Here is a 57671-nt window from a genome sequence, read left to right as displayed (position 1 = left end):
ACCGAGGCCGCCATGCGGGCCGACGCGGTCATCACCTCGGGCGGCGTCAGCGTAGGCGAGGCCGACTACACCAAGGCCATGATGAAAAAACTGGGCGATGTGGCCTTCTGGCGCATTGCCATGCGACCCGGCCGCCCCATGGCCGTGGGCCGGATTTCTCAAGAAAAATCGGGCTCCAGCCCAATAACAGCGAGCGCAAGAAGCTACCAAACTCATAGCAACCCGAACGGTGCCATCCTGTTCGGTTTACCCGGGAATCCGGTGGCGGTGATGGTGACTTTTCTGGCCTTTGTGCGCCCGGCCCTGCTGCAAATGATGGGCGCCAGCGCAGCGCCGGCGCCGCTGCTCAAGGCCCGCAGCACCGAGGCCATACGCAAGAAGCCGGGCCGCACCGAATACCAGCGCGGCTGGGTGTCCAACGGCCCCGATGGCGGTTTGCAAGTCAAGACCACCGGCAGCCAGGGCTCTGGCGTGCTGCGCTCCATGGCCGAAGCCAATGGCCTGATGGTGTTGCACCACAGCCAGGGCAATGTGGCGGTGGGCGATGAGGTCGATGTGCTGATGTTTGAGGGCGCCAGCTGAACCTTTGCCGTCAAATGACCTCAGGCCAAGCGCAGCACCGCAATCGGCGGCAGGTCATTCGAGACGCAAAGCCATGCCTGCCCGCCGTCCTCGCTAAGCCACAAGCCGCCTGTGGTCGAACCCATGGCCAGGGTTTGACCATCGGCGCTCACCGCCAGCGCGTGGCGGTAGACCAGATGGTAGGCATCTTGCTGCGGCAAGCCTGTCGTATGGCTGACAAACGTGGCGCCGCCATCCAGGCTTTGATTCACCACCATGCGGCCATCAACCGGTATGCGCCTGGCGTCCGAATGCGCCGGCACCACCCAGGCGCGCAGCGGGTCGCTCGGGTGCGCGGCGACACAAAAACCAAAGCCGCTGGGTGCCGGCGCGGCCAGCGCCTCCCAGTGCAAGCCACCGTCGCTGGAGCGGTACAAACCGCAGTGGTGCTGCAACCACAGCACGTCGGGCGCGCCTAGGCACTGATCAAGGCGGTGCGGGTCCTGCACGTTGGGGTCGTCGTGCCTTTCCGGCGGCATGTAATCGGCCTTGAGACCGGCCGAAGTATTGACCCAGCTCTGGCCCGCATCGCGGCTCTGCCAGACGCCGCCGCAGGAAATACCGACGGTGAGGTGGCTGGCATCGCGTGGATCAATCAATATGCTGTGAATACCCGCATGGTCATAGCCACCGCCCTGCCATTCCTTGCGTTCTGGACGATCCCACAGACTCTCGGCCAGTTGCCAGCTCACGCCGCCGTCATTCGAGCTGAACAGCCCGGCGGGCAGGCAACCCGCCCACAGGGTGCTGGCGGAGGGCGAGGAAGCAGCCGACCCAGACTCCAGGCTCCAGATCAGGTCAACACTCCAGGGCGTGGCATCGTCCTTCCAGGGCCCCTGCGTGGGCTTGGGCGGAAAAGCCGGCGCGGCAATCTCCTGCCAGCTGGCGCCCTCGTCCCAGCTTTTTTGCAGCTTGGCGCCAAAATGCCCCAGGCGCAGCGCCGCGTAGCAAGCGCCCTCGCGCGGGTCGAGCAGGATCTGCGTCACCGGGTCGCCGGCAAAATGCGGCTCACCCAGGCGCCAGCGGCCCGCACCGCCCTGCACCACAAACAGCCCTTTGCGTGTACCCACCCACAGCTTTTGCATATCAGCCTCCTGCATCAACCCCCAGTCAACGCCTGAATCACCATGACTTTGTCTTCGCTTTGCAACGCAATGTCAAGATCGGTGCGGCTGGCAATCATCTGGGCATTGATAAACACCGCCACATGTTTGCGTACCGCCCCCTGGTCATCCAGCACATAGCTGCGCAACTCGGGCACGGCGACAAATGCCGCGTCCAGCGCCGCGCGCAGGCTGGTGGCCGCCACCTCTTGGGGCGGGCAGACCAGGTGACGGGTCAGAGATCTGGCAAATTCAACCCTGGGCATGGCGCAATACCCCTGCCGGGTTCGGTACCGGCTATTTCGTGACGTACTCCGGGTACTCAGTGTGAGCCTCCGGCTGCTCCTTGGCAACCGCCTGGTTGGCGCCCGGCACAGCCTTGCGGGCAAACAGGGAATACATGGTGGGCACAACAAACACCGTGAGCAAGGTGCCCAGCGACATGCCGCCCACAATGACCCAGCCGATCTGCTGGCGGCTTTCGGCACCGGCGCCATGCGCCATGGCCAGTGGCAAGGCGCCCAGCACCATGGCCCCGGTGGTCATCAGGATGGGGCGCAAACGCTGGGAAGAAGCCTTCACCAACGCATCAATCATCTCCATGCCCTGCCCGCGCAACTGATTGGTGAACTCCACAATCAAAATGCCGTGCTTGGTGATCAGGCCTACCAGCGTGATCAGGCCAATCTGTGAATACACATTGAGCGAACCACCGCTCCACTTCAGCGCCAGCAGCGCGCCAATCATGGACAGCGGCACCGACAGCATGATCACCAGCGGATCGATAAAACTCTCGAACTGCGCCGACAGCACCAGGAAAATAAACACCAGTGCCAGCACGAACACAATGGCCAGCGCGCCCTGCGAATTCTTGAACTCGCGCGAGGTGCCATTCAGGTCGGTGCTGTAGCCGGTCTTGAGTACCTTGGCGGCGGTCTGGTCCATGAACTTGAGGGCCTCGCCGAGGGAGTAGTCTGCAGCCAGGCTGGCCGTGATGGACACCGAGCGGCGCTGGCCGAAGTGGTTCAGCTCGCGCGGCGACACGCTTTCGCGCACCTTGACCAGTGCCGACAGCGGGATCATGGCATCGTTGCGGCCGCGCACATAGATGCGGTCAATGTCCTCGGGCGTGCTGCGGCCGCTGGCCTCGGTCTGCACCACCACGTCGTACTGCTCGGCGTCGCGCTTGTAACGGGTGACGTTGCGGCCGCCCAGCAGGGTTTCTATCGCCTTGGCCACCACCTCGACGCTGACCCCCAGATCGGCCGCCTTGTCGCGCTCGACCTCGATGCGCAGCTCGGGCTTGTTCAGTCGCAAATCCACATCGGGCGACACAATGCCGGGGTTTTTGGCAATTTCGTCCAGCATCTGGCGCACCACGATGTTCAGATTCTGGTAGCTGTCCGAGGTCTGGATCACAAAATTGAGCGGCCGTTCGCGAAAGCCCTGGCCCAGCGAAGGCGGCGTGATCGGGAAAGCCGTGACGCCGGGCAGCGCATTGAACTTGGGTTGCAGCTCGCGCGCCATCTCCATGGTGGAACGCTTGCGTTCGTCCCAGTCAACCGTGCGGTAGACCACGCTGGCCTGCGCCACCGTGGGGTTGCCGACGTTGGCGAAAATGCGGTCGAACTCCTTGAAGGGCTGACCCATTTTTTCCAGCGCCTTGGCATAACGGTCGGTGTAGTCCAGGGTGGCGCCATCGGGCGCGTTGACGCTGGCCAGAATCACGCCGCGGTCTTCCATGGGCGAGAGTTCCTGCTTCATGGTCGGGAACACCAACGAAATCGCCAAGGCGCTGAGCAGCATGATGCCGAGCACGATCCAGCGTGCTTGCAACACAAAACCCTTGACCCGTTGGCCCAGCCCCCGCTCTTCAGCCGGCAACTGGTAGCGCGCCGTGATGACCCAGCGCAGCGCGGCGCCATAGCGGTCGGAGATGGCGGTCAACAAGCGCTCCATACCGCGGTCAAAACGATTCGGCTCTGGGTTGTGCTTGAGCAGTTGCGTGCAAAGCATGGGCGTGAGCGTCAGCGCCACAAAGCCCGACACCACCACGGCGCCGGCCAGCGCCAGCGCAAACTCCACAAACAGCCGGCCGGTACGCCCCGGCGTGAAAGCCAGCGGCGCATACACCGCCACCAAGGTGGCGGTCATGGTGATGATGGCAAAGCCAATTTCGCGGGCGCCCTTGATACCGGCGGAAAAAGGATCCATGCCTTCTTCAATGTGACGAAAGATGTTTTCCAGCATCACGATGGCATCGTCCACCACCAGGCCGATGGCCAGCACCAGCGCCAGCAGGGTGAGCGTGTTGATGGTGAAGCCGGCCAGCGCCATCAGGGCAAAGGTGCCGATCAGGCTGACGGGAATCGTGACCAGGGGAATGATGGACGCCCGCATGGTGCGCAAGAATACAAAGATCACCAGCGCCACCAGCACCACGGCCTCGCCAATGGTCTGATAGACGTTTTTGACCGAACGGTCAATGAAGACCGAGTTGTCATTGGCAATGTCGATCAGCATGTCCGAAGGCAGATCAGCTCTGAGTTTTGGAAAGGCTTCCTGCACGCCCTTGGACAAATCCAGCGGATTGGCCGTTGCCTGGCGAATGATGCCGACCGCCACCGCAGAGCGGCCATTCAGGCGCACGGCCGTGCGGGAATCGGCAGCCCCCTCCTCGACCCGGGCCACATCGTGCACCTTGACGGAAAAGCCGTTGACGTTCTTGATCACGATCTCGCCGAACTGGGCCGGCTTGATCAGGTCGGTCTGCGAGGTCACGCTGAATTCGCGTTGCTGCGATTCAATGCGTCCGGCTGGCAACTCGAGGTTGCTGCGGCGAATCGCATCTTCAACATCCTGCGTGGTGAGTCGGTAGGCCGCCAGCTTGTCGGTATCCAGCCAGACCCGCATGGCGTATTTGCGCTCGCCATAAATCCGCACATCGGCCACGCCGGTGACGGTCTGCAGGCGCGGCTTGACGATGCGATTGACCAGGTCGTTGATTTGCAGCGGCGTCATCGACTCGCTGGAAAACGCCAGCTGGATGACGGGAAAGGCATCGGCCTCAACCTTGGCGATCACTGGCTCCTCAATCGCTTGCGGCAGGCGGTTGCGCACACGCGAGGTACGGTCGCGCACCTCGGCAGCTGCGGAGTCGGCGTCTTTTTCCAGCCGGAAGCGCACGCTGATCTGGGCCTGGTCGGCGCGGCTGATGGAGGTGATGACGTCCACGCCATCAATGCCGGCAATGGAATCTTCCAGCGGCTTGGTCACCTGGGACTCGATCACCTCGGCCGAAGCGCCGGCGTAGCGCACGCTCACGGTCACCACCGGCTCGTCAATCTTGGGGTATTCGCGGACGGTGAGCCGGTTAAAGCTCACCGCACCTACCAACACGATGAGCAGCGACAGTACGGTGGCAAACACCGGACGGCGTATGGAAACTTCAGCGAGTTGCATAGGGGGCTGTTACGTCAATCACTCAGATTTAGATGAAGCTCCGGCTCAGGCCGGATTGCGTGCGGCCACATTGGCGGGGCCACGCTCTGGGATAGCAGTGCTGCGAGCCGGGGCTGGCGCCTCTGACACCACCACACCGCAGGGGTTGGGGCCGGAGATGACGGCGGCGGCCGGCGCCGTCTGAGGCGATTCGACGGCAGCGGCCGGACTCGCCGCACGGGTGCTTGCCAGGTCCACCACCTTGACTGTGGTGCCGTCGCGCTGCACCCGCTGCTGGCCGCTTGTCACCACGGTGTCGCCCGGCTCCAGCCCTGCCAGGATTTCAACCTTGCCGGGGCTGCGCAAGCCGACCTTGACCTCCACACGTTGGGTCGTCCGGGTCCCTTCGCTCTGGCCCTCCAGCAGCTTGATCACAAACTGCTTGCCGCCCTGCGGAACAATGGCCTCTTCGGGAATCACGCGCGCGTTGTCACGCACGCCAAAAACAGTGTTGACGCGGGCAAACATGCCAGGGCGCAGCTGCAGCTGACGGTTGTCTATGCAGGCGCGAATGCCGACGGAACGCCCGTTGGCATCAATCAGGGGATCTATGGCCTGGATTTGCGCGGTGTAGCTACGGCCGGGCAGCGCATCAATGCCCAGCACGGCGGTCTGGCCGCGCTTGACCTTGGATTGATAACGCTCGGGGAGACGGAAATCCACATACATGGCTTCGATGTCTTCGATATTGACAATGTCGGAGCCGTCCTTTAGATAGTCGCCGACGTTGACCTGGCGAATACCGGCGATGCCGTCAAACGGCGCGATGATTTTCAGCCGCGCCGCTGTGGCCTTGGCCAGGGCAAGCTTGGCCTGGGCCACCTGCAAGTTGGCGGCACTTTCATCCAGCGAGCGCTGGCTGATGAAGTTTTGCGCCACCAGCTCCTGGTTGCGCTTCTGGTTGGCCTGGGCAATCGACAGTTCGGCCTGACTTTGCTGAACTTGCGCCAGCTGCAGCTGGTCGTCAAACTGCACCAGCAACTGGCCTTTGCGCACCCGCTGGCCGTCGGTGAAATTGAGCTGCGTGATGCGCCCGCTGACTTCCGGACGCAGCACCACGCCCCGACGCGAACGCAAGCTGCCGACCGCCTGGGTGTCATCGACAAGCCGGCTCAGCTCCACCTTGGCAACCTCTACCGAAGGCGACTTGCTGGCGCCGCCACCGTTGGCAGACGCTGGCGCGGCCGCCGTCGAAGCCCCCCTGGCGCCATCTTTGGTGTGGGGTTTCTGGTACCACCAGGCAGCGCCGGAAGCCGCTGCAATACCTGCAATGGCGACCACGGTATAAATTGCTTTTGATGCCATGTAAGAGCTAGAAAGAGTGACTTGTTATAAAACGAAACAAACTTCCAATGTAGCAGGACGCCATGACTGCCGCAGCATTTCAGCGCATGACAGTATGGGCTCCAGGCCAGCTTTACAGTGCCTTTACCAAACGACCTGGCCCGCCGGGCCGCAACGCCGCCGTCTGACGCTTCAGAGGCGACCCAAGGCCCGTTCCACGCCCTTGTTGGCCAGGGCATCGGCGCGCTCATTACCGGGGTCGCCGGCATGGCCCTTGACCCAGCGCCAATCGATCTTGTGACCGCTGGAGGCCACCAGCCCATCGAGCCGCTGCCACAAGTCGACGTTCTTGACCGGCGCCTTGGCTGCGGTGCGCCAGCCCCTGGCTTTCCAGCCGTGAATCCACTCGGTAATGCCTTTGCGCACATACTCGCTGTCCAGGTAGAGCGTGACGCTGCAAGGCCGTTTAAGCGCGGCCAGCGCCTCGATGACAGCCGTCATTTCCATGCGATTGTTGGTGGTACCCAGCTCGCCGCCAAACAGCTCTTTCTCTGTGCCGCCCATGCTCAGCAATGCGCCCCAGCCACCCGGTCCGGGATTGCCCTTGCAGGCGCCATCGGTGTAAATCACCACCTGTTGTTGTGTTGTGCCTGTTGATAAATCGGTCATGCGTTGTTTTGAATTTCAGGCCTATGCCTGGTGATGTTTAGATGTTTAAAAGTCAGGTTTGCGGCCCTGAGCGGTCGGCCGACTCTTTGTTTGCCACCGCGGATGGTGCGGCCGCCGGCACTTTACGCGTCTTCCAGCTGGGCTCCAGCAGACGCATGCCGCGCACCCGCTTGACCGCCGTCAAAAAATAAACGGCGCCAAAAATAGGCCACCAGCGCTCACCGGCCGCGTCCATCCAGTCGAAACGATTCAGCCATTTCTGACTGGTCAGTGCCGGCCTGTAACAGCCAAAGCGCCCCGACTCTACCTCAAAGTTGAGCAGCCTCAGCCAGTCACGAAGACGCCAGTAGCCTATGAACTCGCCGGTTCTGGGTAAAAACAGCTTGTCAGATCCCAAGCCCTGATAAAGGTGGCCGCGCCGCTGACGCAAACCCCACAGACTGGCCGGATTCAGCCCGCTGATGACCACACGCCCTTCGGGAACCAGCACCCGCTCGACCTCGCGCAAGGTAGCATGGGGATCGCTGCTAAGCTCCAGCGTGTGCGGCAACACCACCAGGTCAAGGCTGCTCTCGGGAAACGGCAGCGCGCCAGAATCGGTCACCAAGGCCACATGCGGGGAACTTGTGGCAAGCTTGGCGTTCTCATGCAGGGCCGTTTCTTGCGAAGAGGGGCCGGCCGACGCCCTGGGCAAGGACGTCATTGCCAGCCATTTGTGCGGCATGCGGTTGGACTGCAGGGCATCGAGTTCGGCCAGGCCGAGCTGCAAGGCGTGGTAGCCAAAGATGTCGCTCACAGCCTGGTCAAATTGCGCGCTTTCCCAGCGCAGCAGATAAGCCCCCGGTGGGGACTTCAGCCAGTCCGTCAAACCTATAATTTCCGAGTTCATCGAGACCACTGCATGTATTTGATTCCCGTTCCCGCTTTTGCCGACAACTACCTCTGGTTGCTGCACGACGGCAAGCGCGCCCTGGTCGTCGACCCGGGTGATGCCGAACCCATTGAGCGGGCACTGGAACAGCACGCGCTGCAATTAGAGTCGATTCTAGTCACGCACCATCACGCAGACCATACCGGCGGCGTTGATGCGCTGCGCGAAGCCACGGGCGCAAAAGTTTATGGCCCGGCAAAAGAGCTCATTCCCGGGCCGTTTACAGCGCTGCAGGGCGGAAATACGGTACACGCCCTGGGGCTGGATTTCCAGGTGCTGGACCTACCCGGCCATACGGCAGGCCATATTGCCTATTACGCCCAGGATGTTGACGGCAAGCCCTTGCTCTTTTGCGGCGACACCCTTTTCTCCGGGGGTTGCGGCCGGCTGTTTGAAGGCACGCCGGCGCAAATGCTGAACTCGCTCGACCAGCTTGCCGCCCTGCCCGGCCATACCGTGGTGTGCTGCACCCATGAATACACACTGAGCAACCTGCGTTTTGCCATGACCGTCGAACCTAGCAACGCCGATTTGGTGACCTATCAGGCACACTGCATGCGCTTACGCGAAGAAAACCAGCCAACCTTGCCCACTTCCATCGCCCAGGAACGGTTAATAAACCCTTTCCTGCGAACCCGACAAGCCACTATCATGGCCGCTGCCCACCGCTTTGATGCGACGGCCCAGGACGACAACACCGTATTTGCCGCCATCAGGCAGTGGAAGAACCAATACAAATGACACCTCACTACTGCATTGCTGCCCCCATCCAGTCTTTCCGCTCTTTCAACACCCGATTTGCAACGCTAGCCCTGCTGGTGGTGATGTCTGTGCTTGCCGGCTGCGCCACCCAGACCGGCATGCCAGGCGACCCGGTGCTCAAGACCGGCACCACCCCTCCCGGCACCACGCCCAATACCAAGCCCCTGACACCAAAGGGCCCACTGCAAGCCATCACACCGGGCCAGGTCAATTCGCACCAGATTGCTTCCACCGAGCCCCCCAAGGAGTTGTGGGATCGCATTCGCCGCGGCTTTGCCATCCCCGATCTGCAAAACGAACTGGTGACCGAGCGCGAGCAGTGGTACGCCAGCCGGCCTGACTACATGCAGCGCATGACCGAGCGCTCCAGCAAATACCTTTTCCACATTGTTGAAGAGCTTGAGCGCCGCCAGATGCCCACCGAACTGGCCTTGCTGCCCTTCATCGAAAGCGCCTTCAACCCGCAGGCTGTTTCCAGCGCCAAGGCCGCCGGCATGTGGCAGTTCATGCCGGCCACCGGCAAATACTTCGACCTGAAGCAAAACGTATTTCGTGATGATCGCCGCGACGTGCTGGCCTCCACCCGCGCCGCGCTTGACTATCTGCAAAAGCTTTACGGCATGTTTGGTGACTGGCATTTGGCCTTGGCTGCCTACAACTGGGGCGAAGGCAGCGTGGCTCGCGCCATCGCCAAAAACCAGAAGGCCGGCCTGGGCACCAGTTACAACGAACTCAACATGCCGGCGGAGACCCGGCTTTATGTGCCCAAGCTGCAGGCCGTGGAAAACATCATTGCCAATCCGCAGGCCTTCGGCGCCGAGCTGCCGCTGATTGAAAACCACCCTTATTTCCAGCAAGTGCAGATCTCGCGCGACATCGACGTGGCCCTGGCCGCGCGACTTGCCGACGTGAGGATAGAGGACTTCAAGGCTCTCAACCCCTCGGCCCACCGCCCCGTCATTCTTGCCGCGGGCACGCCGCAGATTCTGCTGCCCTGGGACAACGCCCTGGTGTTTCAGCGTAATTTCGACGCCTATAGCCAGGGCCAATACTCCAGCTGGACGGCCTGGACCGCCCCGAGCACCATGAACCCGGCGGAGGCGGCGCGGCACACTGGCATGAGCGAAGCCGACCTGCGCGGCGTCAACAACATCCCGCCACGCATGCTCATCAAGGCCGGTTCCACCCTGCTTGTACCGCGCTCGGCCCGAATGGAAAATGACGTGACCAGCCATGTGGCCGACAACGCCCAGGTGTCCCTGACGCCTGAGATCGTCACGCGCCGCACCACCGTCAAAGCCCGCAAGGGCGAGTCCGTGGCCTCCATTGCCAAACGTTACGGACTGGCCGCTGCCAGCGTGGCCGACTGGAATGACGTCCATGCCAATGCCGGCTTCAAGCCAGGTCATCAGGTGGTGGTATTTCTGCCCATCAAGGCCAGAGCCTCCTGGTCAGGCAGCAGTTCGGTCAAAGGCTCGACCAAAAGCCAGGTGGCGTCCTCGGGCCGCGGCGCAAAGGCCAAACCCGTCAAGCGCAGTGCCAGCCATGCGGTGGTGAAATCGAAGAAGCGCTGATACGCGCCCAGATTCAATCCTGAATTACAAGCGCAGCGACCCGGTTCCGAACAGGCCAATCAAACCGATGACGATCAGATAGATCGCCACGATGTAGTTGAGAAGGCGGGGAATGATCAGGATAAGGATGCCGGCGATCAGAGAGGCGATGGGGCCAATGCTGTGTGCGAGATTCATGGTATTTCCTTGAAGTGTTGAGAGTCATTCCATCGCAATTTCCACCCACTACAAAGGCATGCGTCCTCATCACTTTACGCCGTCGTACAGAACCCGGATGTAGAAGGACAGGGAAAATAGCGAAGACCGGCTGGCTGACTGGAAACACCTGCAACAAGGCCTAGAGCTTTTCAGTTTCACCGCTGCGTGGTTGCCACTTCATGAGCCGCTTTTCCAGCTTGCCCACAATACCATCGAGCAGCAAGGCGAAAACCGTTAACACCACGATGCCGGCAAAGACCGTGTTGACATCAAAAGTGCCTTCGGCCTGCAAGATGAGATAGCCGACGCCGCGCGCCGAGCCCAGGTATTCGCCCACCACTGCACCGACAAAGGCCAGGCCCACAGAGGTGTGCAAGCTGGAAAACACCCAGCTGGTCGCACTCGGCAGATAAACCGTGCGCAGCAATTGCCGCTGGTTGGCGCCCAACATGCGGGCATTGGCCAACACCACCGGACTGACCTCTTTCACACCCTGGTAGACATTGAAGAAGACGATAAAAAAGACCAGCGTCACGGCCAGCGCCACCTTGCTCCAGATGCCCAGACCGAACCACAACGCAAAAATGGGCGCCAGGATCACCCGGGGCATGGAATTGGCGGCCTTGATGTAAGGCTCCAGGATGGCGCTGGCGCTGGGCGCCAATGCCAGCCACAAGCCGCAAGCCAGCCCCAGCAACGTGCCTATGCCGAAGGCCAGCACGGTCTCCAGCAGAGTGACGCCCAGGTGCAGGTAAATGTCGGCATTGCCCGGCAAGCCATCAGGGAAAAGCCGGTTCTCGCCAAAGCTAAAGGGCATGAACCAGCTCCAGACCCGGCCCGCCACCTTGACCGGCTCGCCCAGGAAAAAGGCGATCTGCTGGTCACGCGAGGCCAACTGCCAGCCCAGCAAAACCACCACCAGCAAACCCAACTGCCAGGCGCGTAAATTACTTTCAGCCGGTTTGATATGACGCCACATGTCAGGCGGCCTTCTTCAGCTGCTGCGCATAGCCCTTGAGCACTTCCTCGCGCAGCACGTTCCAGATCTGCGTGTGCAAGGCCACGAAACGCGGCTGATGCCGGACTTCGGCAACATCGCGCGGACGCGGCAAGTCAACCACGAACTCGCCAATGGGGTGCGTGCCCGGGCCGGCCGACAGCACCACCACGCGGTCACTCATGGCAATGGCCTCGTCCAGATCGTGGGTGATAAAGAGCACGGCCTTCTTCTTGGCTGCCCACAAATCCAGCACCTCGTTTTCCATCAGTTGCCGCGTCTGGACGTCCAGCGCGCTGAAGGGCTCATCCATCAGGATGATGTCGGGGTCCAGTGCCAACACCTGCGCCAGCGCCGCGCGCTTGCGCATGCCACCCGAGAGCTGATGCGGATAACGGTCGCCGAACTCGCTCAAGCCCACGCGCTCCAGCCAGGCTTGCGCCTGCGCTCTGGCCTCTAGCTCGGCCACGCCGCGATACTGCAGGCCCAGCATGACGTTATCAATGGCGCTGCGCCAGGGCATGAGCGCATCACTCTGAAACATATAGCCGGCGCGCGTATTGATGCCATGCAGCCGCTGACCAAACACCCTCACTTCGCCCGAAGAGGGCGCCAGCAAGCCGGCACCGATATTGAGCAGCGTGGACTTGCCGCAGCCGGTCGGCCCGACCACGGAGACAAACTCGCCGGCGCGAATGCGCAGTGTGGTGCTGCTGACGGCGGTGTAGCGCTGGCTCGCATCATCCCGCGAGCGGAAAGTGCAGTTCAAATCAAGCAGTTCCAGGGCATAGTCCGCCTGGCTGGCGTTGGCAGTGTCTGGCATGTAAAAAGCTGGAGCGCTCTCCCCGTATGACGATGGCGGGCAGGACGGTTAAGCCTTGAAACGTTCCTTAGCCTGCCGCGCAAATTCGTTGGTATAGGTCTTGGCAAGGTCTATCTTGTCGGCCTTGATGCTGGGATCAAAGCTGGCCAGCGCCTTCAGAGCCGTGCGAGCGCCGTCATCGGGAATGATGCCGTCGAGCGAGATCGACTCGCGCACCTTGTTGAACGAAGCCAGATAAAGCCCGCGATCCCCCAGCAAATAGCTGTCCGGCACGGTCTTGATAATGTCGCCGGGCCCCGCCGTTTGCAGCCACTTCAACCCATGGACGATGGCATTGGCCAGCGCCTGGCAGGTGTTGGGGTGCTTCTGGATGAAGTCCATGGGGGCATACAGGCAGGCGGCCGGCATCGGACCGCCGAACACCTCCAGGGTCCCCTTGAGCGTGCGGGTGTCGCTGATGATCTTGACCTCATTTTTCTGCTCCAGCATGGTCATGACCGGATCGGTATTGCTCATGGCGTCGATCTGGCCCGAACGCAGCGCGGTGAGCGCACCGGCGGCCGTTCCCACCCCGATGAAGCTCACATCGCTGGCCTTCAGGCCGGCGCGCGACAACACCAGATTGGCCATCATGTTGGTGGAGGATCCGGGCGCCGAGACACCGATCCTCTTGCCCTTGAGGTCGGCAATCGTCCTGTAGTTGGGCATGGTCTTGGTAGACACGCCAAACGCGATTTGCGGTGCCCGGCCCTGCAGCACAAAAGCCTGAAACATCTGGTTCTTGGACTGCAGGTTGATGGTGTGCTCAAACGCCCCCGAGCAAACGTCAGCCGATCCGCCCACCACCGCCTGCAAGGCCCGCGCGCCACCGGCGAAGTCGCTGATCTCCACCTCCAGACCTTCGGCCTTGAAATAACCCAGTTGCTCGGAGATGGTCAGCGGCAGGTAGTAAAAAGCCGCCTTGCCACCCACGGCCATGGCTATTTTTGTTTTCTCCAGCCGCGATTGCGCGCGCAAGGCCGGCACCGCCAGCGTTGCGGCGGCAAGCACCGTACCACCGGTAAAGATGCGGCGGGAAATAAGGGCTTGGCGGTTCATGTTGAATCCTCTCTTGTGCATGACAAGAGCTTAGGAGCGGCAAAAAAAAACCGCATCGGGGTCATCCCCGTGCGGGTTTTTACCAGCGAAGGACTCGCTTACGAATGCTTACTAGCGCCTTTTGCACGCATCAGTAGCGATCAGCGATAGCCCGCAAAAAGTATCCCGATATTGACGAACAGGGCCAGCGCCCAGATCGCCGAGCGCACGGTGGCCAGATCGGCCACGTACATCATGATGTAGGCCATGCGCAGCACCACAAACAGCAAGGCCAAAATATCCAGCCAGGTCTGCCCCGCCTGCAGTTGGTGCGCAATGATCACGGCGGCAAAGAAAAACGGCAGCGCCTCAAAGGTGTTGGCCTGCGCCGCGTTGGCGCGGGCGCGCCAGTCGGTCTGGCGTGCCAGCCAGGCACGCGGATTATGGTTGTCGTAGCCGCCCTCGCGCCGGGGCGTGCTCATGGTGCCGTACTTGGCAATGCCGGCGCAGACGATGGGCAACAAAGCCGCCACCAGAACACACCAGTAAGCGATGGTGAAGCGTGCGAACGTCATGATGAAATCCCTCTCTTGCTTGTTTTTTTGCGCTGATAAAGGCGTTAACCCTCAGCGCCGATCGACCAGCGCATGGGCAATGGTGCCCAGATCAACGTATTCGAGTTCACTGCCCACGGGCACGCCGCGTGCCAGTCGCGTCACCTGCACGCCTCGGCTCTTCAGCCCCTGGGCAATCACATGCGCCGTGGCCTCGCCCTCGGCGGTGAAATTGGTCGCCAAAATGACTTCCCTCACCTCACGTTCAGCAGCCGGCAGCGGCTCGCCCTGCTCGTCCTTGGGCACCACGCGGTCAAACAATATTTGCAGGCCGATCTCGTTGGGGCCGATGCCGTCCAGCGGACTGAGCTTGCCCATGAGCACGAAGTACAGGCCGCGATAGGCCAGCGTGCGCTCCAGCGCCGCCTGGTCGGCCGGCGTCTCCACCACGCATAACTGGCTGCGGTCGCGCTGCGGATTGGCACAAGTGACGCAAATCTCCTGCTCGGTCAGGGTGTTGCACAGGGCGCAGTGCTTGACGCTGCTCACCGCATATTCCAGCGCCCGCGCAATTTGCAAAGCCCCGGGCTTATCGTTCTGCAAGAGATGAAAGGCCATGCGCGCGGCCGACTTGGCACCCACGCCAGGCAAGCGGCGCAAGGCCTGGGTCAAGCCCTCAAGAGCGTTGGAAGTGGCCATTTAGGGAGTGGGTAAAAAGACGGGGGAAGACGGGAAAAAGCGAGGGAAAGCGGGAATTCAATCGATGGGGAGCGAGCGGCGGGACAGCGCTGTGCGTGTGCGCCGCCTCGCCCCCCAGGCGCTGGGACAATCAGAAAGGAAACTTCATGCCGCCAGGCAGGCTGGGCATGCCCGCCGTCAACTTGCCCATTTTTTCCTGGCTGACTTCTTCGGCCTTGCGCACGGCGGCATTGAAAGCTGCGGCCACCAGGTCTTCCAGCATGTCCTTGTCGTCCGTCAGCAAGCTGGGGTCGATTTCAATGCGTTTGACGTCGTGCTTGCAGGTCATGGTGACCTTCACCAGTCCGGCGCCGGCTTCCGCCGTCACTTCCACAAAAGCCAGGTCGTCCTGGGCTTTTTTCAGGTTGTCCTGCATCGCCTGGGCCTGCTTCATGAGGCCTGCGAGTTGTCCTTTGTTAAACATGATTTTTTCCTTTAAATGGGGGGATCAAAAAAACTGTTGCCGATCATATCGGCTTGGCGGCTGGGGCCGGGCGCTCAAGCCGAAGTCGAAGCCGAGGGTGACGGCGAGGGTGAAACGCTCTTGATGCTGCCTGGGACGATTCTGGCACCCCAGTCGCGCATCATTTCCTGCACAAACGGGTCGTTCTGAATCAGCTCCTCGGCGGCGCGCTGACGCGCTGCGAGCGCGGCGGCATTGCGGCGCGCCGGGGTGTCCTTCACGGCGCCCAACTCCACGACCAGCTTCAGGGTCGAATTCGCCAGCGCCGTCTGCAAGGCCAGTTGCAACTTCTCGCGGGCGGCGTTCTGACTCAGGGCCTCCAGCTCCACGCGCAAGACCCAGACACCATCCTCCTGGCTCTGCAGCTCGGACTGCAGGGCCAACTCGCGCGTCAGGGCAGCCACCGCCTCGGCGGCCACCAGCTGGTTCACGGTCTGGCTCCAGACGTCGCCCAATGGGCTGGCGTCCGCTGGTGCCGCCGTCGCCGTCACCTGCGCGGGCTGCGGGCGCGGCACGGGGACTGCAGGCGGCACTTCTGCCACTTCTGCCGCCCCTACCGCCTCAGTCGCTTCTGAATTGATAGCTGCTTGCACCCGCTCCGCCTGGGCTACAGGCCTATTTGGCTCAAAAACTTGCGCCAAAACCGGCGCAGGCTCAGCCATGCGCACAGGCACGGGCTCCGCTACCGGCATCGCATACCGCACCGGGGCGCTGACCGGAGTCAGCTCAGGCTGTGGCTTTTTTAGGGGCTCGACGGCGCTCCCCGACGAAGCAGATGCCGCAACAGGCCGCGTAACGCCAGCAGGCTTGAAGGCCAGCAGGCGCAGCAACACCATGGTCAGCGCCGCGTATTCGTCGGGCGCCAGACCCAGCTCGCCGCGGCCATGCAGGCACAGGCTGTAGAGCAGCTGGGTTTCATCGGCAGGCATGGCCTGGGCCAGCCGCGCCGTTTCGGCAATCTCGGGGTCGGAGTCGTTGTCACCGGCGCCCATGTCGGGCACCGCCTGCAGCACCGCCATGCGCTGCAGTATGGTGGTCATTTCTTCCAGCGTGGAGGCGGCGCTCAGTCCGTTGAGGCGCAGCACTTCAGAGGTTTCCACCACGGCTCGGCCATCGCCGCTGGCCAGCGCATCGAGCAGGCGAAACACATAGCTGCGATCCACGCTGCCCAGCATGGTGCGCACGCTGGCTTCCTGCAACTGGCCCGAGCCAAAGGCAATCGCCTGGTCGGTCAGCGACAGCGCATCGCGCATGGAGCCACGCGCGGCACGCGCCAGCAGACGCAAGGCCTGAGGCTCAGCCGGCACGTTTTCGGCGCTCAAGACCTGAACCAGATGCTCCAGCACCGTCTCGGGCGCCATGGGCCGCAGATTGAACTGCAGGCAGCGCGACAGCACCGTGGCCGGCACTTTTTGCGGATCGGTCGTGGCCAGCACGAACTTGAGGTATTCGGGGGGTTCCTCCAGCGTCTTGAGCATGGCGTTGAAAGCCGTGTTCGTCAGCATGTGAACCTCATCGATCATGAAGACCTTGAAGCGACCCACCACCGGCTTGTAAACCGCCTGCTCCAGCAGTTGCGCGATTTCATCAACACCACGGTTGGATGCCGCGTCCAGCTCGGTGTAGTCGACAAAGCGGCCGCTGTCGATGTCGGTACAGGCCTGGCACACGCCGCAAGGCGTGGCGGTGATGCCGCCCAGCCCGTCAACCCCCAGGCAATTGAGCGACTTGGCCAGAATGCGCGAAATGGTGGTCTTGCCCACGCCCCGGGTGCCGGTGAATAGGTAGGCATGGTGCAGGCGCCCGGTGCCCAGCGCATTGCCCAGGGCTTGCACCACATGCGACTGCCCCACCATTTCAGAGAAATTTCGGGGGCGGTATTTGCGGGCAAGAACTAGATAGGACATCCGACCATTCTAAATTGGCCGGGAGCGACCTTTTCCCTGAAATTTATCACTGATGCGCCTGCCTGCGGCAAAGGTCATTCTCAACTGACTTACAATCCTTGGTGACGGGCCTTCCCGCATGGTAAAGCGGCCAACCGGGTCAGATGGGGAACCAAGCAGCCCTAACTGCGGAGCCAGTGCCGGGGTCAAGGCTCGTCACCTTTTATTCTGAAACCGCCTATTCATGCGTGTTTCAAGCCCAAAGCAGCCTTTCGGGCTGCCTCTGCAACACCTGTTTGCAGCACCTTCCTCAGTCTTTTATGACTGAAAAGGCCGTGTTCCCTACAACGAGAATAAATCAGCGCTGCGCTACATGGTATGTCCGCGTGGCCGTGCCGCCTCGCCTCCCGAAGTTGTTCGGCACAGCTGACTACAACATCACCACAGGGCACTCTGACAATCAATTAGCGAACGTTCGCGTCGCAGCCATACACGGCCCGGCCACATGCTGTAATGATCCATTGGGGAGAATTCATGGAAACATTTTCAACACTCACGCCGGAACGCCAAGCTGAGAAACTAGCCCGTATCAACACTCGCTGGGGCCAACTTCACGCCCTTGAAAAAGAGTGGGGCGACAAGGTATACAAATACATTCTGCTCACAAACTCGGGTGGGGTGATAGCAACGCTTGGATTCTTGGGCACCGCCAGTAAAGCGCTGGACCTGAATAGCGCTAGATGGGCGCTGCTGGCATTCATTACCGGCGTATTGCTGACGGGTGTTGCAGTAGCTCATCGCTACCACCGGTCTGCTGGTCTCTTTTGGGGATACAGAGATGACGTAAATAGGTATCTGGCAGACAAACTTCCATGGGAAGCCGTGGCGAAGCAGGATGATGCAAGGAGCATCAAACGCGGCGGGTGGGGTCTCATCCTCCCCTATGCATGCCTTGGGGCTTTTTGGATCGGCTGTTTCATTGGCGGAGCGGCCCTTCTCAGAGCGTCTTAACTGCTCGGATATCTGAAGATCGAGATGCTTAAGTCTTATCTCAGCGGCAATATTGGAGCGTTCACATATACCAAACGAGAGTTCGAGCCTAAAAGGCCCAATGAGCCTCAAGAGGCGAAACCTACGTCGGCAGCGCTAGTCAAAGAAAAGGACGAATAACTCTTTGCAAGCGAAGCGCCCTCAATGACAAACCCTTGGAGCGCCATCAGCCCGGCGCCGGGCTGATCAGTCCACCATCAACTGGCAATAAGCATCCCGCGTGCCGGGCGAAACCGACGCCAGCAACTGGGCGTGCGAGGTTTGGTTTCTGGCCATCATTCGGGCGCTGGCGGTGGTTTTTGACTTGCAAAACCAATGGCAGCTGTGCTGCATCAAAAACAATTCGGCCGACATCGTGAAGGCCTTGCGCTTGAGGTTCAGGTTGGCGCTGTTTTGCGCGGTCTGGCTGATGCTGCGCGCGTGTACGGCCAGGAGTTTGCGCATATCGAAGGTGGCGCTGGGAAACAGCTTTTCGGCAAAGGGCAAGGCCAGCGGCAGCTTGCTGGCCAGGGCCTGGGCCTCTTCGACCTTGGCAAATTCGGTGGCAAAGCGGTTGAACTGCTCGGACAGTGTGGCCTCGGTGGCGCTCAGCGCCTGCCAGCGTTGCTCGCGCCGGGCTGGATCGGCCTCGCCCAGCGCCTCCATATAGCCCAGGTGTAGCCTTTCCATGAGCTTTTCGATGTGGTATTTCTGCAGGTGCGCACCCAGCAGCGCCATGCGCTGGCGCTGCTGCCTGGACCGGATGATGTAGATGCCTGCCAACAGCAGGCTTGCCAAAATAAATGTATCCATGGCCAAGCTGATTCGTTTCTTTCTAGGGGGTCATGCGAAATGCTGCTGCGGCGCTATCCGCGGACATCCATGGATCTCCGTCGGATTGGCGCAGTCACGCGGCGCGGCTAGTCCTGGCGGAAAGCCTCTTCGATCGCCTCGGTGGTCTGCAGGGCATGCACGGCGATCTGCTCGGTTGCCAGGGCCAGCGAAGCCAGCGCATAAGTGCCGCTGATCACGCCCTTGTAAGCCACTTCGGCGCCGATCGCGTCACCGCCCAGGCCTTCGGTGGCGGCCACGATGCAGTCTTCTATGCTGTCCAGGCCGGCGTCGCCGTAAAGCTCTTCGCCTTCGTAGCTGACGCGGTACTCGTAGTGTCCTTGTTCAATCGGATCGATGTGAAAACGCACGATCATGGCAAGCTCTTTTCCTAAATTTTGAGATTCGACAAAAAACAAACCGCTACCAAATCAATAGCTGGTAGCGTATATCCTGATTGGCCTAGAGGCCTAAACGGCTTAAAACACCGTGTCCGGCAGCATGGCCGCTGGCAAAGCAAGCCGTCAGCAGGTAACCGCCCGTGGGTGCTTCCCAGTCCAGCATTTCACCAGCGCAAAACAGCGGCGGCTTGATGCCTGCCGGGGTTGTGACTTGCAGCTGCGCGTCCATCCCATCAAAGCGGACGCCGCCGGCGCTGCTGATGGCTTCGTCAATCGGCCGGGTGGCGATCACGCGCACCGGCAAGGCCTTGATGGCGGCGGCCAGCTTCAGCGGATCGGCAATGTCGTCCTTGCCCAGCAGCTCATAGAGCATGGCGGCCTTGATGCCGTCCAGGTTTAAACGGCTCTTGAGGTGGCTGGACAGCGAGCGCGAGCCGCGCGGGTGGCGCACTTCGGCCAGCACCTGCTCGGGCGTTCTGTCGGGCAGCAGGTCGAGCTGGAAGGTGGCGCTGCCGTGGGCCGCGATCTCGTCGCGCAGCAGGCTGGAAACGGCGTAAACCAGGCTACCCTCAACGCCGGCGGCGGTGGCCACGAATTCGCCCTTGCGGCGAAAGCTGCGGCCCCGCGAATCGGTGAAGCTGATGGCCACCGACTTGAAGGGCTGGCCGGCAAAGCGGCTGGAAAAATGCTCGCTCCAGCCGGCTGACGCGGCGGCACGCCCTGGCGCTGCCGCCACCTCAAAACCACAATTGGAGGGCTGCAGCGGCGCCAGCGCCACGCCACGCTCGGCCAGCAGCGGCAGCCAGGCGCCGTCTGAGCCCAGCCGGGCCCAGCTGCCGCCACCCAGCGCCAGCACCACGGCGTCGGCCTCTACCTTCACCTCGCCGGCGGGGCTGGCAAACTTCAGCGCACCGTCTTCGGCCCAGCCCAGCCAGCGATGGCGCATGGAAAACTGCACGCCCGCATTGCGCAGGCGCTGCAGCCAGGCGCGCAGCAGCGGCGCGGCCTTCATGTCCTTGGGAAACACCAGGCCCGAGCTGCCGACAAAGGTTTCCACGCCCAGGGCATCGGCCCAGGCGCGCAGCTCGTTCGGGCCAAAGGCGGCGATCAACGGCTGCAGCTGCTCGCTGCGCTCGCCGTAGCGCTTCATGAAAAACTCAGGCGGCTCGGAATGGGTCAGGTTGAGCCCGCCCCGGCCGGCCAGCAAGAACTTGCGGCCCACCGAAGGCATGGCGTCAAACAGCTGCACAGACAGCGCCTGGCCGGCACTGGCCAGCACCTCGGCGGCCATCAGGCCGGCGGGGCCGCCGCCTATGACGGCAACGCGTAGCGGCGGGGTCGCCTGGGCAAGAGAAGTTGTGTGGTTCAAAAGAAAATCCGTCTGCACAAGGTGCAACTTGAGGCCAAAAAATGCAGCCTATCAGTCACCGGGGTTTCTGATAGCGCATGGTTGCTCTGTTTTTAATAGCTGGATGCGCCCATCGGTCGTGGCCTTCAAGGCTAAATCGCTTGAAAACATGAATGCAGGCAGGTCGCAGCAAGACCGAGGGGCAAGCCTCGATTATTGCAGCTAGCTCAAGGCCTAGAAAGTGCGCGGTCAAGCCATGGCCAGCCCGGACCGAACATCACCGAACGATGGTGAGCTCGGGCGGGGTGATGCCGCAAGCCCCCTGCATCGCCGAGCGCCTGGCCTGCAGTTCTTGGTGATGGGGGCTGGTGGCGCTGGCCGCCGCGTCATGCGCCCTGCGCGCGCGCTGGCAGCTCGGGCTGTTCATTCTTTCAGTCCGCAAATCAACCTGTGGTCGTCCTGAAGCTTGTGGCTGGCGCTGGGCGATGTGGCGGTCCAGTTGCTCCGTCAAGCTGGGCTGGTCTTGTTGCGGGGCTTGGCCGCGTTCACAGGCTTGCGCGGAAAAGCCGGGCCGGCCTTGCGCGTCCAGGCACTGATAAAAGGTTTGCGCGCTGCCGACCTGAGCCGTCGCCGCATAGAAGGCAAGCGGCCCTAGGGCTCGCCAGACCGATGCGGCGCTCAAACCAGCTCCACCACGGTGCCCTGGCCGGTCAGAAAAGCGGCTTTCACGGCGGCGCCGGGGTAAATCTGCTGCACCGCCGCGCGGTAGGTCTGCAGCTGCGCTATCAGGGCCGGCTGCTGCTGCGGCGCGTGGGCCGATTTGTAGTCCAGCACCCACCACTGGTCTTCATGGCCGGCATCCTTGCGCTGCACCAGACGATCCAGCCGCAGGGGCTGGCCCTGATACACCAGATCCACCTCGTTGCCCTGCCAGGCCACCGAATGTCCACCCCAGGCCCAGGCGCCCTCGCCCGCCAGGATGCGCAGGGCCAGCGCCTGTGCCTCAGTAGCTTGCGCCGGACTCAGGCGAAACTCGCGCGCCGCCGCAGCCACTTGCTGCGCCGACGAGGGGCCGCCCCACTCCAGCAGGCGGTGCATGGCCTTGCCTATGCGCGCCTTGAGGGAGTCGGGCGCTTCAAATTCGGCCTGCGCGGGAGTAGCCTGCGCGTCGGCCGGCAAACTGGGCAGTTCGGGCAGCAGGAAGACGTCGCTGGCCGGTGCCGTGTCACTCTCGGACGGCAGCGGAATCACCGGCGCGGCCAACTCCTCCATCAGGCCGTCACCCAGGCCCTGCAGGCGCTGCCACCAGCTGTCGGTCGTGACCCTGTGCGGCTCGATGGAGGAAATCGCCAGCGTATGCCTGGCCCGCGTCAGGGCCACATACAGGGCATTGAGCTCTTCGCGCTTGCGCGCCGCCTGCTCGGCCGCCAGCGCTTCCTGGGCGCAGGCCGGCGGCCGGCTTTCGCTGACCAGAAAGACGAATTTGTGCGGCTCGCTGGCCTCGCCCGGCCAGTCGATCAACACCCCCATGCTGTCGGCACTGCGCTCCACCGTGTCGGTGTCCAGCAACAACACGGCCTCGGCCTCCAGCCCCTTGGCGCCGTGAATCGTCAGCAGGCGCACCGCGTCGGGATTGACGGCCACCGGCGCCAGCGTGCCGCCGGCCTTGAGCGCGCGAATCAGGCCGTAAGGCGTGACGTAACGCCCGCCGTCGCGCTCCAGCGCCACGCCCAGCAGGGCGCGCAAATTGGCCAGCACAGTCTGGCGCTGGGTGGCTGGCGCGGCGGCGACAAAGCGCGCCAGCACATCGCCGTCGGCATAAATGGCTTGCAGGGCATCGTGCGGCGGCTGCTCGTCCAGCCAGCCTTTCCAGCGCATCAAAATGGCACCCAGCCCTTGCAGCTCGGGCGCAAGCAGCTCTGTTTTTTGTAGCAATTCAAACCACGGCAAGGTCAGCTCACGCTGCAGCAGGGCCAGTTGCACCAGGCTGGCGTCGCTCAGGCCGAACAGCGGCGAGCGCAGCGCCCTGGCCAATGACAAGTCATGCTGCGGCGACACCAGCACGTCCAGCAGCGCCACCAGGTCCAGCACCTCGCAGCAGTCGATCAGGTCGGTTTTTTCGCCAATCTGCGCCGGAATGTGCAGCGCCCGCAACTCCTGCTGCAGCGGCAGCAGGCCGGCGCGCTTGCGCGACAGCACCATGATGTCTTGCGGTTTCAAGCCGGTCGTCATTTGCATTGCAATCCAGGCGGCGGCCTGGCGCGCTTCCAGGGTGCGCAGGGTTTCTTCGGGCAGTTCGCGCGGCGTGCTCAAGCTGTCGCGCCAGTGCTCGTTTGACTCGGCTTCGGGCGGCTGAGCCTTGACCCGCGGGATAGCGGGCAAACGGCCGGTGTCGCCGGCGCGCTGCGAGTCGGTGCTGTGCTCGCGAAAGCCGTCATAGCCGTCACGCGCGCGGGCCGCGCCCATGGCGGCGTTGACGCTGGCGATCACGGCCTGGGCGTTGCGCCGGGTGTGGTCGCAGCTGAGCAGGTCGCCGCTCAGGCCGTCCACGACAAAGGCTTGGGCGGCGCGAAACACCTGCGGCTCGGCGCGCCGAAAACGATAAATACTTTGCTTGGGGTCGCCGACCAGAAACACGCTGGGCGCCGCACCGGCGCCGGAATAACCGCTGAGCCAGGCCGACAGCGCCTGCCACTGCAAGGGGTTAGTGTCCTGGAACTCGTCAATCATCAAATGCTTGATGCGCGCATCCAGCCGCTCCTGCACCCAGCCGGCCAGCACCGGGTCGCCCAGCATGACCAGGGCCGCCCTTTCCACGTCATTCATGTCAACCCAGCCGCGTTCGCGCTTGAGCTGGGTGAACTGGGCAATCAGCAGCCGGCTCAGCCTGGCCATGCGCTGCTGGTGGGCCCAAGCCTCGTGTTGCTGGCTGGCGGCCTGCACCCGCAACACCAGCTCCTGGGCCAGGCGCACACCTTCGATGCCGGCAATTTTTTCGCCGAATTTGCGCGGCGTGCCTTTGTCGGTCAGCAGCGCGGCAAAGACGCCGGGCAGCTGCTGCGCCGTCACCGCCATCTCCAGCTCCACGCCCTTGGCCGAGAAGGTGGGCGCACTGGCGCGGCCCAGTGCCTGGGCGGCGTCCAGCAGCAACTGGCGGTTGGCAGGCATGGCGATGAGGCTGTCTTCTGGCCTGGCCAGCCCGGCAAACTCGGGAAACTGCACGTCAAAGGGCTGCACCGACAAGTCGACGATGCCTTTCTCGTCGGCCAGCGTGAACTCAATGCGCTTGTCCAGCGCAGTTTGCAGAGCCTTGTCGGTCTGGAAGCGGCCGTGGCCTAGCACCAGGGCCTCGAAGTCGGCCTTGAGAGGCTCATCGGCCAAGAGCGCCGCATAAAAGCGCCGCCACACCAGCGCCCGGGCCGGCGCATCGTCTTCCAGCAAGTCGTAGTTGACCGGCAGGCCCAGTCTTTGCAACACCGCCACGGGCGCGCTGCGCAACAAGGCGGCAAACCAGCTGTGAAAAGTGCGTATCTGCACCGTGCGCCCGCTGGCCAGCACGGAGCGGTATAAATTTGATAGCTGCTTGCGCACGTCCTGCGGGGCATTCGGTCCGATTTGGCTTGTCATTCCGCGCATCACCAGCTCGCGCTGCAAAGTAGCGTCATCGGCCTGGGAGAACATCTTGAGCCACTCATCCAGGCGCTCGCGCATTTCACCGGCGGCCTTTTTGGTGAAGGTAATGGCCAGGATTTCGTGCGGCCGCACCTGCGGCTGGGCCGTGCCGTCGGCACTGGCGCCGTCCAGCATGGCGCGCACGATGCGCGACACCAGCATCCAGGTCTTGCCGGCGCCGGCGCAGGCCTCGACCGCCACGCTACGGCGCGGATCGCAGGCAATGGCATAAAACGCGTCGGCGGACACCGGCTGGCCGTTGCATTCGTAGGCGGCGCTCATCGGGCAACTCCGTTGAAACAGGTGAAAGAGCGAACAAGCGTGGGGGTCACGAACGAAGCGCAGGGCCGCCCCAAGCGAAGTTCAGCCCCCTCGGGGGGCAGCGCACTACGCGAAGCGAGAGGCGTGGGGGTTCTATTCATTCCAGAAATCCTTGCGGCAGAGGCCGCGCGCGGCGCAATAGTCGCAGGCCTTGCCCTCGCCCAGCGCCGGCAGCACGGCGCCCTGGGCAATGCGCGCCATGTCCAACAAAATGCTGTCGATCAGGCCATCGCGCAGTTCCACGATGTCGGGCTGCTCGTAGGTGCGGGTCGGCTCTTTTTCGCCCAGGTTGACATAGGCCGCGGCCAGCGTGTCGTCGGCCATCAGCGCGGCATAGAACGCCAACTGGGTGTCTTCCTGGCCGTTCTTGATGCGTTCGGCCGTGGTGGTGCGCGGCTCGGTCTTGTAGTCCAGCAGCAAGATGTGGCCGTCGGCATGGCGGTCTATGCGGTCCATCTTGCCCAGCAGGGTCAGCTCGCCCAGTGGCATTTCGTGCCAGCTTTCGGCCGACTCGAACTGCGCGCCCGTGGCCTCGTGCTCTACCAGCCAATCCAGATAGCCGTCGCGCACCGGCGCCCAGGCGGCAGCAAAGGGCAGGAACTCGCTGTCACTCAAGCCCAGCTCCTTGGTGGACAGCTCGGCGGCAGCATCAATCATGCGCAGCCGCGCCGACCGCTCGCTGGTGGGCGTGGCCTGGAGCGCCTCATGGAAGTGGCGCAGCAGGCCGTGCAGCCAATTGCCGAAATCGCGCTTGCCCAACTCGCTTTCCAGCTCGTCGGACTCCTGCAGCTTGAACTGGCGCAGCGCAAAAAAACGGTAGGGGCAACGGCGCAGGTCGTCATAACTGCTGGCCGACAGCCGGCTCACGGGCAAGGCCTCGCCGCTGGGCAGCGGCCGAGGCGTGGGCTGCGCGGCCACGGCGCGCGCGCTGCGCTGGTCGGGCGCCAGATCGGTGGCGGGATCAAGCTCGCGCAGCAGCAGCAACTCCTGCACAAAACCGCTGGGCATCAGGTGCTCGCCGCCCTCGCTGCTGCGCCACAGCACATCCACCCGGGGCAGTTGCAAGCCGTAATGCCAGGCTTGCCGGGCCGCGCTGGTCAGGGCCTCGCGCGAAGGTAGGCCCAGCAGCTCGCGCTGGCTGGGCGTCCACTGGCCCGGCGGCTCGGGCGACACCGGCAGGCGGACCTCATCGCAGCCGGGCAGCACCACGGCCTGCATGGGCCGGCCCAGCAGTTGCGCCAACGGCAGGATCACCACCTGCTCATCCTGGGGATGGGCAGGGGAATATTTGCCGCCCTCCAGCGCCTGGTTGACCCAGCTGCTGAAGTCATTGAGCTTCATGGTGGGCGCGGTTTCAAACTCGGTCTCGGCACCCTCGTGCAGGCGCAGCACTTCCAGCACCGTCTGACCGGCATCATCCAGCATCAAGACTTCCCACTGTCCGGCAGCCTGCAGGGCGGCGCGCAGATCACGCAGCCAGAGCATCAAGGGGCGGGCACGGACCAGGGTCTCGCGCAAGGTGTTCACCGGCAAGGCCAATGCCTGAATGGCCGCCAAGCTGGGCAGCGGCACAACGGGCAGCTCGCGCCAGGCACGCACGCCGGCTTTGCGCAGTTCGGTTTCGGCTGCCGTCACCTCGGTGCGGGCAAAGGCCGGGGCGTTTTTCAGCCAGTCGAGCACGGCGTCGGTAGAGGCATCCCAGGGCATGGCGCGCAGCAAGCTCATCAAAGCGGCCGCGGCGCGGGTGGTGGACAGCTTCCAGCCGGTTTCGTCGCGCATGGCAATGCCTTGCTGGGCCAGCATGGCGCCGACGCGGCGCGTCAGTTGCCGGTCCTGGGCGATCAGCGCCACCGGCTTGCGCCCCTGCGCCAAATGCGCCAGCACGCAGGCGGCGGCCTGCTCGGCCTCATCCTCGGCATCCCGCGCGGCATGCAGCGCCGGCGCTGGTGCCGAGTCCGGCCAATCGGCAGAGGGGCATAACGCGATGGAGTGCGAGCGCTCGCCAAAATGCGCCTTGAGCGCCTCCGTCAGCGGCTCGGTCTGAAAGCCTTCCAGCACCACCAGCAACACCGGTTGCGCCTGGAACAGCCGGTCCGTGGGATAGGCCGAGGCCGCCGCCCAGGCCAGCGCCACACTCCCCACCGCCGCTTCCAGCGCCAGCACGGGGGAATCCAGGCCCACCCCCAATTCGACCGCCAGGCGCTCACTCCAGGCCTGGCGCTCGGTGGGCAAGACCGCCGCGGCGACCCGGCCCAGGCTCCAGGCGGCCTCGACCAGACGCCCGGCCAGCGCCTCCTGCTGCGCGCCCAGGCCGGCGCGCCCCAGCAGCGAAGCGGCAGTCAGCGTATCGACCGCCACGTCCATGCGCAAATCATCGCCAGACGGCGTGAACAGCCCCAGCGTACCGCCCTGAGCGGTGGCCCAGTTCATGGTGGTTTCAAAGCGTGGCACAAAAAATGTGCCGCCGGCCTGCTGCGCCTGCGCTGCCCAAGCCTGGCGCGCGTACGGGATCAGCTGGACATAGGGCAAGAGCACCACGGCCTCGGCGGGATGCACGCCGCGTACCTGCAAGGCCTCGGCCAGTTGCGTCATGGCCTGCTGCCAGCAGCGCTGCGCCAGGCTTGCCGCAGCATCAAGGGAGTCGGGAAGCGGCATAGGGGGAAAGGCTTTTATGGAAGTACAGAAGAATGGGGGGTTGAATCCGGAGAAAGGCTATCGGGGCGATAGCCGCTGCCTGAGCGACTCCATCCCTTGCTTTCTGCCACAATAACCGCAAATTTAGCTATCCCCCGTATCGTAACTAGACCCAAGGAGCCGTCATGGCGAGCGAACTGATCAAACATACCACCGATGCCACTTTTGAAGCCGACGTGCTCAAATCCGTCCAGCCCGTGCTGGTCGACTATTGGGCCGAGTGGTGTGGTCCCTGCAAGATGATCGCCCCGATTCTGGATGAAGTGGCAGCCGGCTACGCAGGCAAGCTGCAAGTTGCCAAGATGAACGTCGACGAAAACCGCGAGATTCCCGCCAAATTCGGCATTCGCGGCATCCCTACGCTGATGCTGTTCAAGGACGGCCAGCTCGCCGCCACCAAGGTCGGCGCCATGAGCAAGTCCCAGCTGACCGCCTTCATCGACCAGCAACTGGTCTAAGTCTTTATCCTCAAAGCGCTGCCAGGCCCTTGCGATTTCCGGCCTGGCAGCCAGCCCTCCCCAGCTTAAGCCAGGGCCCCGGCCACCCTTCAAAATCACGCCCAAACAGCCCCTGAATTTCCTGTCATAATGGGCTGTATTCACCAGTCGGTCACTGCCGCCTGGTTCGAGTTCCCGGTTTGTAAGCCATCCTTCTTTTTGGCTTCTTTTCAAACCTCCCCCCGTTTTCCTAATGAACTCCGCAAGGAGTAACTCCATGCACTTAAACGAACTCAAGGCACTGCACGTGTCTGAAGTCCTCAAGCAGGCCGAAGCCCTTGAGATCGAAAACGTCAGCCGTATGCGCAAGCAGGAGCTGATGTTCGCCATCATTAAAAAACGCGCAAAAACCGGTGAGACCATCGTCGCCGACGGCGTGCTGGAAGTGCTGCCCGACGGTTTTGGCTTTTTGCGAGCGCCTGACTCCAGCTACACCGCGTCTACAGACGACATCTACATCAGCCCGAGCCAGATTCGCCGCTTCAATCTGCACACCGGCGACATGATTGAGGGCGAGGTACGCACGCCCAAAGACGGCGAGCGCTACTTTGCACTGAACAAGCTCGACAAGATCAACGACGGCTTGCCAGAAGACAACAAGCACAAGGTCATGTTCGAGAACCTGACGCCACTGTTTCCGCGCGAGCAGTTCAAGCTCGAGCGCGACATCAAGGCCGAAGAAAACCTGACCAGCCGCATCATCGACATCATTGCCCCCATCGGCAAAGGCCAGCGCGCCCTGCTGGTGGCGCCGCCCAAGTCCGGCAAGACCGTGATGATGCAAAACATCGCCCACGCCATCACCGCCAACTACCCCGACATCGTCATGATGGTGCTGCTGGTCGATGAGCGTCCGGAAGAAGTGACCGAAATGCAGCGCAGCGTGCGCGGCGAAGTGATTTCCTCCACCTTCGACGAACCAGCGGCCCGCCACGTGCACGTGGCCGAAATGGTGATAGAGCGCGCCAAGCGCTTGGTCGAGCTCGGCAAGGACGTTGTCATTTTGCTGGACTCCATCACCCGTCTGGCTCGCGCCTACAACAACGTGCTGCCTTCATCGGGCAAAGTGTTGACCGGCGGTGTCGATGCCAACGCCCTGCAGCGCCCCAAGCGTTTCTTCGGTGCCGCTCGCAAGATTGAAGAAGGCGGCAGCCTGACCATCATTGGCACGGCGCTGGTGGATACCGGCAGCCGCATGGACGAAGTGATCTTTGAAGAATTCAAGGGTACCGGCAACTGCGAAATCCACCTGGACCGCCGCCTGTACGAAAAACGCGTGTTCCCGGCCATCAACCTCAACCGCAGTGGCACCCGCAAGGAAGAGCTGCTGCTAGCGCCAGAAATCCTGCAAAAATCGCGCATCCTGCGTCAATTCATGTACAACATGGACGAGATCGAGTCCATGGAGCTGATGCTCAAGAACATGAAAGCGACCAAGAACAACCACGAATTCTTCGACATGATGCGCCGGGGCGGATAACTGGCCCCCACGCTTTTCGCTTCGCGTAATGCGCTGCCCCCCGAGGGGGCCGTTGCGCCTGCGGCCCGGCAAAGCCGGTTCCGCGGCCCCTGCTGGCGTTAAGAGCAAACCCCAAGTAAAAACACAGCCCGGCGTTACGCTTGGTAAATCGACGCATACTGCAAGCTATAGATTTCATGCAATAATGTAGGGCTTCATGGAAAGTGCCTGGAACGGTTCCTGGTGGCTACCAAAACAATGAAAAAGGAAAGATCATGAAAGAAGGCATTCACCCCAACTACCGCGAAGTTTGTTTCCTGGACATGTCCAACAACTTCAAGTTCGTGACCCGTTCCTGCGCAAACACCAAAGAAATGGTGAAGATGGAAGACGGTCGCGAGTTGCCTCTGTACAAGCTCGATACGTCCAGCGAATCGCATCCCTTCTACACCGGCACGCAGAAATCCGTGGACAACATGGGCGGTCGCGTTGAGAAATTCCGCAATCGCTTTGGCAAGACCGCTGCCAAGGAAGCTGCTCCGGCCGCTGCCGAGTAAGCTGCCATGTAAGCGGCAAAGATCGCTTGCACCAGCCGGTAACAAGCAGCCTGAATTTCAGGCTGCTTTTTTTTTCGGCAAAAATCTCCCCAATGATGGCGGCTCCCGGGTCAAAGCTACCATCAGTTGTTCGCCCGCCAGTCAGACACCGCGTTTTTCTGATCATCAAAGCATTTTGAACAAGCCATCCCCCGCCATCATCGCCCAGTCTGCCGTGCGCCGTCTGCCACGGTTTGCCTTGCTGCTCTTTTGCCTGGCCTATGTATTGCCGGGTTTTTTAGGTCGCGGACCCTGGAAAAACGAAGATATTGCGGCCTTCGGCGTCATGCAGGAGCTGACTTCCGCCGCCGCCAACTGGCTGCAGCCCCAATTGCTGGGCCAGGCCACGGAGTTTGATGCCCGCGTCCCCTATTGGCTGGGCGCCATAGCCATCAAATACCTGCCTTTTCTGGATTCGGCCCTGGCCGCGCGCATTCCCTTCATTTTGCTGCTGAGCCTGACGCTGCTTGCCACCTGGTACGCCATTTATTACCTGGCCCGCAGCCCGCAAGCCCAGCCGGTGGCCTTTGCCTTTGGCGGCGAAGCCAGCCCGGTGGACTATGCCAGGGCCATCGCCGATGCAGGTTTATTGGCCCTGATTGCCTGCCTGGGGCTGGCCCAGTTGTCTCACGAAACCACGCCGGCATTGGCGCAGCTGGGCTTTACCACCCTGGCGTTTTATGCCATGGCAGCCAGCCCCTTCCGCCCGGCCACCCGGATCATTGGGCCGGCCTTGGGTCTGCTGGTGGGCCTAGGGGGCCTGGCCCTGAGTGGCGCTCCCACGCTGGCTCTGCTGTTCGGCCTGGGCGGCGCGCTGGTGGAGCGCAGCCACATGCGCTGGGGCAACAACCAGCGGGATGACGCCGGCAGGCGGCAGTCCTGGCATTGGGTGTTATTGATAGCCGGTGCCACTTTGGGAGTTTCGCTGCTGGCCCACGCACTGGACTTGTGGCGCTGGCGCATTCACCTGCCCGGTGCCGAGGAAGCCTCCGCTTGGGGCGACTGGCGCAGCCTGGGCCGCCTGCTGCTTTGGTTTACCTGGCCGGCCTGGCCGCTGGCCCTGTGGACGCTATGGCGCTGGCGCCGGCAGCTGGCGAGCCGCCACGTCGCCTTGCCACTGTGGTTTGCCAGCATGGCCATTGCTGCCACGCTGACCACCACAGCCTCCGACCGCAGCTTGCTGCTGAGCCTGCCACCGCTGGCGGCGCTGGCGGCATTTGCCCTGCCCACGCTCAAGCGCAGCGTGGCTTCGCTGGTTGACTGGTTCACCCTGCTGTTCTTCACCGGCTGCGCCATCATCATCTGGGTCGTCTGGATTGCCATGCAGACCGGCGTGCCGCGCCAACCTGCGGCCAATGTCGCCAGACTGGCGCCGGGCTTTGAACCCAGTTTTTCCTGGTTCGCCTTTATGGCGGCGGTAGCGGCCACGCTGGCTTGGGCCTGGCTGGTGAAATGGCGCACCAGCTCACAGCGCGCGCCGATCTGGAAGTCGCTGGTGCTGCCGGCCGGTGGCACCACCTTGTGCTGGCTGCTGCTGATGACCTTGTGGCTGCCCTTGCTTGACTACGCACGCAGCCTGGCGCCGCTGTCGCGCCAGGTGGCCAGCCTGGTGGATAAAAAATCCTGCGTTGAAATTTACGGCGTGGGCAGCGCACAGGCAGCAGCCCTGCAATACCACGGCCAGCTCGAACTGCGCCCGGTCGGCGCACAGGCGAACTGCCCCTACCTGATCGTCGATGTGAACAGCCAGTCCAGCCTGAGCAGTGCCGTCAACTTGCCCGACTGGGCGTTTCAAGCCGCGGTCCGCAAGCCCACGGACAAGTCCGAAAACATGCTGGTGTACAAACGCATCGGCGGCGTCAGCCCACCCCCGCCTATGACCGCCCGATGAGTGAGCTAAAGGTCATCAGCCGACACGCCGGCACCATCTTGCTGGGCCAACTGGCGGTGATGGCCTTCGGCGTGGCCGACACCGTGATTGCCGGCCATCACAGTGACGCAGCGCTGGCTGCCTTGTCGGTGGGCTCTGCCCTTTATGTCAGCGTTTACGTGGCACTGATGGGTATTGTGCAGGCCTTGCTGCCGATCTGGGCCGAGCTGCTGGGCGCACGCAAGCAGGAGGCCATCGGGCGCTCCCTGCGGCAAAGCCTCTACTTGTGCGGGCTGATCACGGTAGCGGGCATGACCGCCCTGCTATTTCCCGGTCCACTGCTGCGTTGGGCCCAGGTGCCCGAACTGATGCAGGGCGAGGTTCAGCGTTACCTGACAGTACTGGCCTTTGCCTTTGCCCCCGCCCTGCTCTTTCGGATCTACAGCACTTTCAATCAGTCTCTGGGCAAGCCGCGCCTGGTCACATGGCTTCAGGTCATCGCCCTGGCGGCAAAAATCCCCCTTTCCATCTGGCTGGTGGACGGCGGTGGTGGCGTTGCCGCCATGGGCGCCGTCGGCTGCGCCTGGGCCACGCTGATCGTCAACTATCTGTTGCTGATCCTGGCCGTGGTGATGCTGCGCAGCCAGGACATCTACCTGCCGTTCAAACTCTGGCAGCGTATGGAGCGGCCTGACTGGCCGCAATTGCGCACCTTTGCCCGGCTAGGCCTTCCGGGTGGACTGGCCTACCTGGTCGAGGTCACTTCTTTTACCCTGATGGCCTTGTTCATTGCCCGGCTGGGCACCGTGGCCTCGGCCAGCCACCAGATTGCCGCCAGCGTGGCAGCCGTGCTCTACATGATGCCGCTGTCCATGGCGATTGCCTGCAGTGCCCGGGTCTCATTCTGGCTGGGCGCCAGTCGGCCAGACTATGCAAAACGCGTCGTATTTATGGGAATAAGGCTCACACTCCTTTTGGCGCTTGCGCTAGCAGCTATTATTTCAATAGCAGGCCCAATGCTGGCAGGCGCCTATTCAAGCAACCCGGAGATCATCGCCCTGGCCTCATCGCTGCTGGTGTGGGTGGCGTTCTACCATGTGGCAGATGCCACCCAGGCCTTGTGCGCCTTTTTGCTGCGCTGCTATCGCATCACGATCACGCCACTGGCGCTGTACGGCGTGCTGCTCTGGGGTCTGGGCCTTTTTGGCGGCTATCAGCTGGCCTATGAAGGCATTGCCGGCCATGGCGCGACCCAGTCGGCGGGCAGCTTCTGGCTGGCCAGCACCCTGGCCATCGCCATGGTCGCCAGCTGTCTTTTGGGCTTGCTGGTGTACACCGTGCGGCGCCACAGCCAGGGCGCGCGCGTGCCTGAGGCTCACGCGGCCTGAAGCAAGCGCACCCGGGCGGCCGGAAAGACGATAGAAAAACACGAGCCCTGTCCGGCCTGGCTTTCTATATGCAGTTCGGCGCCATGGCGCTGGGCCACATGTTTGACGATGGCCAGGCCCAGGCCGGTGCCGCCGGTCTCGCGTGAGCGGCTGCGGTCTATGCGATAAAAACGCTCGGTCAGGCGCGGCAGGTGTTCGGGCGCAATGCCAGGGCCTGAATTCTTGACACGAAACTCACCCCGCCCATCGGGCAGCCGACTCCAGCTGACGCGAATCTGGCCGGCTTCGGGCGTGTAGCGCACGGCATTGCTCACCAGATTGGACAGGGCGCTGCAGACTTCGCTGTGCAGGCCGGCTATTTCGCAGGCCGGGCCGGGCTCGAACAGCAATTGCTGGCCTGGCGGCGCAATCAGCTGAGACAAGGCCCTGGCCTCCTGTTCGCACTGAGCCAATAGCGCACGCGTGCTCATCCAGTCACCGGCGCCAGGCAGCGGGCTGCCTTCGAGCCGCGACAAGGTAAGCAAGTCACTCACCAGGGTCTGCATGCGCTGCGACTGCTGAGCCATCAAGGCCAGGTATCGACTGCGCTCGGCCTCCTTCAAAGGCAGGGTTTGCAGGGTTTCGACGAAACCTGACAGCACCGTCAGCGGCGTGCGGATTTCATGCGATACGTTGGCGACAAAATCCCGCCGCATGGCTTCCGCCTGCTCAACGGCGGTGATGTCGCGCGACAGCAACAGCTTGCGATCCTTGCCGTAGGCGTGCGCCTGCACCGACAGTTTGACCGGCCGGTTCGGCGTGCTCAGGTCGCCGGCAATCACCACCTCCTGCGCAAAATTGCGGGAAGCCATATAGGTATTGAAGGCCGGCTCGCGCACCAGGTTGGCAATGTGCTGCAGCACATCGCGCTGGGCATCAAAGCCGAAATGCTGCGCCGCCGTCTGGTTGCACCACTCGATGCGGCCCTGGCCATCGAGCAGCACCACACCATTTGGCGAGGCCTGTATGGCCGCCAGGAATTCGTCAAGACGGGCCTGGCTTTCCTGGCTCTGCTGGTCGCGGTTTTTCAGCAGGCGGCGGGTCCGGTCAGCCACCTCGCCCCAGACGCCGGGCAGCTTGGGTTGCGTGCGGGCCATGAGGGTAGGCGCATCGTTGCTTTGCTCGCTGCGCAGCCAGGCGAGCAAGCGCCCCAGGTAGAGGCTGTCAAGCAGCAGCCAGAGCAGCGCGCCCAGCAGCAGGCCGACGACCATGCCTTCTGGCGCCGCCAGCGCCCAACCAAGGCCACCGCCGGCCAGCAGGCAGACGGCAAAGCTAATCCAGCGCTGAATCATTTTCCTGTGGCTGCAAAGCTTGCGGCGCTGCTGGCTGGCTGCGCCGTCAGCCGGTAGCCCGCGCCGCGAACGGTTTCCACCATGGTGCCGGCGCCGCCCAGCGCTTCACGCAAGCGCTTGACATGCACATCCACCGTGCGCTCCTCGATGAACACATGGTCGCCCCACACCTTGTCGAGCAAGGCGCTACGGCTGTGCACACGCTCGGCATGCTTCATCAGGTAGTTCAAGAGCTTGAACTCCGTCGGGCCCAGCTTGAGCTCCTGGTTCTGAAAGCTGATGCGGTGCGTCGCCGCATCCAGCACCAGCTCACCCACCGTGACGCTGTCACTGACCGATTCGGGGGCGCGCCGGCGCAGCACCGCACGTATCCGGGCCAGCAACTCCTGAGTGGAGAAAGGCTTGGTGATGTAGTCGTCGGCACCGGCATCCAGGCCGGCCACCTTGTCGGGCTCGTCGCCGCGGGCCGTCAACATCAGGATAGGAATGCTCTTGCTGCGGGCCTGCTTGCGCCAGTGGCGGGCCAGGGCCAGCCCGCTTTGTCCCGGCAGCATCCAGTCCAGCAAGATGACATCAGGCAGCACAGCATCGAGCTCGCGCTGCGCCGCCACGCTGTCAGGCGCCACCACAGGAACGAAACCCCCATGCCGCAAATTGACCGCAATCAGTTCGGCGATCGCGGGTTCGTCTTCAACAATCAATACACGTGGCAAATGCTTCATCTGGGTTTCACTTGGCCATCACTTGACGGCGGATTCAATCTGTTCCATGGGGCTGTGCCGGACGTCCGCACCCTTGACGATGTAGATGATGAATTCGGCGATGTTCTTGGCATGGTCGCCCACCCGTTCGATCGCCTTGGCGACAAACAGCAGGTCCAGGCTGGCCGAGATGGTGCGCGGATCTTCCATCATGTAGGTGATGAGCTTGCGCACAAAACCATCGAACTCCTGGTCGATCAGGTCGTCTTCCTTGAGGATGGACACTGCCGCGGCCGTGTCCAGGCGGGCAAAGGCATCGAGCGCCTTGCGCAGCAAGCCGGACGCCAGTTCGGCCGCCACACGCAGGTCGGACGAGGGCAACGCCCGGGCCGAACCGCTTTCTATGATGGACTTGACCATGCGGGCGATTTTTTCGGCCTCGTCACCGGCACGCTCCAGATTGGCCGTGGTCTTTGAAATGGCGATCAGCAGGCGCAAATCGCGCGCCGTGGGCTGGCGCCGTGCAATGATGGAAGACAGCTCGCGGTCAATGTCGATTTCCATGGTGTTGACACGCTTCTCGGTCTCTATCACCTGGTCGGCGCTTTCGGCGCTGAACTGCGACAGGGCGTAAATCGCCAGCCGGATCTGGGACTCCACCAGACCGCCCAGCTCCATCACGCGGGAGGAAACGCCATTGAGTTCGCTATCGAACTGGGTGGACAAATGTTTATCAAGCATGTTTTATTCCTCTCTCAAGGTCAGCCGAAACGGCCGGTAATGTAGTCTTCAGTCTCTTTGCGCTTGGGCTTGAAAAACAGGTCTTCGGTTGCGCCAAACTCCACCAGGTCACCCAGATACATGTAAGCGGTGTAATCGCTGCAACGGGCGGCCTGCTGCATGTTGTGCGTCACGATCACCACCGTGTAGTCATTCTTCAGCTCGGCAATCAATTCCTCGACCTTGGCCGTGGAAATCGGGTCCAGCGCCGAACAGGGCTCATCGAGCAACAGCACTTCCGGCTTGATGGCGATGCCGCGGGCAATGCACAGGCGCTGCTGCTGGCCGCCGGACAGGCTGGAGCCACTTTGCCTGAGTTTGTCCTTCACCTCGTTCCAGAGGGCGGCCTTGCGCAGCGCCCACTCGACCCGCTCCTCCATGTCGGAGGCGTCCAGGCTTTCGAACAGCTTGACGCCAAAAGCGATGTTGTCGTAAATCGACATGGGAAAGGGCGTGGGCTTTTGAAACACCATGCCGACCTTGGCGCGTATCAGCGCCACGTCTTCCCTGGAGGTGAGCAGGTTCTGGCCATCGAGCATCACCTCGCCTTCGGCGCGTTGCTCGGGGTAGAGCTCAAACATGCGGTTGAAAACGCGCAGCAAGGTCGATTTACCGCAACCCGAGGGGCCGATAAAGGCAGTGACCTTGTTCTCGGGAATTTCCAGATTGATGCCCTTGAGGGCATGAAATTTGCCGTAGTAAAAGTCGAGATTCTTCACCGACATTTTCGATTTTTCGCGTGGCACCGTTTGAGCGTCCATCATTAACCTTGTCTTGTTAGAGAGTTGAGCCGCCAGGCGCTCAGTGTTTGTTGCGCGTCAGCACGCGCGCCAGAATGTTCAGGCCCAGCACCGCCACCGTGATGATGAACACGCCGGCCCAGGCCAGTTGCTGCCAGTTTTCATAAGGGCTCATGGCGAACTTGAAGATGGTCACCGGCAAGCTGGCCATGGGCTGGCTCAGGTTGGAGGTCCAGAACTGGTTGTTCAAGGCCGTGAACAGCAACGGCGCCGTTTCACCGGCAATGCGCGCCACCGCCAGCAAAATGCCGGTCACCACGCCGGAGCGGGCGGCTTTCAGCGTGATACGGGTAATCACCTTCCACTTGGGCGCGCCCAGCGCATAGGCTGCCTCACGCAGGCCGGGCGGCACCAGCTGCAGCATGTTTTCCGTGGTGCGTATGACCACCGGAATCACGATCAGGGCCAGGGCGATCACGCCGGCCCAGCCCGAGAAAGAGTGAAAGCGCGACACCACCACGGCATAGACAAACAGCCCGATGACGATGGACGGCGCCGACAGCAAGATGTCATTGACGAAGCGGGTCACCGAGGCCAGAGCGCCCTTGGTGTTGTACTCGGCCAGGTAAATGCCGGCCATGATGCCTATGGGCGTGCCGACAAAAGTGGCCAGCAGCACCATCAAAAACGAGCCATACAGCGCATTGGCAATACCGCCGGCCTCATTGGGCGCCGGCGTCATCTCGGTGAAGGTCGCCAGCGTGATGCCGCCTATACCCAGGCGCACGGTTTCCCAGAGAATCCAGAACAGCCAGAACAGGCCAAAAGACATGGCCGCCAGCGACAACACCAGCGCCACCCGGTTGATCCGTTGGCGACGGGCAAACTTGGCCAGCCGCGCATTTTGCATCAGCGCGCTCATGTTTTCGCTCCTTCATTTTTGCGCAATTGCGCCAGCAAGAGCTTGGACAGCGAAAGCACCACAAAAGTGATGAAAAACAGCACCAGCCCGAGGTAAATCAGCGCCGCCTGATGCAGGCCGTCGGCCGCCTCGGCGAACTCGTTGGCCAGCGCCGAAGTGATGCTGTTGGCCGCCTGGAACAGGCTCAGGGAGTCGAGCTGGTTGAAGTTGCCGATGACAAAGGTCACCGCCATGGTTTCGCCCAAAGCGCGGCCCAGGCCCAGCATGATGCCGCCCATCACACCGGCCTTGGTATAAGGCAAGACCACCTTGGAAACCACCTCCCAGGTGGTGGCGCCCAGGCCGTAGGCCGACTCCTTCAGCAACACCGGCGTGACCTCGAACACGTCGCGCATCACCGAGGCAATAAAGGGAATGATCATGATGGCCAGGATGATGCCGGCCGACAAAATACCGATGCCGACAGGCGGCCCGGAAAACAGCGCCCCCAGATAGGGAACGCCACCAAAAAGGTTCTGCAGCGGCTGCTGCACATAGGTGGCCAGGAGGGGACCAAACACCAACAGGCCCCACATGCCATAGACGATGGAGGGCACGGCGGCGAGCAGCTCTATGGCCGTGCCCAGCGGCCGTTTCAGCCAGGCCGGCGACAGCTCGGTCAGAAACAGCGCAATGCCAAAGCTGACCGGCACAGCGATCAGCAGGGCAATGAAAGAAGTGGCGAGCGTGCCATAAATCATCACCAGCCCGCCGTACTCGTTCTTCACCGGGTCCCAGACGCTGCTGGTCAAAAAGCCCAGCCCGTACTTGCTGATGGCCGGCCAGGCGCCAATCACCAGGGAAACCAGAATGCCTATCAGCAGGCTTAAGGTCAGCAAGGCCGCAGCCAGCGCGGCCCAGCCGAACAGACGATCAGCAAGCGGACTACGCCGCACAGGTTTGGGAGGAGGATTGCTCATGTCACGTCCGGTGGTTTTTGCCGGAAATTCCAAAGCGTCCCGGCCTGCCGGAAGTGTAGAGGACACAGATCTGATCCCTATGATTTAAGACGGCTGCCACGCAGGACCGAAGCCCTTGCGTGGTTTGCTTTTGCTGGCTTTACTTTTTACTTGTAAGCGACGGCTTTGCCCGAACCGTCCTTGATCTCGCCCCAGGACTTCTCGATGATGGTCTTCACGCTGGCGGGCATGGGCACATAGTCCAGGTCATCGGCCACCTTGTCGCCATTTTTAAAGACCCACTCAAAGAACTTCAGTGACACGGCGGCCTGGGCTGGCTTGCCCTGTGACTTCTGCATCAGGATAAAGGTCGCGCCGGTGATGGGCCAGGAATCCTTGCCTGGCTGCTCGGTCAGGATCTGGTAGAAGCTCTTGTTCCACTCGGCACCTGCGGCGGCGGCCTTGAAGGCATTGTCATCGGGCGAAACGAAGTTGCCGGCAGCGTTTTTCAGCTGAGCGTAGGTCATCTTGTTCTGCTTGACGTAGGCATATTCCACATAGCCGATCGAGTTGGGCAGGCGGCCCACGAAGGCGGCCACGCCCTCATTGCCCTTGCCACCGGCGCCCACCGGCCAGTTCACCGCCGTGCCTTCGCCGACCTTGCTCTTCCACTCTGGATTGGCTTTGCTCAGGTAGTTGGTGAAGATGAAGCTGGTGCCTGAGCCGTCGGCACGGCGCACCGGCGCAATCGCGGCGTCCGGCAGTGGCAGCGTGGGGTTCAGCGCCTTGATGGCCGGATCAGTCCACTTGGTGATCTTGCCCAGGTAGATGTCGCCCAGCACCGGGCCGCTCAGCTTGAGCTGGCCGGCGGCGATGCCCTTGATATTGACAACGGGAACCACGCCGCCCACCACCGTTGGAAACTGCATCAGGCCTTTTTTGGCCAGTTCTTCATCGCTCAGCGGCGCGTCCGAGGCACCGAAGTCCACCGTCTTGGCCTCAATCTGGCGCAAGCCGGCACCCGAGCCCACCGACTGGTAATTGATCTTGACGCCGGTGGCCTTGTTGTAGTCAGCGGCCCACTTGGAATACAAGGGCGCCGGAAAGCTGGCGCCGGCACCGGTCACATCCTGCGCTGCCGACAGCGTGGCCATCGACATCAGGGCAACACCCATCACTGCGGTCATGGAAGCTTTGTAATTCAGTTTCATCAGAGTACCTCGTTGATTAAGAGTGGAGATGTGCCAACTGTAGAAAGCTTGTGTGACACAAATATGACAGAAGCCCCGACGCCAAACGGGTTTGTCATCAACGGGGGCGCTTCGCCGAGACATCCGGATTTCGTCACAAATCCGTCATGAAGCCGACCTACGCTTAAAGCCTGTCCCGGCCCGCCCACTCAGGCGCTGGCCTAAGCCACCGATATCGGCTTTTATTTTAGCGTTTTAGCCCTCCAGCCCATATCTGACGGGCGCAAACAGCTATTTTTTTGATAGCAAACAACCCATGGCGGGCGGCCATCGCCCGAAGCCCAAACATGTCATTACAAAATCCTGCTTTCAACCGCCGCCAATGGCTGCAAGGGGCCAGCCTGCTGACGGCAGCGGCTACCGCGCCAAGCTGGGCCCAGCCCGGCAAATCAATCACCGTGGCGCAACCGGTGGACTTTTCCCAGGCCCAGCAGGACGTGTCCAAGGATTTTCTGATCGGCTCGCGCGCCGCCTGGCAAGACATCAACTCGCGCGGTGGCATACGCGGGCGGCAGGTGACGCACCTGGCGCTGGAAACCGACGGCTCGCCGGCCAGCTTGCGCAGCGCCCTGGATTCGATCAAGGACAACCCCGCCTGCCTGGCGCTGTCGGGCAGCGTCGGCGACCAACTCGCCAGCCAGCTGGCCGCCCTGTCGCGCCAAGGCAGCCTGAACATCGTGCATGCCGCGCCCTGGCTGCAAAACGCCAGCCTGGAAGTCGACGACAAGACCTTTCCCATCTTCGCCGCACGCCAGGAGCAAATTACCCATGCGCTGAAAACCCTGTCGGTCATGGGCATGAAAGCCCTGGGCGCGATCTATGCCACGCCCCAGCACCAAAGCGCCTACCACCAAGAGGTCGAGCGCATTGCGGCCGACATGCAGCTGCAACTGCAGTCCTTCCAGGGCGCCGGCGACTTGCGCCTGCTGGGCCAGAAGCTGACGCCGGCCACGCCCGCCGTGCTGCTGTTTGTCGGCGGCACGCCCGAGCTGGCCGCCTTTACCCAAGGCCTGGAAAAGCAGGCGCGCCAGCGCTACGTCGTGGCCCTGGCCGACGTCAACCTGAGCACCCTGCTGCAAATGGGCGCGGCACGCAGCACGCCGGTGATCGCCACCCAGCCGGTGCCGCTGGTCAACGCCAGCCTGCCCATAGTGCGCGCCTACCGCGACACGCTGGCGCGCCTGTTTGACGAACCGCCCACCCCGCTCAGCCTGGCCGGCTTCATTGCCGCCCGCTACACCTATGAGGTGCTCAAGGATATCGACGGCGCGCTGACGCGCCAGAGCGTCCTGGCGGCGTTTCAGCGCCGTGCCGGCCTGGACCTGGGCGGCTTTCGCGTCAGCTTCAACCCCCGGCGCCGCAGCAGCGCCTATGTAACGCAAAGCATGATGACGCCGGATGGCCGGCTGATTGGCTAAAGCCAGCGCCGGCGCGGCTATGGCACGCATGCCAAATGCTATGCTGAGCCTTCACAAGAAACCCTGACATGCAAAACGGAACGCTGCTCGCGGCTGTGGACTTGGGCTCCAACAGCTTTCGCCTTGAAATTGGCCGCCTTGACCATGGTCGCATACACCGCACCGAATACCTCAAGGAAACCGTCCGCCAGGGCAACGGGCTGGATGCCGAGCGCAATCTCACGCCGGAAGCCATGCAGCGCGGCTGGGACTGTCTGGCCCGCTTCGGCGAGCGGCTGGCCGGTTTCCCCAAAAAACAGGTCAGAGCGGTGGCCACCCAAACCTTGCGCGAAGCGCAAAATCGCGAGGAATTTCTGGCCCAGGCCAACAAAATCCTGGGCTTTCCGATTGACGTGATTTCCGGTCGCGAAGAAGCCCGGCTGATTTATCAGGGTGTGGCCCAGTTGCTGCCGCAGTCTAACGAACGCCGGCTGGTGGTGGACATAGGCGGACGCTCCACCGAAATGATTCTGGGCAAGGGCCTTGAAGCGCAGACCATGGAGTCCTACAACGTCGGCAGCGTGACCTGGTCGATGAAGTATTTTGCCTACGGGCAGTTCAGCGCCCACGCTTTCGAAATGGCCGAAATCGCCGCCAAGGCGGTGCTCGACGAGGCCTTTGATACCTACCGCGCTGGCCAGTGGGATGCCGCTTACGGCTCGTCCGGCACCATAGGCGCCGTCGGCGACGTGCTGGCGGCTGCCGGCTGGCCGCCCGGCGCCGTCACCCGCGCGGGACTGGACTGGCTGCTGGAGCGCCTGCTCAAGGCGCAAAGCGCCGAACGACTGAAGATCGACGGCATGAAGGAAGACCGGCGCGCCGTCATAGGCGGTGGCGTCAGCGTGCTGCGGGCGGTGTTTGACCTGCTGGGCATAGAGCGCATTGAAGCGGCGCAAGGCGCGTTACGCCACGGCGTGCTCTATGACCTGCTGGATCGCGAACATGAGCAGACCGATTTGCGTTCCACCACGGTGCAGCGCCTGACGGCCAAATTCAATGCCGATGCGGCGCAAGCCCAGCGTGTCAGCAAGGTCGCGCAGCAGCTGTTTGTGATGGCGCGCGTCGGCATGCCCCGCCTTGAGTCGAGCCGGCTGCAGCGCAAACTCGATTGGGCCGCGCAACTCCATGAAATTGGCTGCCAGATTTCACACAGCGACTATCACAAGCATGGAGCCTATATTCTGGACAATGCCGATGCGCCCGGCTTCGCCCAGCCCGAGCTGCACCGGCTCAGCCTGCTGGTGCTGGGGCAGCGCGGCAAACTACGCAAGCTGGAAGCCGACTTCGCCGACCGCGAGCTGATCCAGCAACTGCTTTGCCTGCGCTTGGCCATCATCTTGTGCCACGCCAGGCGCGAGCCCGAGCTCAAGGGCCTGCAGCTGGAGTCCGGTGCCGAACCGGCGCTGTTTTTTGTCCTGAACTGCCGCAGCGGCTGGGCCCAGGCCTATCCGCAGTCGGCCTATCTGCTGCAGGAAGAAGTGCTGGCCTGGCAAAAAACCCCCTGGACCCTGGCGCTGGCCGGGCTCTGAAACTCACAATACTTCAGGCGACTGCACCGTCACCACGACGGTCTTGCTGTGGCCCTCGCGGTCCCGGCTGCGCAGCCACCACAACGAGCCTTTTTTGACCGGGCAATCGCTGTCTTGCAAGCCCAGCAACTGGGCAATGGTCTGCCCCAGCGTCGGCTGGTGGCCTACCAGCAGAATCAGCGATTTTCCCTGCGGCCATTGCACCAGCTCCAGCAACTGCGCCGCACTGGCACCGGGGGCCAGTTCCGGCTTGATCTTGTATTTGCGCCCCAGCGCCAGCGCCGTCTGCTCGCAGCGCCTGGCCGGACTCACCAGAATGCGCGCCCCTTCGGGCAGTTGCCGGTCCAGCCAGCCGGCCATGCGCAGCGCCTGTTTCTCGCCGCGCGAGGTCAGTGGCCGCAACAGATCAAGCTCGCCATGCTCATCGCCGCCACTCGCCTCTTCGGCTTCGGCATGGCGCCACAAAATCAGGTCCATGATTTAGCCCTCTCCTTGCGTGGGGGACTGAATGGCCGAATAGCGTGCCATCAGCGCCGCCTGCGCCCCGTGGCGCTGCGCCGGGTCGGCCGGATTCGCCCGCACATAGCTGCCGTCGGGCTGCATGTCCCAGGCATCGGTCCCATCGTGCAGATAGGCGACCAGGCACTCATCAATGATGCGCTGACGCAGCACCGGGTCGGTCACCGGCCAGGCCAGCTCGATGCGGCGCAGCATGTTGCGGTTCATCCAGTCGGCGCTGGACAAATATAGGCTTTCTTCCTCGGCCTGACGGAAATAAAACACCCGCGTATGTTCCAGAAAGCGGCCAATCACCGAGCGCACGCGGATGTTGTCGGTGATGCCAGGCACCTGCGCCGGCAGCATGCAGGCACCGCGCACGATCAGGTCAATCTTCACGCCACACTGCCCGGCCCTGACCAAGGCCCGCATCAGGTCTTCGTCGGTCAGCGAATTCATCTTGGCCACGATACGCGTGTCCTTGCCCTGCAGGGCGGCCTGGCCCAGCGCATCGATTTTCTCCAGCAGCTTGCGCTGCAGCTGAAACGGCGCCAGCAGCAAATGGTTCAATTTCGGCAAGCGGCTCTGGCTGGCCAGATGGACAAACACATTGTCGATGTCCGAGGTCAGCAAGGGATCGGCCGTCAGGTAGCTGACATCGGTATACAAGCGGGCCGTGGCTGGGTTGTAGTTGCCGGTGGACAGGTGAGCGTAGCGCTTGAGATGCCGGCCCTCGCGCCGGGTCACCAGCAGCATCTTGGCGTGGGTCTTGAGCCCCAGCACGCCGTAGACCACCTGGGCGCCTATCGACTCCAGCATTTCGGCCCAGTTGATGTTGGCTTCCTCATCAAAACGCGCCTTCAACTCCACCACCACGGTGACTTCCTTGCCACGCCGCACGGCCTCCCGCAGCAGCACCATGAGCTCGGAATTGGTGCCGGTGCGGTAAATGGTTTGCCGTATCGCCAGCACTTGCGGGTCGTTGACCGCCTCGCGCAAAAAGGCCAGCACGCCGTCAAAGCTTTCAAAGGGCTGATGGATGGAGACATCGCCCTGCTTGAGGCGTTCGAAAAAGGATTGACCGGGCGTGAGCTGCGTCGGATAGCAGGCACTGTAGTGTGGAAACAGCAGCTTGGGGTCGTTGACCAGATCGACCAACTGGTTGAGCCGCACCAGGTTGACCGGGCCATGAACGCGGTACATGGCCAGCGCCGGCAGCCCGAACTGCTTGAGCAGAAAGCCGGCCAGGTAGTCGGAACAGCTGGCCGACACCTCCAGCCGCACCGCCTGGCCATAGTGGCGCTGCTCCAGACCCAGGCGCAGGGCGGTCCGCAGGTTTTTCACGTCGTCTTCATCGACCGCCAGATCCGAATGCCGGGTCAGGCGAAACTGCGAGAACTGCTCCACCTTGCGCCCGCTGAACAGCTCGGCCAGATGGGCCCGAATGACGCTGGACAGCGACACGAAGAGCCGGCGCTTGTCACTGCCATGGCTTGGCATGCGTATCAGGCGCGGCAAGACCCGTGGCACCTTGACGATGGCAATGTCGTTTTCGCGGCCAAAAGCATCCTGACCACCCAGGCGGACGATGAAGTTGAGCGACTTGTTGGCGACCTGGGGAAAGGGGTGGGAGGGATCCAGTCCGACCGGAATCAGCAGCGGCCGCACCTCGCGCTCGAAATAATCCCTGACCCAGCGCCGCTGGGCCGCATCGCGCTCACCGTGAGAAAGAATCCGTATGCCATGCGCCGCAAACGCCGGCAGCAGCTCATCGTTGTAAAGCGCGTACTGGCGCGCCACCAACTCGTGCACCGTGACCGACAGCGCCTTATAGGACTGGGCCGTGTACAGGCCTTTTTGCTCGCTGGCTTCGGCCGCGGTCAGGTGGGGTGCGCTGCGCACCTCAAAAAACTCGTCAAGATTGGACGACACGATGCACAGGAAACGCAGGCGCTCCAGCAGCGGCACCCCGGCCCGCGTGGCCCAGTCCAGCACCCGCTCGTTAAAGGCAAGCAGGCTGTGATCTCGGTCCAGAAACTGGACCGGCGGCGCGGCCGCGGCCACCGAGGCGGGTGTAGTGGGCATTAACAAGATCGTAGCCTTGCGGTCAAAGGAATGCTCAAGTGTTTGTCAGCTATATGACAAGGGTGTGACAGTGCCTTGCAGATGCCCCTGATCAGGTCTGTGCCGGGTTGGCGGAGAAATGTTTCAGATAGCGCGGCGGCAAATCCCGGATGCGCATCATCATGGGCAGATCGGCCGAGTTGAAATCCGGATCCCAGGCCGGCGCACCGAGCACCTTGGCGCCCAGGCGCAAATAGCCCTTGATCAGCGCTGGCGCTTCCACCGCCAGCGAATCGTCGAGCTGCTCCACCGGCAAGGCCAGGCGCGGCGTGACGCGGTACTCGATGGGCGCCAGATGGGTTTGCCGCAGCTGGCGCCAGATGCTGGCCGCCGCGTGGCCGCCAGACACGCCTTGGTGCTGCATGGGAATGCTGGCGCAGCCAATCATGGTGTCGAGCTGGTTGCGCGTCATGAACTCGGCCAGCGCCCCCCACAAGGCCAGAATCACGCCGCCGTGCCGGTGCTCGGCATGCACGCAGCTGCGGCCCAGCTCGACCATGCGCTCGCGCAAGCTGCGCAGCCGGGTCAGATCAAATTCGGTGTCGCTATAGGTGCTGCCGACGCGCCTGGCCTGGGTTGGCGTGAGCACGCGATAAGTGCCAATCACCTCCTGGCTGGCCAGGTCGCGCACCAGCAAGTGCTCGCAAAAATCATCAAACAGGTCGATGTCATGGCCGGCCAGGGTTTTCGGTAGCCTGGCCCCCATTTCCAGCGCAAACACCTGGTACCTCAGGCGCTGCGCCTGCCTGACCTCGTCCTGGTGCCTGGCCCAGCCGACCGAGATTTTCCCCACGGCAGCCCCCACGGCATGGGTGGCAGAAGCTGAACCGACTGCATGAGAGCTTTGATGAAGTGACCCCCGTGGCATCGCGACCGGCGACAGGGCGAAGGTGGGGTTGGGCAATTCTTTCATGGCAAGTCCTTGTTGTGTGCGGGTCTCGACACGCGGCGCCACGCCGAAGCACGCGCCGCAATGGGGTCGTATGGGGTCGTAAAAAAGCCCCGTTGCAGGGGCTCAAAAAGTGTTGTTTCTCAATCGGCGCTGACCGCCAAGGCGGCGCTTGCGCCCCGGCCAGACACCGGCAAAGCAGCGCCCAGCCCGACCAGCCAGGGTCGGGTGCCAGCCTTGAAGCGCAGGCCGCCCGGGCTGCTGGCCATGGCCTGCGCCGTGCAGCGCAGTATGCGCAGGCGCTGCCGCTCAAGATCTTGCATGACGGCGCTGGCGGCATGACCCAGGCCTGCGCCAGGCTGGTGTCGCTCGGTTGCTGAGTTCAAATTCATTCCCATTGCATGCTCCATGGTGTAGCTCATGGGAGGAATTCTGAAAGCCTGTGGTGACGGCCTCGTGTCAGTTCAATGGCAGTTGTGTGACAGCCGCCAGGCGGGTCCGACGGGCCACAGAATTGCTATCAAAATAGAAGCCTCCTGCGCCCGCCTCTATTGCGCTAGAGGCCTAAAAGGCTTAAAAATTCGGGATAGCGCTACAGTGCGCGCTGATTCACGCGTTTGGACAGCGCCTCGGCACTCTCCTTGCGCTCGCTGTAGCGGTTCACCAGCTGGGGCGAAACGTCACGCGTCAGCAAGGTGAACTTCAGCAGCTCTTCCATCACGTCGACCACCCGGTCGTAATAGGCCGAGGGATGCATGCGGCCGGCCTCGTCAAACTCCTGAAAAGCCTTGGCCACCGACGACTGGTTGGGAATCGTCAGCATGCGCATCCAGCGGCCCAGCACCCGCATCTGGTTGACGGCATTAAAAGACTGCGAGCCGCCCGAGACCTGCATCACGGCCAGCGTTTTGCCCTGGGTCGGGCGCACGGCGCCATCGGCCAGCGGAATCCAGTCGATTTGCGCTTTCATGATGCCGGTCATGGCGCCGTGACGTTCGGGTGAGGTCCAGACCATGCCTTCGGCCCATTGCGCCAGTTGCCGCAGCTGCTGCACTTTAGGATGCGAATCCGGCGCGTCATCGGGCAAAGGCAGGCCGCTGGGGTCAAAGGTCCGGGTCTCGGCACCCATGGCGCGCAGCAAGCGTGCGGCCTCCTCGCTGACCAGCCGGCTATAGGAGCGCTCGCGCACCGAGCCATAGAGCAGCAGGATGCGCGGCGCGTGCGTGCTGGGCGTGGCGCTCTTCAGCGCTGCGCTGGTCGGCGCGGCAAATAGCGCCGGATCGATGTTGGGAAGCTCTGCAGCCAGACGATCAGCGACCAGCAACACGCTCACCCCGCTCGTTGATCACCATTTCGCCATCTTCCTTGGCAAAGGCGGCGCGCTGCGGCGAAGGCAGGATATCGAGCACCGCTTCCGAGGGGCGGCACAGGCGCGTGCCCAGCGGGGTCACCACGATGGGCCGGTTGATCAGAATGGGATGGGCCAGCATGGCATCGATCAGCGCGTCGTCGCTGAGCGCCGGGTTGTCCAGCTGGAGCTCCTCATAAAGCTTTTCCTTGCGCCGCATCATCTCGCGCACCGGCAGCGCCATCTGGGCAATCAGCGCCTGCAGGGTTTCCCGGCTGGGCGGCGCGAGCAGGTATTCAATCACCTCGGGCTCGGCACCGGTATTGCGGATCAGCGCCAAGGTGTTGCGCGAGGTGCCGCAGCGCGGGTTGTGATAAATCGTGATGTCAGACATCGGTTCTTCCTTGTTGGAATTGCATTGATTCGATAGTTCAATTATATTTGAACTATGGAAATTAAATCTCTGGATGAAAATTTGGCCCTCAAAGCCCTCGCCGCGCTGGCGCAGGCTCAGCGCCTGCGCACCTTCCGCGCCTTGGTGGTCGCCGGACCCGATGGACTGACGCCGGGCGCGATTGCCGAACAACTGGTCGTGGCCCCCAGTGCGCTGTCATTTCACCTGAAAGAGCTGACCTATTCAGGCCTGGTCAGCAGCGAGCCACGCGGCCGCAACCTGATTTACCGCGCCAATTTTGACCAGATGAACGCCCTGCTGGGCTACCTGACCGAGCATTGCTGTCAGGGCGGCGCCTGCGAAGTGGCCGGCGACGCCGGCTGCACCACCTGTTGATCGACCCGCCACGAGAACAGCTGGAGCGGGCGACGGCGCAACAAGCCGCGCGCGATCTGGCCCGTTCATAAGCCCGACCGGAGCCGGACTGGCGCTGGCTACCGGCCTCCTGACGACTCACCACCTAGAAAAAGAAGAACCCACGTGTTTGTTGCCCTGCTGATTTTTCTCTTCACCATCGTTCTTGTGATCTGGCAGCCACGCGGGCTGGGCATAGGCTGGAGCGCGATGTTGGGCGCCGTGCTCGCCCTGCTCTGCGGCGTCGTCCAGCTCGGCGATATTCTCACCGTCTGGCAGATTGTCTGGAACGCAACGGCCACCTTCATTGCCGTCATCATCATCAGCCTGCTGCTGGACGAGGCCGGTTTTTTCGAATGGGCAGCATTGCATGTCGCGCGCTGGGGCCGTGGCAACGGCAAGGCCTTGTTCGCGCTGATCGTGCTGCTGGGCGCGGCTGTCGCCGCCCTGTTCGCCAACGACGGCGCGGCGCTGATCCTCACACCCATCGTGATGGCCATGCTGCTGGCGCTGGGGTTCAGCCCGGCCGCAACACTGGCGTTTGTGATGGCGGCGGGCTTCATTGCCGACGCGGCCAGCCTGCCGCTGGTCGTCTCCAACCTGGTCAACATCGTGTCGGCCGATTTTTTCAAGCTCGGTTTCAAGGACTATGCCGTGGTCATGATCCCGGTGACCGTCGTCGCCATCATCTCCGCGCTGGCCATGCTGCTCATTTACTTTCGCAAGAGCATTCCGGCGCGCTATGACGCCAGCCAGCTCAAACCAGCCACGCATGCGATTCGCGATGCGGCCACTTTCCGCATGGGCTGGGTGGTGCTGACGCTGTTGCTGGCCGGCTTCTTCGGCCTGGAGCCTCTGGGCGTGCCTGTCAGCGCCACTGCGGCCGCAGGTGCGTTGCTGCTGCTCGCCGTGGCGGCGCGCGGACACATCATCAGCACGCGCAAGGTGTTGCGGGAAGCGCCCTGGCAAATTGTCATTTTCTCGCTGGGCATGTACCTCGTGGTTTATGGGCTGCGCAATCAGGGGCTCACCGGCTACATCGCCCGATTGCTGGAGTACTTCGCCCAAGGCGGCATATGGGGCGCTGCTTTCGGCACGGGGTTTCTCACCGCGCTGATGTCTTCGGTGATGAACAACATGCCGACGGTGCTGGTGGGCGCGCTTTCCATTGAGGCCAGCAACGCAACGGGAGCGGTCAAGGAGGCCATGATTTATGCCAACGTGATCGGCAGCGACCTGGGCCCCAAGATCACCCCCATCGGCTCATTGGCCACGCTGCTGTGGCTGCATGTGCTGGCGCGCAAGGGCATGAACATCACCTGGGGCTACTACTTCAAGGTCGGTGTGGTGCTGACCGTCCCGGTGCTGTTCGTGACGCTGGCAGCGCTGGCTTTGCGCCTGAGCCTGACCGGATGAAGGTAAAAAGCATGGCTTCACTCCCCTGTTTTTCAGCACTGCGCTGCCAGGCGCGTCAACAACGCCGGATTGATGTTCAGAAGTTCTGTAATCAGGCTATCAGCGGCCAACCACACGCTCACCCCGCTCGTTGATGACTATTTCGCCATCTTCCTTGGCGAAGGCGCCGCGCTGCGGCAAGGGCAGGATATCCAGCACCCCTTCGGCCGGGCGGCACAGGCGCGTGCCCAGCGGGGTCACCACGATGGGCCGGTTGATTAGTATGGGATGGGCCAGCATGGCATCGATCAGCGCGTCGTCGCTGAGCGCCGGGTTGTCCAGCTGAAGCTCCTCATAAAGCGCTTCCTTGCGCCGCATCATCTCGCGCACCGGCATCGCCATCTGGGCAATCAGCGCCTGCAGCGTTTCCCGGCTGGGCGGCGTGAGCAGGTATTCAATCACCTCGGGCTCGGCGCCGGTATTGCGTATCAGCCCCAAGGTGTTGCGCGAGAAGCCGCAGCGGGGGTTGTGATAAATCGTGATGTTGGACATGCGGGTGACTCCTTCTTAGAAATGGATAAAAACGCCAGCCATTGTGGCGATGCTTGCTTCGGCCTCGCTGCTGATGCTGTGGTGAGCTACTGAAGTCTCAGTGCCATTTTGGCCGCTAGCTGACCTGTGAGCGCTGCCAGGCGTTTACTTCGGCTGGTAAATGATCAGCGCCATGCCGGCCAGACTCAAGGCCACGCCCGCCGCATCCCAGGCGGTCGGCCGCACCCCGTCCACCGCCCACAACCAGGCCAGCGCCACGCTGATGTAAACCCCGCCATAAGCGGCATAGACCCGGCCGGCCGCTGTGTCGTGCAGCGTCAGCAGCCAGGCAAACAAGGCCAGGCTGAGCGCCGCGGGCAGCAGCAGCCAGATGGAAGCGCGTTTGACCAGCCAGAGATAAGGCAAATAGCAGCCCACAATTTCAGCCAGAGCCGTGGCCACGAAGAGAAAAAAGGTTTTCATCGGCGCCCGCCCAAACCGCTAAAAAGCAAGCCGCAAACGGCGGGCAGAGAGCGCACTCAGGCCAGCCACTTTTGGAAAAACTGCGCCGACCCCATGGCCGGATCCAGCTGGTAGCCGGCAAAGCCCACGCGCTCGTAGAGCCGAATGGCGCTGGCATTGCCCTGCAGCACTTCCAGCGTCAGCTTGCAGGCGCCACGCTCGCGGGCGATCTGGTCTACCAGCGCCAGCATTTTTTCGCCAACGCGCTGGCCGCGGTGGCTGACCAGCACCGCCACATCATGAATATTGATCAAGGGCTTGCAGGCAAAGGTGGAAAAGCCCTCGATGCAATTGATCAGGCCCACCGGCAGATCGCCATCAAAGGCCAGCACGCTAAAGGCCTGGGGCCGCTTCGCCAGCTCAGCGACCAGATTGGCTTTGGCAAACTCGCTGAGCGGCTCGCCGCCACCGCTGGGGTCTTGCGCGTAGGCGTCTAGCAGCTGAACCAGGGCACGGGCATGCGCGGGCTGGGCGTAGTCGGCCCGGCAGATGTGCAGCGAGGAGGAAGTGGAATCGGTCACGCAGGGCTTTCTATAAAACAGAGTTGAAATTTTAACGCCTGAAATTCAAGCCTTTTGATGCCACAGACCAATCAGGACAAGCGCAATTAGCTATCAAAAATATAGCAACTACTTCTCAAGCAGCTTGCTTCGCTGCGTCGGCAAGCGCGGCGGGCGGGCGCATTGGCTTTACCGGACATTTACGCGTCGCATCCCTACCCTATACCTGCCACCCAGACCTTGCAGTGATAATTATTGAGCGCTGCTTGAGTGCCTATGGCGCCATGCGCAAGACTCAAGCCATCCAACAAGAAAAACGCCGCGTTACCCCCGTGGTCGCGGCAGGCAACCAGGACTGCTGATGGACCCGAAAGCCGACACGCCGCACGCCGGCCCCGACGCCGCCCCCCGCAAACGTATAAGCCGCCGCGCTACCGTGGTCGGCGGCCTGGTCGCGCTATTGGCGCTGGCCGGCACCGGCTGGCTGGCCTGGCGCCTGACCCACCCCACTGCCGATGCGGCCAGCACGGCGGCAGGTCCGGGCGGCCGGCGTCTGCCGGCCACCACCGTTGGCGTGGCGACGGCCCAGCAGGCCACCATTCCGGTGGTGCTGGAAGCCCTGGGCACGGTCACCCCGCAGGCCAGCGTGAAGGTGCGGCCACAGGTGTCGGGCACCATGGACAAAGTCCTCTTCAAGGAAGGTCAGATGGTGCGCGCCGGCGACCTGCTGGCCACCATAGACCCGCGCCAGTTTGAAATGGCACTGCTGCAGGCCAGCGGCCAGCGTCAGCGCGACGAAGCACAACTGAGCAGTGCCCGCGTCACCCTGCAGCGCTACCAGACCCTGCTGGCGCAGGACTCGATTGCGCGCCAGGACGTAGATACCCAGGCGGCGCTGGTCAAGCAACTCGAAGGCACCGTCGTCATCGACAAGGCCAACGAAGGCGCGGCCAAACTGAACCTGGGCTACACCAAGGTGATTGCCCCTGTCAGCGGCCGCGTCGGCCTGCGCAACGTGGACGTGGGCAATGTGGTGAGCAGCAGCGACGCCAACGGCATCGCGCTGATCACGCAGATCGCGCCCATTGATGTGGTGTTTGCCGTGCCGCAAGACCAGGCCGGCGAGCTGCAGAGAATTACCGGCAGCGGCACGGTGATGAAGGTCAGCGCCCTGGACCGGACCCGCTCGACCACGCTGGACACCGGCGTCTTTGCCTCGCTGGACAACCAGGTAGACACCACCACCGGCACGGTCAAGGCCAAGGCGCGCTTTGCCAACAGCCAGCAGGCCTTGTTCCCCAGCCAGTTTGTCAACGTGCAGTTGCTGGTCAAAAGCATTGAAAACGCCGTGGTGGTGCCGGTCACGGCCTTGCGCCATGGCAGCAACGGCGACTATGTTTATGTGGTGAATGTGGCCGAGCACACCGTCAGCCTGCGGCCGGTCACGCGCGGCCAGGCCAGCGGCGAAAAAATCGTCATCGCCACCGGCTTGCAGGCCGGCGAGCAAGTCATCACGGAAGGCGCCGACCGGCTCAAGGACGGCGCCCGCGTGGTGCTGCCGGGCGACTCCCCCACCGGCCCGGGTGCCGGTGCTGGTGCCGGCGGCAAACGCCAGCGCCCGGGCGGCAAACCGGCCGCCGCCGCATCCCAGCCGGCTTCCGGCAGCGACGCCGCCCAACCACCACAGCGCAGGGCCTCGCAAGCCCAAGCCTCATGAAGCCGCTTAGAACGTGTTTACGATCTCTACGGGGTCGCGCAAGTGACTTTTCGGGATGGGATGCAAGGCGCGGTGCGCCGCCCATAGCCCGGCTATGGGCAAGCATTGCAACGCCGCAGACCGCCCGAAAAGGCACTTGCCCTGCGGGTTGGGGTGAAATCGGGCGATTGAGCTGCCCAACCCCTTGCATGGGCACCAGCCCATGCGGCGGTGCCGGGCGGCCCACTCATCCCGATTGCACCCCAACGCGGCCCCGTAGAGATCGTAAACACGTTCTTAAAGTCAGTCCTGCTGCGGCAAGCCGGCGCGCCCCCCAGGGGGCCAAACCATGAGTCCCTCACGCCCCTTCATCATGCGGCCGGTCGCCACCTCGCTGCTGATGGTGGCGATCGTGCTAGCGGGCATGGTCGGCTTCAAGTTTTTGCCGCTGTCGGCCTTGCCGCAGGTCGACTACCCGACCATTCAGGTGCAGACGCTCTACCCCGGCGCCAGCCCCGAGGTCATGGCGCAAACCGTGACGGCGCCGCTGGAGCGCCAGTTCGGCCAGATGTCCGGCTTGAGCCGCATGAGCTCGACCAGCGCAGCCGGCGTATCCATCGTCACGCTGCAGTTTGGCCTGGGGCTGACGCTCGATGTGGCCGAGCAGGAGGTGCAGGCGGCCATCAATGCGGGCGGCTCGCTGCTGCCGGCCGACCTGCCGGCGCCACCCGTCTACGCCAAGGTGAATCCGGCCGACGCCCCGGTGTTGACGCTGGCCATCACCTCGGACACCTTGCCGCTGACCGAGGTGCAAAACATCGTCGACACCCGGCTGGCGCTGAAGATCAGCCAGGTCGATGGCGTCGGGCTGGTGTCGCTGAGCGGCGGCCAGCGGCCGGCCGTTCGCATTCAGGCCGACACCCGGGCACTGGCCACCTACGGCCTGGGCCTGGACGCGCTGCGCAGCGCCATTTCCGCCGCCAACGCCAATGGCGCCAAGGGCAGCATAGATGGCCCGACACGGGCCTATGCCATCAATTCCAACGACCAGTTGCTGGCAGCCAGCGAGTACAAAAACCTGGTCATTGCCTACCGCAACGGTGCGGCGGTGCGCGTGGCCGATGTGGCCAACGTCGTTGACAGCGCCGAGAACATCAAGCTGGGCGCCTGGTCCGGCCTGAAGCCGGCCATCATCCTCAATGTGCAGCGCCAGCCCGGCGCCAATGTGATTGCCACGGTGGACGCCATCAAGGCGCGCCTGCCCGAGCTGCAGGCCGGCCTGCCCACGGCACTCAAGGTCGACGTGCTGAGCGACCGCACCACCGGCATACGCGCCTCGGTGCTGCATGTGGAGATCGAACTGCTGCTGGCCGTGCTGCTGGTGGTGCTGGTGATCTTTGTCTTTTTGCACAGCCTGCGCGCCACCGTGATCGCCAGCCTGGCGGTGCCGATTTCCCTGATAGGCACCTGCGGCGCCATGTATCTGCTGGGCTACAGCCTGAACAACCTCAGCCTGATGGCGCTGACGATTGCCACCGGTTTCGTGGTCGACGACGCCATCGTGATGATAGAAAACATCTCGCGCTACATCGAACAGGGCGAGGAGCCCATGGCCGCCGCCATCAAGGGCGCGACGCAGATCGGCTTCACCATCATCTCGCTGACGGTCTCGCTGATTGCCGTGCTGATTCCCCTGCTCTTCATGGGCGACGTGGTGGGCCGGCTGTTCCGCGAATTCGCCGTGACGCTGGCCATCACCATCTTGATCTCGGCGGTGGTATCGCTGACCCTGGTGCCCATGATGTCGGCACGCTGGCTCAAGCACATTCCCGAAGGCCAGGGCAGCAAAACCGGCGCCAGGCTGCAGCGCTATCTGGACAGCGTGATCGCGCACTATGACCGCTGGCTGAGCTGGGTGCTCAAGCACCAGGGCACCACCTTGCTGGTGGCGCTGGCCACCTTGCTGCTGACGGTGCTGCTGTATGTGCTGATTCCCAAGGGCTTGTTCCCGACGCAGGACACCGGCCAGCTGCAGGCCCGGGTTGAAACCACCCAGTCGGTGTCTTATGCCCGCATGGCCGAGCTGCAGCAGGCGGCGGCCAAGGCCATTTTGGAAGATCCCGATGTCGAGTCCTTGAGCTCCTTCATCGGTGTCGATGCGGCCAACAACACCATGCTGCACACCGGCCGCATGCTGATCAACCTCAAACGCACGCGCACCACCAGCCAGCAGCAAACCATGGACCGGCTCAAGCAGCGCGCCAGCGAGGTCGCCGGGGTCACGCTCTACCTGCAGCCGACGCAGGATTTGACGATTGACGCCGAAACCGGGCCGACCCAGTTCCGCGTCTCGCTGGAAGGCTCGAACAATGCCGTGGTGGTGCAGTGGGCCGACAAGCTGGCGCAGCAAATGCGGCAGCGGCCCAGCCTGAGCAATGTGGCCTCCGATGCCGACGCCAAAGGGGCTTCGGCCTACATCACGATAGACCGCGACACCGCCTCAAGGCTCTCCATCACCAGCTCGTCGATTGACGACGCGCTCTACAGCGCCTTTGGCCAGCGCATCGTCTCGACGATCTTCACCGAGACCAACCAGTACCGCGTGATTCTGGAGGCCATGCCCGACCAGCTCAACACCCCGGCCGCGCTGGGCAATCTGCCGCTGAAAACCGGCTCCGGCGGCACCACCCCGCTGTCCAGCATCGCCACCATCACCGAGCAGCCCTCGCCCCTGCAAATCACCCGCGTGGCCCAGTACCCGGCCACCACCCTGGGCTTTGACACGGCGCCCGGCGTCTCGCTGGGCAAGGCGGTGGACGAGATCAAACAGGCGGCCAAGGACATAGGCCTGCCGGCCAGCGTGACCCTGACCTTTCTGGGCGCGGCCGGGGCCTACCAGGCCTCGCTGGTGAGCCAGCTCTGGCTGATTCTGGCGGCCGTGATCTGCGTCTACATCGTGCTCGGCGTGCTGTATGAAAGCTACATCCACCCGCTGACGATTCTCTCCACCCTGCCCTCGGCCGGCGTGGGCGCGCTGCTGGCGCTGATGATCAGCGGCTCGGACCTGGGGGTGATCGGCATCATAGGCATCATCTTGCTGATCGGCATCGTGAAGAAGAACGCCATCATGATGATCGACTTCGCGATCGACGCCGAGCGCCACGAAGGCAAGTCGCCACAGGACGCGATTCACCAGGCGGCGCTGCTGCGCTTTAGGCCCATCCTGATGACCACGCTGGCCGCCCTCTTTGCCGCCGTGCCGCTGATGCTGGGCTTTGGCGAAGGCGCCGAGCTGCGCCGGCCGCTGGGCATGGCGATCTTTGGCGGTCTGATCGTCAGCCAGATGCTGACGCTGTTCACCACGCCGGTGATTTATCTGGCGTTTGATAGGCTGGGGCGAAGGTTTGGGCGGAAGGAGCGGGTGGATGTTTCTGCTGCCTGATTTTTATACCATTAATCGTGGTTGCGCTTGTCCTGCTTACGGGTCTCGCTATTCAATTGGTAGCGGTTTTCGCTGCTTGCTGCTGCTGGCCGGGGGTAGCCCGGCGGCTACTCACTTTTCTTTGCTTCGCCAAAGAAAAGTAAGCAAAAGAAAGGCGACCCGGCTGTTTGGGTCCCTACGCTTCGCTTCGGGCAACCTGCGCTGCCCCGAAAAAACGGGGGTCGGCGCAAACTCGCTTCACTACGTTACGCTCAAACAGCGCGCCGCCCTGATCCCGCTTTTTCGGGGCAGCACAGGCCCAAACAGAACGGGCCCATCGGGGAATGAAAGCCGAACAGCCGAACAGCCCATCGTCAGCAACGCTATAAATTTCATAGCTTTCAGCGCATATTCCGCATACGCAAACAGCACTTTTAATGCACAAGTGCCGGTTCCTGCATCCGAATCCGTTCCCGCTCCCGCAAGTCCCGTTCTGGCTGGGCCTGTGATGACCGGCAAAAGCGGGATCAGGGCCGCGCGCTGTCTGAGCCGCAGGCGAGTTTGCGCGGCCCCCCGTTTTTGTCGGTCATCACAGGTTGCCCGTAGCGAAGCGCAGGGACCCAGACAGCCGGGTCGCCTTTTCTTTGGTGACTTTCTTTTGGCGAAGTGTATGGACCGGGGACATGGGAAACGGGTGTGCGGGGACATAGGAAACACTTCTTCAGCGCGAGTAGCGCAAGGAGAAGCCTATGGCCTGGCAACCGAAAGACCTCATGGACATCAAACGCGACTTCGTAGCACTGGCGCTGCAAGAGGGATGCAACCGGCGCGAGTTGTGCCGACGCTTTGGCATCAGCCCGAAGACCGGCTACGCGCTGTTGGCACGCCACGCGCAGGAGGGATCTGCGGCTTATATGCCCCGCTCCCGAAGACCCAAAGAAAGTCCTACACGCACCTCGCCAGAAGTAGAGAAAGCCGTGATCGATCTGCGCACCACGCATCCC

52 protein-coding genes and 1 other RNA gene (1 of these 53 running past the window's edge) are annotated in these 57671 nt (G+C 62.7%); 17 read left to right on the top strand and 36 right to left on the bottom strand.

Features of this window, described 5'->3' with window-relative positions; translation table 11 throughout:
- A protein-coding gene (gene glp / locus BM160_RS14235) for a molybdopterin molybdotransferase MoeA (protein WP_092006722.1) crosses the window boundary here: on the top strand, positions 1–582 show its 3' portion. Its footprint begins 777 nt before the window's first position; 582 of the gene's 1359 nt are visible here — the last part of the coding sequence; the start codon falls outside the window, past its left edge; the stop codon is at positions 580–582.
- Positions 583–602: 20 nt separating this feature from the next.
- On the opposite strand, the gene BM160_RS14230 is transcribed toward glp, so the two are convergent.
- From BM160_RS14230 to BM160_RS14205, 6 genes are all read right to left on the bottom strand, one after another.
- Entirely contained in the window at positions 603–1706 is a 1104-nt protein-coding gene (locus BM160_RS14230; protein ID WP_092006853.1) for a WD40/YVTN/BNR-like repeat-containing protein, read from the bottom strand.
- Between the two features lie 14 nt (positions 1707–1720).
- The gene (locus tag BM160_RS14225) at positions 1721–1990 is read right to left on the bottom strand and encodes a MoaD/ThiS family protein (RefSeq protein WP_092006719.1); all 270 of its coding nucleotides are present in this window, start codon (positions 1988–1990) and stop codon (positions 1721–1723) included.
- Positions 1991–2021: 31 nt separating this feature from the next.
- Positions 2022–5186, bottom strand: coding sequence for an efflux RND transporter permease subunit (locus BM160_RS14220; protein WP_092006716.1), 3165 nt, complete (start codon positions 5184–5186; stop codon positions 2022–2024).
- A 45-nt stretch (positions 5187–5231) separates the two neighbouring features.
- Entirely contained in the window at positions 5232–6530 is a 1299-nt protein-coding gene (locus BM160_RS14215) for an efflux RND transporter periplasmic adaptor subunit (protein WP_092006713.1), read from the bottom strand.
- A 171-nt stretch (positions 6531–6701) separates the two neighbouring features.
- A complete protein-coding gene (gene rnhA / locus BM160_RS14210) occupies positions 6702–7178 on the bottom strand; it encodes a ribonuclease HI (RefSeq protein WP_092006710.1) in 477 nt (158 codons plus the stop codon).
- 52 nt (positions 7179–7230) lie between these two features.
- Complete coding sequence (locus BM160_RS14205; protein ID WP_177219031.1) at positions 7231–8067, bottom strand: class I SAM-dependent methyltransferase; 837 nt, start codon at positions 8065–8067, stop codon at positions 7231–7233.
- A 12-nt stretch (positions 8068–8079) separates the two neighbouring features.
- On the opposite strand from BM160_RS14205, the gene gloB reads away from it, so the two are divergent.
- Together gloB and BM160_RS14195 are read left to right on the top strand one after the other, a co-directional pair.
- On the top strand, positions 8080–8850 hold the full coding sequence (gene gloB / locus BM160_RS14200) for a hydroxyacylglutathione hydrolase (protein ID WP_092006707.1): 771 nt from the start codon (positions 8080–8082) through the stop codon (positions 8848–8850).
- On the top strand, positions 8847–10445 hold the full coding sequence (locus BM160_RS14195; protein WP_369821791.1) for a transglycosylase SLT domain-containing protein: 1599 nt from the start codon (positions 8847–8849) through the stop codon (positions 10443–10445). Before gloB ends, BM160_RS14195 begins: the two co-directional genes overlap by 4 nt.
- A gap of 24 nt (positions 10446–10469) precedes the next feature.
- Here the strand turns inward: BM160_RS14195 and BM160_RS14190 are convergent, their stop codons facing one another.
- The 8 genes from BM160_RS14190 to dnaX form a co-directional block, all read right to left on the bottom strand.
- Positions 10470–10622 (bottom strand): DUF3096 domain-containing protein, encoded by a 153-nt coding sequence (locus BM160_RS14190; protein ID WP_092006704.1) that lies wholly within the window; start codon positions 10620–10622, stop codon positions 10470–10472.
- A 160-nt stretch (positions 10623–10782) separates the two neighbouring features.
- Positions 10783–11622 carry an ABC transporter permease gene (locus BM160_RS14185; RefSeq protein WP_092006700.1) on the bottom strand — a complete coding sequence of 280 codons (840 nt, stop codon included), beginning with the start codon at positions 11620–11622 and terminating at the stop codon, positions 10783–10785.
- A gap of 1 nt (position 11623) precedes the next feature.
- Positions 11624–12463, bottom strand: a complete 840-nt coding sequence (locus tag BM160_RS14180; RefSeq protein WP_092006697.1) for an ABC transporter ATP-binding protein — start codon at positions 12461–12463, stop codon at positions 11624–11626.
- 48 nt (positions 12464–12511) lie between these two features.
- A complete protein-coding gene (locus BM160_RS14175) occupies positions 12512–13561 on the bottom strand; it encodes an ABC transporter substrate-binding protein (protein ID WP_092006694.1) in 1050 nt (349 codons plus the stop codon).
- A gap of 140 nt (positions 13562–13701) precedes the next feature.
- Positions 13702–14115, bottom strand: coding sequence for an MAPEG family protein (locus BM160_RS14170; protein ID WP_092006691.1), 414 nt, complete (start codon positions 14113–14115; stop codon positions 13702–13704).
- A 51-nt stretch (positions 14116–14166) separates the two neighbouring features.
- Entirely contained in the window at positions 14167–14793 is a 627-nt protein-coding gene (gene recR / locus BM160_RS14165) for a recombination mediator RecR (RefSeq protein ID WP_092006688.1), read from the bottom strand.
- Between the two features lie 130 nt (positions 14794–14923).
- Positions 14924–15256, bottom strand: a complete 333-nt coding sequence (locus BM160_RS14160; RefSeq protein WP_092006685.1) for a YbaB/EbfC family nucleoid-associated protein — start codon at positions 15254–15256, stop codon at positions 14924–14926.
- Positions 15257–15330: 74 nt separating this feature from the next.
- Positions 15331–17202, bottom strand: coding sequence for a DNA polymerase III subunit gamma/tau (dnaX, locus tag BM160_RS14155; protein WP_092006682.1), 1872 nt, complete (start codon positions 17200–17202; stop codon positions 15331–15333).
- Positions 17203–17305: 103 nt separating this feature from the next.
- Here dnaX and ffs point away from each other — a divergent pair.
- Positions 17306–17402: signal recognition particle sRNA small type (gene ffs, locus BM160_RS14150), an RNA gene on the top strand.
- A 313-nt stretch (positions 17403–17715) separates the two neighbouring features.
- On the top strand, positions 17716–18192 hold the full coding sequence (locus tag BM160_RS14145) for a hypothetical protein (RefSeq protein WP_143093266.1): 477 nt from the start codon (positions 17716–17718) through the stop codon (positions 18190–18192).
- A gap of 225 nt (positions 18193–18417) precedes the next feature.
- On the opposite strand, the gene BM160_RS14140 is transcribed toward BM160_RS14145, so the two are convergent.
- From BM160_RS14140 to BM160_RS14115, 6 genes are all read right to left on the bottom strand, one after another.
- Positions 18418–19023, bottom strand: a complete 606-nt coding sequence (locus BM160_RS14140) for a hypothetical protein (protein WP_092006676.1) — start codon at positions 19021–19023, stop codon at positions 18418–18420.
- A 107-nt stretch (positions 19024–19130) separates the two neighbouring features.
- On the bottom strand, positions 19131–19418 hold the full coding sequence (locus BM160_RS14135; protein WP_092006672.1) for a hypothetical protein: 288 nt from the start codon (positions 19416–19418) through the stop codon (positions 19131–19133).
- A gap of 85 nt (positions 19419–19503) precedes the next feature.
- On the bottom strand, positions 19504–20811 hold the full coding sequence (locus BM160_RS14130) for a TIGR03862 family flavoprotein (protein WP_255368896.1): 1308 nt from the start codon (positions 20809–20811) through the stop codon (positions 19504–19506).
- A gap of 256 nt (positions 20812–21067) precedes the next feature.
- Positions 21068–21472: a hypothetical protein gene (locus BM160_RS22310; RefSeq protein ID WP_143093265.1), complete on the bottom strand. Its 405-nt coding sequence runs from the start codon at positions 21470–21472 to the stop codon at positions 21068–21070.
- Positions 21469–24744 (bottom strand): UvrD-helicase domain-containing protein, encoded by a 3276-nt coding sequence (locus BM160_RS14120; RefSeq protein WP_092006663.1) that lies wholly within the window; start codon positions 24742–24744, stop codon positions 21469–21471. The genes BM160_RS22310 and BM160_RS14120 overlap by 4 nt, the downstream gene beginning before the upstream one ends.
- Positions 24745–24876: 132 nt before the next feature.
- Positions 24877–27438 carry a PD-(D/E)XK nuclease family protein gene (locus BM160_RS14115; RefSeq protein WP_092006660.1) on the bottom strand — a complete coding sequence of 854 codons (2562 nt, stop codon included), beginning with the start codon at positions 27436–27438 and terminating at the stop codon, positions 24877–24879.
- A 164-nt stretch (positions 27439–27602) separates the two neighbouring features.
- Here BM160_RS14115 and trxA point away from each other — a divergent pair, with 164 nt between their 5' ends.
- From trxA to BM160_RS14090, 5 genes are all read left to right on the top strand, one after another.
- On the top strand, positions 27603–27935 hold the full coding sequence (trxA, locus tag BM160_RS14110) for a thioredoxin TrxA (RefSeq protein ID WP_092006657.1): 333 nt from the start codon (positions 27603–27605) through the stop codon (positions 27933–27935).
- A 256-nt stretch (positions 27936–28191) separates the two neighbouring features.
- A complete protein-coding gene (gene rho, locus BM160_RS14105) occupies positions 28192–29454 on the top strand; it encodes a transcription termination factor Rho (RefSeq protein WP_092006654.1) in 1263 nt (420 codons plus the stop codon).
- Positions 29455–29708: 254 nt separating this feature from the next.
- Positions 29709–29990, top strand: a complete 282-nt coding sequence (locus tag BM160_RS14100; RefSeq protein ID WP_092006651.1) for a type B 50S ribosomal protein L31 — start codon at positions 29709–29711, stop codon at positions 29988–29990.
- A gap of 175 nt (positions 29991–30165) precedes the next feature.
- Positions 30166–31920: a hypothetical protein gene (locus BM160_RS14095; protein WP_092006649.1), complete on the top strand. Its 1755-nt coding sequence runs from the start codon at positions 30166–30168 to the stop codon at positions 31918–31920.
- On the top strand, positions 31917–33287 hold the full coding sequence (locus tag BM160_RS14090) for an MATE family efflux transporter (RefSeq protein ID WP_092006647.1): 1371 nt from the start codon (positions 31917–31919) through the stop codon (positions 33285–33287). The genes BM160_RS14095 and BM160_RS14090 overlap by 4 nt, the downstream gene beginning before the upstream one ends.
- On the opposite strand, the gene phoR is transcribed toward BM160_RS14090, so the two are convergent.
- The 7 genes from phoR to pstS form a co-directional block, all read right to left on the bottom strand.
- Positions 33275–34618 carry a phosphate regulon sensor histidine kinase PhoR gene (phoR, locus tag BM160_RS14085; RefSeq protein ID WP_092006644.1) on the bottom strand — a complete coding sequence of 448 codons (1344 nt, stop codon included), beginning with the start codon at positions 34616–34618 and terminating at the stop codon, positions 33275–33277. The genes BM160_RS14090 and phoR overlap by 13 nt on opposite strands.
- Entirely contained in the window at positions 34615–35340 is a 726-nt protein-coding gene (gene phoB / locus BM160_RS14080; protein ID WP_092006641.1) for a phosphate regulon transcriptional regulator PhoB, read from the bottom strand. The genes phoR and phoB overlap by 4 nt, the downstream gene beginning before the upstream one ends.
- Before the next feature lie 18 nt (positions 35341–35358).
- The gene (gene phoU, locus BM160_RS14075; RefSeq protein ID WP_092006639.1) at positions 35359–36060 is read right to left on the bottom strand and encodes a phosphate signaling complex protein PhoU; all 702 of its coding nucleotides are present in this window, start codon (positions 36058–36060) and stop codon (positions 35359–35361) included.
- A gap of 20 nt (positions 36061–36080) precedes the next feature.
- Positions 36081–36860: a phosphate ABC transporter ATP-binding protein PstB gene (gene pstB / locus BM160_RS14070; RefSeq protein ID WP_092006847.1), complete on the bottom strand. Its 780-nt coding sequence runs from the start codon at positions 36858–36860 to the stop codon at positions 36081–36083.
- A gap of 40 nt (positions 36861–36900) precedes the next feature.
- The gene (pstA, locus tag BM160_RS14065; protein WP_092006636.1) at positions 36901–37761 is read right to left on the bottom strand and encodes a phosphate ABC transporter permease PstA; all 861 of its coding nucleotides are present in this window, start codon (positions 37759–37761) and stop codon (positions 36901–36903) included.
- Positions 37758–38720, bottom strand: a complete 963-nt coding sequence (gene pstC / locus BM160_RS14060; RefSeq protein ID WP_092006633.1) for a phosphate ABC transporter permease PstC — start codon at positions 38718–38720, stop codon at positions 37758–37760. Before pstC ends, pstA begins: the two co-directional genes overlap by 4 nt.
- Before the next feature lie 146 nt (positions 38721–38866).
- A complete protein-coding gene (gene pstS / locus BM160_RS14055; protein WP_092006630.1) occupies positions 38867–39910 on the bottom strand; it encodes a phosphate ABC transporter substrate-binding protein PstS in 1044 nt (347 codons plus the stop codon).
- A 326-nt stretch (positions 39911–40236) separates the two neighbouring features.
- Between pstS and BM160_RS14050 the strand changes: the two genes are divergently transcribed.
- Positions 40237–41367 carry an ABC transporter substrate-binding protein gene (locus BM160_RS14050; protein WP_092006627.1) on the top strand — a complete coding sequence of 377 codons (1131 nt, stop codon included), beginning with the start codon at positions 40237–40239 and terminating at the stop codon, positions 41365–41367.
- Positions 41368–41435: 68 nt separating this feature from the next.
- Entirely contained in the window at positions 41436–42935 is a 1500-nt protein-coding gene (gene ppx / locus BM160_RS14045) for an exopolyphosphatase (protein ID WP_092006623.1), read from the top strand.
- A 3-nt stretch (positions 42936–42938) separates the two neighbouring features.
- Here ppx and BM160_RS14040 read toward each other — a convergent pair whose 3' ends face one another.
- From BM160_RS14040 to arsC (BM160_RS14015), 6 genes are all read right to left on the bottom strand, one after another.
- Entirely contained in the window at positions 42939–43412 is a 474-nt protein-coding gene (locus tag BM160_RS14040) for a SixA phosphatase family protein (protein ID WP_092006620.1), read from the bottom strand.
- A 3-nt stretch (positions 43413–43415) separates the two neighbouring features.
- Positions 43416–45518, bottom strand: a complete 2103-nt coding sequence (gene ppk1, locus BM160_RS14035; protein WP_092006617.1) for a polyphosphate kinase 1 — start codon at positions 45516–45518, stop codon at positions 43416–43418.
- A gap of 91 nt (positions 45519–45609) precedes the next feature.
- Positions 45610–46470, bottom strand: a complete 861-nt coding sequence (locus BM160_RS14030; RefSeq protein WP_092006614.1) for a GNAT family N-acetyltransferase — start codon at positions 46468–46470, stop codon at positions 45610–45612.
- Between the two features lie 119 nt (positions 46471–46589).
- Positions 46590–46838 (bottom strand): hypothetical protein, encoded by a 249-nt coding sequence (locus BM160_RS14025; RefSeq protein WP_177219029.1) that lies wholly within the window; start codon positions 46836–46838, stop codon positions 46590–46592.
- 200 nt (positions 46839–47038) lie between these two features.
- Positions 47039–47779 (bottom strand): arsenical resistance protein ArsH, encoded by a 741-nt coding sequence (gene arsH, locus BM160_RS14020; protein WP_255368895.1) that lies wholly within the window; start codon positions 47777–47779, stop codon positions 47039–47041.
- A complete protein-coding gene (arsC, locus tag BM160_RS14015) occupies positions 47757–48188 on the bottom strand; it encodes an arsenate reductase (glutaredoxin) (RefSeq protein ID WP_092006608.1) in 432 nt (143 codons plus the stop codon). Before arsC (BM160_RS14015) ends, arsH begins: the two co-directional genes overlap by 23 nt.
- A 54-nt stretch (positions 48189–48242) precedes the next feature.
- On the opposite strand from arsC (BM160_RS14015), the gene BM160_RS14010 reads away from it, so the two are divergent.
- Both BM160_RS14010 and BM160_RS14005 read left to right on the top strand, forming a co-directional pair.
- Positions 48243–48584: an ArsR/SmtB family transcription factor gene (locus BM160_RS14010; RefSeq protein WP_177219028.1), complete on the top strand. Its 342-nt coding sequence runs from the start codon at positions 48243–48245 to the stop codon at positions 48582–48584.
- A 144-nt stretch (positions 48585–48728) separates the two neighbouring features.
- On the top strand, positions 48729–50018 hold the full coding sequence (locus BM160_RS14005) for an arsenic transporter (RefSeq protein WP_092006606.1): 1290 nt from the start codon (positions 48729–48731) through the stop codon (positions 50016–50018).
- 99 nt (positions 50019–50117) lie between these two features.
- On the opposite strand, the gene arsC (BM160_RS14000) is transcribed toward BM160_RS14005, so the two are convergent.
- The 3 genes from arsC (BM160_RS14000) to BM160_RS13990 all read right to left on the bottom strand — a co-directional run bounded on the left by arsC (BM160_RS14000) (position 50118) and on the right by BM160_RS13990 (position 51571).
- Positions 50118–50549, bottom strand: a complete 432-nt coding sequence (gene arsC / locus BM160_RS14000) for an arsenate reductase (glutaredoxin) (RefSeq protein ID WP_092006604.1) — start codon at positions 50547–50549, stop codon at positions 50118–50120.
- A gap of 144 nt (positions 50550–50693) precedes the next feature.
- The gene (locus tag BM160_RS13995) at positions 50694–51011 is read right to left on the bottom strand and encodes a YnfA family protein (RefSeq protein ID WP_092006601.1); all 318 of its coding nucleotides are present in this window, start codon (positions 51009–51011) and stop codon (positions 50694–50696) included.
- Between the two features lie 56 nt (positions 51012–51067).
- Positions 51068–51571, bottom strand: a complete 504-nt coding sequence (locus BM160_RS13990; protein ID WP_092006598.1) for a GNAT family N-acetyltransferase — start codon at positions 51569–51571, stop codon at positions 51068–51070.
- A 340-nt stretch (positions 51572–51911) separates the two neighbouring features.
- Here BM160_RS13990 and BM160_RS13985 point away from each other — a divergent pair, with 340 nt between their 5' ends.
- The 3 genes from BM160_RS13985 to BM160_RS13975 form a co-directional block, all read left to right on the top strand.
- The gene (locus BM160_RS13985) at positions 51912–53267 is read left to right on the top strand and encodes an efflux RND transporter periplasmic adaptor subunit (RefSeq protein ID WP_092006595.1); all 1356 of its coding nucleotides are present in this window, start codon (positions 51912–51914) and stop codon (positions 53265–53267) included.
- Positions 53268–53595: 328 nt separating this feature from the next.
- Complete coding sequence (locus tag BM160_RS13980; protein ID WP_092006592.1) at positions 53596–56688, top strand: efflux RND transporter permease subunit; 3093 nt, start codon at positions 53596–53598, stop codon at positions 56686–56688.
- Between the two features lie 728 nt (positions 56689–57416).
- Positions 57417–57671: helix-turn-helix domain-containing protein (locus BM160_RS13975; protein WP_143093264.1), on the top strand; the 255-nt coding region annotated here is incomplete at its 3' end.

The organism is Polaromonas sp. OV174 (assembly GCF_900112285.1).
In the GTDB taxonomy this organism is placed as follows: domain Bacteria; phylum Pseudomonadota; class Gammaproteobacteria; order Burkholderiales; family Burkholderiaceae_C; genus Polaromonas.
Note: the sequence above shows the minus strand (reverse complement) of the source record. Positions and strands in the feature narration are given on the sequence as shown.

Coding starts and splice junctions, on each gene's coding strand:
- BM160_RS14230 (WP_092006853.1), bottom strand. CDS start 1,706: ATGCAAAAGCTGTGGGTGGGTACACGCAAAGGGCTGTTTGTGGTGCAG.
- BM160_RS14225 (WP_092006719.1), bottom strand. CDS start 1,990: ATGCCCAGGGTTGAATTTGCCAGATCTCTGACCCGTCACCTGGTCTGC.
- BM160_RS14220 (WP_092006716.1), bottom strand. CDS start 5,186: ATGCAACTCGCTGAAGTTTCCATACGCCGTCCGGTGTTTGCCACCGTA.
- BM160_RS14215 (WP_092006713.1), bottom strand. CDS start 6,530: ATGGCATCAAAAGCAATTTATACCGTGGTCGCCATTGCAGGTATTGCA.
- rnhA (WP_092006710.1), bottom strand. CDS start 7,178: ATGACCGATTTATCAACAGGCACAACACAACAACAGGTGGTGATTTAC.
- BM160_RS14205 (WP_177219031.1), bottom strand. CDS start 8,067: ATGAACTCGGAAATTATAGGTTTGACGGACTGGCTGAAGTCCCCACCG.
- gloB (WP_092006707.1), top strand. CDS start 8,080: ATGTATTTGATTCCCGTTCCCGCTTTTGCCGACAACTACCTCTGGTTG.
- BM160_RS14195 (WP_369821791.1), top strand. CDS start 8,847: ATGACACCTCACTACTGCATTGCTGCCCCCATCCAGTCTTTCCGCTCT.
- BM160_RS14190 (WP_092006704.1), bottom strand. CDS start 10,622: ATGAATCTCGCACACAGCATTGGCCCCATCGCCTCTCTGATCGCCGGC.
- BM160_RS14185 (WP_092006700.1), bottom strand. CDS start 11,622: ATGTGGCGTCATATCAAACCGGCTGAAAGTAATTTACGCGCCTGGCAG.
- BM160_RS14180 (WP_092006697.1), bottom strand. CDS start 12,463: ATGCCAGACACTGCCAACGCCAGCCAGGCGGACTATGCCCTGGAACTG.
- BM160_RS14175 (WP_092006694.1), bottom strand. CDS start 13,561: ATGAACCGCCAAGCCCTTATTTCCCGCCGCATCTTTACCGGTGGTACG.
- BM160_RS14170 (WP_092006691.1), bottom strand. CDS start 14,115: ATGACGTTCGCACGCTTCACCATCGCTTACTGGTGTGTTCTGGTGGCG.
- recR (WP_092006688.1), bottom strand. CDS start 14,793: ATGGCCACTTCCAACGCTCTTGAGGGCTTGACCCAGGCCTTGCGCCGC.
- BM160_RS14160 (WP_092006685.1), bottom strand. CDS start 15,256: ATGTTTAACAAAGGACAACTCGCAGGCCTCATGAAGCAGGCCCAGGCG.
- dnaX (WP_092006682.1), bottom strand. CDS start 17,202: ATGTCCTATCTAGTTCTTGCCCGCAAATACCGCCCCCGAAATTTCTCT.
- BM160_RS14145 (WP_143093266.1), top strand. CDS start 17,716: ATGGAAACATTTTCAACACTCACGCCGGAACGCCAAGCTGAGAAACTA.
- BM160_RS14140 (WP_092006676.1), bottom strand. CDS start 19,023: ATGGATACATTTATTTTGGCAAGCCTGCTGTTGGCAGGCATCTACATC.
- BM160_RS14135 (WP_092006672.1), bottom strand. CDS start 19,418: ATGATCGTGCGTTTTCACATCGATCCGATTGAACAAGGACACTACGAG.
- BM160_RS14120 (WP_092006663.1), bottom strand. CDS start 24,744: ATGAGCGCCGCCTACGAATGCAACGGCCAGCCGGTGTCCGCCGACGCG.
- BM160_RS14115 (WP_092006660.1), bottom strand. CDS start 27,438: ATGCCGCTTCCCGACTCCCTTGATGCTGCGGCAAGCCTGGCGCAGCGC.
- trxA (WP_092006657.1), top strand. CDS start 27,603: ATGGCGAGCGAACTGATCAAACATACCACCGATGCCACTTTTGAAGCC.
- rho (WP_092006654.1), top strand. CDS start 28,192: ATGCACTTAAACGAACTCAAGGCACTGCACGTGTCTGAAGTCCTCAAG.
- BM160_RS14100 (WP_092006651.1), top strand. CDS start 29,709: ATGAAAGAAGGCATTCACCCCAACTACCGCGAAGTTTGTTTCCTGGAC.
- BM160_RS14090 (WP_092006647.1), top strand. CDS start 31,917: ATGAGTGAGCTAAAGGTCATCAGCCGACACGCCGGCACCATCTTGCTG.
- phoR (WP_092006644.1), bottom strand. CDS start 34,618: ATGATTCAGCGCTGGATTAGCTTTGCCGTCTGCCTGCTGGCCGGCGGT.
- phoB (WP_092006641.1), bottom strand. CDS start 35,340: ATGAAGCATTTGCCACGTGTATTGATTGTTGAAGACGAACCCGCGATC.
- phoU (WP_092006639.1), bottom strand. CDS start 36,060: ATGCTTGATAAACATTTGTCCACCCAGTTCGATAGCGAACTCAATGGC.
- pstB (WP_092006847.1), bottom strand. CDS start 36,860: ATGGACGCTCAAACGGTGCCACGCGAAAAATCGAAAATGTCGGTGAAG.
- pstA (WP_092006636.1), bottom strand. CDS start 37,761: ATGAGCGCGCTGATGCAAAATGCGCGGCTGGCCAAGTTTGCCCGTCGC.
- pstC (WP_092006633.1), bottom strand. CDS start 38,720: ATGAGCAATCCTCCTCCCAAACCTGTGCGGCGTAGTCCGCTTGCTGAT.
- pstS (WP_092006630.1), bottom strand. CDS start 39,910: ATGAAACTGAATTACAAAGCTTCCATGACCGCAGTGATGGGTGTTGCC.
- BM160_RS14050 (WP_092006627.1), top strand. CDS start 40,237: ATGTCATTACAAAATCCTGCTTTCAACCGCCGCCAATGGCTGCAAGGG.
- ppx (WP_092006623.1), top strand. CDS start 41,436: ATGCAAAACGGAACGCTGCTCGCGGCTGTGGACTTGGGCTCCAACAGC.
- BM160_RS14040 (WP_092006620.1), bottom strand. CDS start 43,412: ATGGACCTGATTTTGTGGCGCCATGCCGAAGCCGAAGAGGCGAGTGGC.
- ppk1 (WP_092006617.1), bottom strand. CDS start 45,518: ATGCCCACTACACCCGCCTCGGTGGCCGCGGCCGCGCCGCCGGTCCAG.
- BM160_RS14030 (WP_092006614.1), bottom strand. CDS start 46,470: ATGAAAGAATTGCCCAACCCCACCTTCGCCCTGTCGCCGGTCGCGATG.
- BM160_RS14025 (WP_177219029.1), bottom strand. CDS start 46,838: ATGAATTTGAACTCAGCAACCGAGCGACACCAGCCTGGCGCAGGCCTG.
- arsC (WP_092006608.1), bottom strand. CDS start 48,188: ATGTCTGACATCACGATTTATCACAACCCGCGCTGCGGCACCTCGCGC.
- BM160_RS14010 (WP_177219028.1), top strand. CDS start 48,243: ATGGAAATTAAATCTCTGGATGAAAATTTGGCCCTCAAAGCCCTCGCC.
- arsC (WP_092006604.1), bottom strand. CDS start 50,549: ATGTCCAACATCACGATTTATCACAACCCCCGCTGCGGCTTCTCGCGC.
- BM160_RS13995 (WP_092006601.1), bottom strand. CDS start 51,011: ATGAAAACCTTTTTTCTCTTCGTGGCCACGGCTCTGGCTGAAATTGTG.
- BM160_RS13985 (WP_092006595.1), top strand. CDS start 51,912: ATGGACCCGAAAGCCGACACGCCGCACGCCGGCCCCGACGCCGCCCCC.
- BM160_RS13980 (WP_092006592.1), top strand. CDS start 53,596: ATGAGTCCCTCACGCCCCTTCATCATGCGGCCGGTCGCCACCTCGCTG.